This window comes from Saccharopolyspora sp. NPDC003752, assembly GCF_053605825.1.
The window spans coordinates 55,935-110,310 of the sequence record NZ_JBSGJZ010000028.1; the positions used below are offsets into that span (position 1 = coordinate 55,935).

Genomic DNA, 54,376 nt, shown 5'->3' on the forward strand with positions numbered 1-54,376 from the left:
CTGAGAAGTGCCTGAGACTAGGCTGTGCGACAGCCTGAAAACCGGCCGGGGAACTGTGATCTGCGACTGGCCGAGGGCCAGCGCTCACCGCAGCCGGGCGGCGATCTGCTCCGGCGTGACGTCGTTGATCCACACGCCCATGCCGGATTCCGAGCCCGCGAGGTACTTCAGCTTGTCCGCCGAGCGCAGCACCGAGAAGACCTCCAGGTGCAGCCACGAAAGCTCCCGGCCGGTGCGCACCGGCGCCTGGTGCCAGGCCGCGATGTAGGGCAGCGGGCGGTCGTAGAGGCCGTCGAGGCGGCGCAGGACGTCCAGGTACGTCACGGCGAAGTCGTCGCGCTCGGCGTCGGAGAGCGCCGCGATGTCCGGCACCTGGCGGTGCGGCACGAGGTGCACCTCGACCGGCCACCGCGCGGCCGCGGGCACGAACGCGGTCCAGTGCTCGGAGTCGGCGACCACCCGCTCGCCCGCGGCGCGCTCGGCGACGAGCACGTCACCCTGCACGTGCCGCCCGTGCTGCGCCAGGTACTTCTCGGCGACCTGCAGCATCTTCTCCGTCTTGGGCGTCACGAACGGATAGCCGTAGATCTGGCCGTGCGGGTGGTGCAGCGTGACGCCGATCTCCTCGCCGCGGTTCTCGAAGCAGAACACCTGCTCCACGCCGGGCGTTCCGGCCAGCGCGGCGGTGCGGTCCGCCCAGACGTCCACCACGGTGCGCACCCGGGCCGGGCTGAGCGCGCCGAACGACGAGTCGTGGTCGGCGGTGAAGCACACCACCTCGCAGCGGCCCCGCGCGGGCGCGACCGGCACCATCGGCATGCCATCCACAGTGGACTCGTCGCCGGGAATGCCTTGCGCGAACGACGGGAACTGGTTCTCGAAGACGACGACGTCGTAGTCCGGTTCCGGGATCTCGGTGGGCCGTCCGGGCACGCTCGGGCACAGCGGGCAGAGCTCGGCCGGCGGCTTGTAGGTCCGCGCCTGCCGGTGCGCCGCGATCGCCACCCACTCGCCGGTCAGCGGGTCGCGCCGCATCTCCGAAGCCGGGGCCTGCGGCGGCAGCGCCCTGGTGTCCTCGGCCACCCGCTCCAGCGCCGGGTCGGCGTCGAAGTAGATGATCTCCCGGCCGTCGGCCAGGCGTCGCGCCGTCCGCTTCACCGCTCCTCCTCCACACCCCGCTGATCGGCCAGCAGGAGTTCGACGTGCTCGGCCAGCAGCTCGCGCGCGTCGGCCGGCAGCCCCTGGTCGCTGATCAGCAGGTCGACCTCGTCGAAGTCGACGATCGTGGAGATCCCGACGGTCGACCACTTGGCGCTGTCGGCGACCACGATCAGCCGCCCGGCCGCCTCGGCCAGCGCCCGGTTGGTCTCGCTCTCGTTGAGGTTCGGGGTGGTGAAGCCGGCCCGCGGCGCCATCCCGTGCACCCCGAGGAACACCAGGTCCAGGTGCAGGGAGCGCAGCGCCTGCACGGCGACCGGCCCGACCAGCGCATCCGACGGGGTGCGGACACCGCCGGTGAGCACCACGGTGCGGTCGGTGCGGCCGCGCTGCTGCAGAGCGTCGGCGACCCGCACCGAGTTGGTCACCACCGTCAGGTCGGCGACGTCGTCGAGGTGGCGCGCGAGCGTCCAGGTGGTCGTGCCGGCGGACAGGCCGATCGCGGTGCCCGGCCGGACCTGCTCGGCGGCCAGCCGCGCGATCGCCTCCTTCTCGGCGAGCTGGCGCACCGACTTGGCCTCGAAGCCCGGCTCATCGGTGCTGCGGCCGATCGTCGAGGTGGCGCCGCCGTAGACCTTCTCCACCAGACCGCGCCGGGCGAGCGCGTCGAGATCGCGGCGGATCGTCATGTCCGACACGCCGAGCCGCAGCACCAGCTCGCCGACCTGCACCGCTCCGGTGCGCCGCACCTCGTCGAGGATCACTTCCTGGCGTTGCCGCGCGAGCACAGCACCGTCCCCTCAGACCGTCGAACGGCCGCGCGGGGCTCGTGGGTGATCGCTCCGGTTCTTACCGGAACGAACACCCACGAGCCCACCCGCGCGACCCCAAGCAAACAAGAACCAACACTACCCGAACGGCCTTTCGGTGCATGTCGCTTGCTCCGGAGCAGCACCCGGGGCATTGCTGTTCATTGCTGTTCGATGTACTGGGGACTGCCCGGCAGCGTCATGCGCAGCAGCGCGCCGCCCTCTGGGGCCTCGCCGGCCCAGACCGTGCCGCCGTGCCGCTCGGCGACCTGCTTGACGATCGACAAGCCCAACCCGGAGCCCGGCAAGGTCCGGGCGTCGGAGGACCGGTAGAAGCGCTCGAACACGTACGGCCGGTCCCCGGCCGCGATGCCGGGCCCGCTGTCTGCGACCTCCAGCACGGTGGTGCCGCCGGCCGGCTCGGGATGCAGATCCACCCGCACCCGGCCGCCGTCCGGGCTCCACTTCGCGGCGTTGTCCAGCAGGTTCAGCACCGCGCGCTCCAGCGCCGTCGCGTCGCCCATCATCACCCACGGCTCCAGGCGGACGTCGAACTCGATGCGCGGGGCGCGGCGCCGCGCGCGGTTCAACGCGCGCTCCACGACGTCGACCAGGTCCACCGGCTCGTGCACGGCCTGCGGGGTGTCCTCCCTGGCCAGCTCGACGAGGTCGCCGACCAGCGCGGACAGCTCCATCACCTGGGCCTGGACGTCGGCGAACATCTCCGCCCGGTCCTGCTCGGACAGCTCCGGCGCGTCCGGCCGGGCCGAGGCCATCAGCAGCAGCTCCAGGTTGGTGCGCAACGAGGTCAGCGGGGTGCGCAGCTCGTGCCCGGCGTCGGCCACCAAGCGCCGCTGCCGCTCCTGCGACTCGGCCAAGGCGCCGAGCATCCGGTTGAAACTGGTGGTCAACCGGGCCAGCTCGTCATCGCCGCCGACCGGGATCGGCCGCAGGTCACCGGTGAGCGCGACGCGCTCGGTGGCCGCCGTGAGCCGCTGCACCGGCCGCAGCCCTGCCCGGGCCACCGCCGTCCCGGCGGCCGCCGCGAGCAGGATCCCGGCGCCGCCCATCACCACCAGCACCACGCTCAGCTGCGCGAGCGTCCGCTGCGTCGGGTCCATCGACGTGGACATCACCAGCGCGGCGTTCTGCCCGGTCGGCACCGCCACCACCCGGCTGTTGGTGCGCTGATCGGTGCGCAGCGATTCCCGGGTCTCGCCCTTGGCGACCGCGAGCTCGTCGGTGCTCATCGGCGGGCGGTCGGCCGGGCCGACCACGACGCCGTCCGCGGACAGCACGCTGATCTTGAAGTTCTGGGCGACGAAGAACGCCACCGGCACCTGCTGCAGGTCGGCGGTGCGCACCAGCGGGCCCTCCGCAGCCTCCACCGCGCGCTCGACGAGGTTGTCGTCCAGCTGCTGGTAGAGGCTGTCCCGCACGGTGACGAAGGCCGCGACGGACACCAGCGCCACCGCGCCGGCGACGCAGACCGCCGCCAGCCAGGTGACGCGGTTGCGCAACGAGACGCGCTGGAACCGGCCTTTCGGACGCTCCTGCGGGTCCAGGTCCGGCGGGGGTGGTGCGGGAACGGTCACGGCGGCGTCTCGCGGAGCACGTAGCCGACGCCGCGGACGGTGTGGATCAGCCGCGGCTCACCCTCGGCCTCGGTCTTGCGGCGCAGGTACCCGATGTAGACCTCCAGGGCGTTGCCCGAGGTCGGGAAGTCGTAGCCCCACACGTCCTCCAGCAGGCGGCTGCGGGTGAGCACCTGCTTCGGGTGCGCCATCAGCAGTTCCAGCAGGGCGAACTCGGTGCGGGTCAGGCTGATCGGGCGCTCGCCGCGGCGGACCTCGCGGGTGCCCGGGTCCAGCTCCAGGTCGGCGAAGCGCAGCGCGGGCGGCAGCTCGTCCAGGCCCGCATCCGGCGGGCTGGCGCGGCGCAGCAGGGCGCGGAGCCGGGCCAGCAGCTCTTCGAGCGCGAACGGCTTGGGCAGGTAGTCGTCGGCGCCCGCGTCGAGCCCGGCGACCCGGTCGGACACGGCGTCGCGCGCGGTGAGCACCAGGATCGGCAGATCGTCGCCGGTGCTGCGGAGGCGGCGCGCGACCTCCAGCCCGTCCAGGCGGGGCATCATCACATCGAGCACCATGGCGTCCGGGCGGTTGCCCGCCAGGAAGTCCAATGCCTGTTGACCGTCCGCAGCGAGCTCGACCTGGTACCCGTTGAACTGCAACGACCTTCGCAGGGATTCCCGCACGGCACGATCGTCGTCGACGACGAGGATGCGCATGGGCACAGTGTTACCCCTGGCCCTGAGAAGCAGCTGAGAACCCGCCGTGCGTCGCGGCACCGCGTGACATCCATCTCCACCCGAGTGCCATTCCGGCGCGCGCCATCACCCTGGGTGATCGCGCGCGCCGGTTCGGTCACCGCTGTTGGAAGTGCCGGATGAGCGCGCGCGGCACCAGCTTGCGCTCCCCGTCGACGACGATCGGCACCAGGTCGGGCGCGGTCGCCTTCCACTGCGATCGGCGGTGACGGGTGTTGCTGCGGGACATCTTCCGCTTGGGAACGGCCATGTCGATCCTCTCGTAGTTCGGGTGGGGTGAACGGCCCGTTCACCTCTGCTACCGAGGCGAACGGGCCGTTCACCCCGAAACGGCTCGGCCGCGAGGCCGCCGGTCAGCGGGTCCGGTCGCCGTAGCGGCGACGGAACTTCTCGACCCGCCCCTGGGTGTCGAGCACCCGCTGGTTGCCGGTCCAGAACGGGTGCGAGTAGGCGGTCACGTCGATCACGATCAGCGGGTACGTGTTGCCGTCCGCCCACTCCGTCCGCACGTCGGACGTGGCGGTGGAGCGGGTCAGGAAGCGGTCGCCGGTGGCGCGGTCCTGGAACACGACCGGCCGGTATTCGGGATGGATCCCGGGTTTCACGAGTTCTCCTCCAAGGTCGTTCGAAATCGGTCCCCCGCGGCGCGAGCCCCGTGCGAGGTGGGGCGGTTTCGCGCGAACCGGCACCCGCCCGCGTGCGGAACGCCGGTTTCGCGCGAAACCGCCGTTCCGGCGATGCGCGCGGGCTGCCGCTACGCCTTGCCGGTCTCGCCGGTGGCGTCCGCGGTGGTCTCCGCCGGGTCGTCCCCGCACGGATCGGTGTGCCATTCGCCGAACGGGTCGTCGTAGCTCGCCCACGCCCGCTGCCCCGCGGCGAGCTCGTCGTCGGTGAGCAGCGCGCGGCGCAGGGCGTGGACGATGTCCCGCGGATCGGCCTCGTGGACGATCACGACGAGCTCCTGCATCCGGTCGCCGTAGTAGTCGTCCCAGGTCAGCGAGGCCCTGACCTGCCGCTCGGCCGAGACGTCCGCCCAGTCGCCAGGCTCCAGCGCGGCCAGCCACGGCCCGGCGTGCGCAACGCCGAGCCCGCCGCCGGCGGACTCCAGCCACAGCGCGACGTCCGGCTGGCTGGCCACCCAGACCCGGCCGCGGGTGCGCACCACGCCGTCCAGCAGCACGTCGATCGCCTCGTGCAGCCGCTCCGGGTGGAACGGCCGCCGCTCCTCGAACAGCACCACCGACACTCCCGCGTCGGTGTCCAGCGACGGCTGCCCGCGCAGCAACCGCCCCTGCGGCCCGTCGACCTCGCCACGCCGCGCGTCGGCGGGCACCTTCGCCAGCAGCGCGGAAACGTCCAGGTCGTCCAGGTGCTCGGCGGGGGCGTTGGGCGTGAGCCGGGCGATCACCGCCTCGGTGCGCACCCGGTTCCACCGGTCGCCGGAGTTGCCGGCGAGCACGATGGCGTCGGCGAACTCGACCTGCCCCACCGCGACCTGGGCGACGGTGCGCTCGTCGTCCGCGCTGCCGCCGAGGCCGCGCTCGACGAGCTCCTCCTCGCCGGTCGCGTCGGCCAGCCAGGTGGCCAGGTCGACGGTGGTGACGACGGCTCGGACCTCGACGTCGTCGACCAGCGGGCGGTCGTCCACCAGGACGTTCTGCAGCGCCCAGCAGATCGTTTCGGGTTCCAGCGCCGGATCGAGCTGCACGACGACCCGCGTCACGTCAGGCGCGGCGGACAGCCTGCGCAGCAGCGGCAGCATGTCGAGGCGCAGGGTGCAGGACACGCAGCCGTGCGCCAGCTCCAGCACCTCGGTGGTCTCGGCGTCTCCGTGCCGGACCAGGCGCCGGACCACGCCCTGGGTGACTTCGCGCAGGTCGTGGTGCACGAGCGCGGTGCCCGCCGGGTCTTCCCGCCACGCCGCTCCGGCCGCCGCCGCGACCTGCTCCGCGCGGATCCCGGCCACCATGATCAGCGGAGTCCGCCGGTTCGCGGACGACTCGGTTCCCATCCCCACCTCAATCGACAACGGTTTTCATCTGACGCGGACACACGCTACCCTCGTCGACGACGAAATGAAAATGGATGTCATTATCGAGAGGAAGGTCATGTCCATCCGCTGCCAGGTGACCGGGAAGAAACCCGGCTACGGCAACCAGGTCTCCCACTCCCACCACCGCACCCGCCGCCGCTGGCTGCCCAACGTGCAGCGGAAGCGCTACTGGCTGCCGTCCGAAGGCCGCTGGATCCGGCTGCGGGTGTCGACGAAGGGGATGAAGACGATCGAGAAGCAGGGCATCGAGGCCGTGGTGGCCGCGATGCGAACGCGAGGGGAACGCGTCTGATGGCCAAGAGCACCGACGTCCGCCCGGTGGTCAAGCTGCGATCCACCGCAGGCACCGGCTTCACGTACGTGACCACCAAGAACCGCCGGAACAACCCGGACCGCCTGGTCCTGCGCAAGTACGACCCGGTGGCCCGCAAGCACGTCGAGTTCCGCGAAGAACGCTGACGGAATCAAGCATCGCGGCTCGCAGAAGGCAGAGACGGCTGCGCAGCTTGCTCGACGGAAGTCAAGGTCGAGCGCGCTCGCTGCCGATCTCCCCGTCCCTTACCCCCTGCTCGTGAGTGGTCGTTCCGGTTCTCACCGGGACTGCCGCTCCCGAGCTTCGAGCAGTGAAAGGAACGGCCGAGTGGCCAAGAAGTCCAAGATCGCGCGCAACGAGCAGCGCCGCGAGATCGTCGCCCGGTACGCGCAGCGGCGGGCCGAGCTGAAGCAGATCATCGTCGCGCCCGGCAGCAGCCCCGAGGAACGCGTGGCCGCTCAGCGCGAGCTGCAGCGCCAGCCGCGCGATGCGAGCCCGGTTCGCCTGCGCAACCGGGACGCCGTCGACGGGCGTCCGCGCGGCTACTTCCGCAAGTTCGGCGTCTCCCGGGTGCGGCTGCGCGAGCTGGCGCACGGCGGCGAGCTGCCCGGCGTGACGAAGTCGAGTTGGTGAGCCGTGGTGCACAACGACCGGCGCAGCGTGCGCCGCAAGCCGAACCTGCTCCAGCGCGAAGGCGTCGTCCAGGTGGACTGGAAGGACACCGCGCTGCTGCGGAAGTTCATCTCCGATCGGGGCAAGATCCGCTCCCGCCGCGTCACCGGCCTGACCACGCAGGAGCAGCGCGAGGTGGCGCGAGCGATCAAGAACGCCCGCGAGATGGCCCTGCTCCCCTACCCCGGAAACGGCCGGAAATGAACCATTTGCCCAGGTAGTTGCTCGTGAGCGTTTTGGATCGCCTGAGCGCTCCAAAACGCTCACGACACCTGATCAGGCAAAACCCTCCGCCGGTGCCCCTCGCCCCGCGACCCTCGGCGCCAGCGGCAGGATGGTCGGCGATGACGATCGCCGGACGAGCCTCCAAGTTGACCGACACCGCCCCCGCCGCCGACCTCTACGACGTGATCAACCGCCGCCGCGACGTGCGCCGGGAGTTCACCGGCGGCGAGCTCCCCGAACCGGTGCTGCGTCGCGTCCTGACCGCCGCGCACAGCGCGCCCAGCGTCGGACTGTCCCAACCGTGGGACTTCGTCCTGGTCCGCGACGACGCCACCCGCCGCGCCTTCCGCGAACACGTGCTGGCCGAGCGCAGCGTCTTCGCCGCCGGGCTCGACGGGGAACGCGCCGAGACCTTCGCCAAGATCAAGGTCGAGGGCATCGTGGAATCGTCGCTGGGCATCGCCGTCACCTACGACCCGAACCGCGGCGCACCGCAGGTGCTCGGCCGCCACGCGATCGCCGACGCCGGCCTGTACTCGGTGTGCCTGGCCATCCAGAACCTGTGGTTGGCCGCCACCGCCGAGGGCCTGGGCGTCGGCTGGGTCAGCTTCTACCGCGAGGAGTTCCTCCGCCGGCTGCTGAGCATTCCGCAGGGAGTGCGCCCGGTGGCATGGTTGTGCGTAGGGCCGGTGCGATCCCTGGCCGACACGCCGGACCTGGAGCGGCACGGCTGGCGACAGCGGGTGCCGCTGGAACAGGTCGTGCACTACGACAAGTACGGACAGGGTCGCAGCCGGTAGCCTGGACGGCACGAAACCGTCGGCACGCGGTTCCACTACAAGTTGCGCTCCCTGCGAGGACGCGGTGCAGCAGGATGATCCGCTGATGGTCGGCCACCTGCCGGCCCACGACCGCCACGTGCGGCTGTTGCTGGACTCCGGCCGCTTCGCCGAGGCGAACGCGGCGTTCGACGAGCTGATCAAGGCCGGGACCAGCGACGTCGGCGAGCACTGGAACCGCCCGACCGTGCTGGTGCACCGGGCGTCGCTGGCGTGGCGGCTGGGTCGCATCCCGCTCGCCCTGGAACTGATCGCCGAGGGCTGGACCGATCTCGACGTCGACCGCCCGGAAGGCCCGGCGGCCGCGCACACCATCAGCATGCTCGGCTACCTGCTGGAGACCATCGGCCACCGCGGCCCGGCGCTGGAGCTGATGGCGCTGTCAGTGCAGATCGCGCGCGACTCCGACGACCAGGCGGCGCTGGCGCACTGCCTGAGCCGGGAGGGCAACGCGCGGGTGTTCCGCGCCGTGACCCGCCCCGACGAGACCAGCAGGGCGCAGTTCGAGCTGGCCCGCGACCTGTTCGACGAGTCGCAGGGACTGGCCAAGCCCGGGCAGGTGAAGCGCTCCGCGCTGGCCGGGTTCGCGCGGGCGCTGGCCGGCGTCGGCGAAACGGCCGCAGCCGAGCGGACCGCCCTGGAGGCGCTGGCGCTGGGTCGCGGCGCCGACGACTGGTTCACCACGGCGGTGGCGAACTGGGTGCTGGCGGTGGTGCGCCGCGAGCAGAACCGGCTGGAGGAGGCCCGCACGTTCGCCAGCCGTGCCCTGGAAGGCGCCGAAACGATCCGCGACACCATGCTGATGATGCAGTTCTCCCTGGACCTCGCGGCGATCTGCGAGGAGCTGTCCGACTCGGTCGGCGAATCCGCCGCGCTGCGACGAACGGTCGCCGCGAGCAGCACGGCGGTGGACGTGCTGCAGGAGGGGCTGGGGCAGGCGTTGGAACAGCGCCGCGTGGCGGTGCAGGCCCAGCGCATGGCGGTGGCCGCCCGCGAAGCCGCGCTGCGCGACCCGCTGACCGGCCTCACCAACCGCCTCGGCCTGGAGCGGCGCGCACCGGTGCTGCTGGAGAGCACCGCGGCGGCCGGCCGGGTGCCATGGCTGTTGCTGCTGGACGTGGACTGGTTCAAGGACGTCAACGACCTCGCCGGGCACACCGCGGGCGACGTGGTGCTCCAAGAGGTCGCGAACCTGCTGCGCCGCGAATGCCGCGGCGACGACCTCATCTGCCGCTGGGCGGGCGACGAGTTCGTGGTGCTGCTCGTCGACGCCACGGAGGAGTCCCGCGACGCCGGGCCGATCGTCGCCGAGCGGATCCGCGCCGCGGTGCAGCGGCACGACTGGCGGCTGGTGCTCGGGCGGCTCACCAAGGCGCCGACGGTGAGCATCGGCGTCGCGGCGGGTCCGGCGAACCTGGAGCACCTGTTCGCCGCCGCCGACATCGCGCTGTACCGGGCGAAGCGGGCCGGGCGCAACCGGTGGGAGATCGATGGGGACCGGCCGACCGCGGACAGCTCGACCACGAGTTGAGGCGCACCCGGCTCGATTAGGATCGATCGCCATGTCCACCGCGCTGCGATCTCCGATCGACGGGTTTCCCCTGCGCGGCAAGGTAGAATCGACACCGGAAGCCCGGAAGCCCGGAAGCCCGGAAGCCCGGAAGCCCGGAAGCCCGGAAGCCCGGAAGCCCGGAAGCCCGGCGGTGTGCCATGTCGCCCGCTGAGCCGCAGCGGGCGGAGCGCTGGGACACCGCACCGGTCGAGCGCCGGGTGCTCGGCGTCGTGCGAACCCTGACGGCGCTGGATCGCCTGCTGGACGTGCTCCCGGTGCTCGCCGACGACATGCGGGTGGAGACGCGCTTCGCGGTGGCGGCGGGTTCGGAGTTCGCCGCGAACCTCGCCGACCAGCTGCACCGCTCGCAGGCCCGGGTCGCGGACTGGGAGCAGGCCGTCGGCGAGGACTTCGACCTCGCGATCTCGCCGAGCGGCAACGGCCGGCTGCACGAGCTGGAGATGCCGGTGCTGACGCTGCCGCACGGCGCCGGGCACCACAAGCTCCGCGCCACGGAATCCGGTGTGGCGGAGGAAGTTTCGGGCTTGTCCGCCGCGCAGCTGACGCACGAGGGCCGGGTGGTTCCGGCGGTCGTCGGCCTCTCCCACCCGAGCCAACTGGTCGCACTGCGGCGCGACTGCCCGGAGGCGGTCCCGCGCGCCGAGGTGATCGGCGATCCCTGCTTCGCGCGGCTGCAGGCCAGCCTGCCGATGCGCGAGCACTACCGCGCGGCCCTCGGCACCGGCAGGCGAAAACTCGTGGTCCTCGCCTCGACCTGGGGCCCGCATTCGCTGTTCGGCAGGCAGGGCGGGCTGGCCCGGGATCTGGTCGCCGCGCTGCCCGCCGACTACCAGGTCGCGCTGGTGCTGCACCCGAACATCTGGAGCAGGCACGAGGGCCTGCAGATCCGGACCTGGTTGCAGACCGCCCTGCGCGACGGGCTCGTCCTGGTGCCCAGGCTGCGCAAGTGGCAGGCCGCGCTGATCGCCGCGGACGTGGTGATCTCGGATCACGGCTCGCTGTCGTGCTACGCCGCAGCGCTGGGAAAACCGCTGCTGCTAGCGGCTTTCGGCACCGACGAGGTGGTGCCCGGCTCCCCGATGGCGCTGCTGGGCGAGCGGGCGGAGCGCCTCGACCCGACCGGAGACGTGCGGGCGCAGATCGACGCGGCGCGGCCGGTCCCCGACCACCAGCAGCTCGCGGACCTGGCCTTCCAAGACCGAGCCTGCGAACGGCTGCGCAGCCTGATCTACCGGCAGCTGGACCTCCCGGAGCCGCCGTGGCCTGCCCAGGCGGCGCCGGTGGATCTGTTCAGTCCCGGCTGACGCACCTCACCCGTCACCGAGCTTGCGGGCCACCCGCTCCGCCTTCGGGCTCTCCGCCTGCTCGTAGATCTCCAGCGCTTCCGCCAGGCATTCCCGCGCGCCCGGTTGTCCGGTCGCGGTGAGCGAGTCGGCGAGCAGCTCCAACGGCTCGGCGAGGTCGAAGGAGGCCTGCCGTTCCCGCGTCTCGGCGATGACCTCGCGAAGCGCCGAAACGGCTTGCTCGTGCTGCCCGAGCGCTTGGTGCGCCCGAGCCGTCGCGACCTCGATCCGGCCAGGAGTCCGCTTGTCCTCGGGGAATTCCGCGAGCCGGTCCAGGGCGGTCCGCAGCACGGCCAGGGCCTCAACGTGCCGGCCGAGCCCGGACAGCGACTTGCCCATCAGGTATTCCTGCAGAGCCATGCCGCGACGCCGCCCGAGCTCCTCGTTGAGCCGCCGGGCCCGCTCGAAGTTCCCGATGGCCTCAGCGAATTCGGTGCGCGCGTGCAGCACCTTGCCCTGGAACTCCAGCGCGGAGGCCAGGATTCGCCGGTGCCCGGCCCGCTCGGCCGCGGCGACCGCCTTCGCGCACTCCTCGTGCGCCTCGTCGAGCTCGCCGCACTCCATCAGCAGCTGACCGCGCAGGCTCCGCATCCGCGCTTCCGCGACGGGGTCCTCGATCGCAGCCGCGGACGCGATGGCCGATGCCAGCGCCGGCAACGTGTCGGAGTAGTGCTTGTGCCGGTTGTGCAATGCCCACAGTGGACCATCGCAGAGCGCGATCACGTCGACGTGCATATCATTTTCGCTGGCCAGATCCACCATGCCGAGGATGTTGACGCGCTCGCGCTCCAACCATTCCAGCGCTTCTTCCCACGTGCCGAACGGGTTCTCCCCGTCGACCTCGTCGTCCACGACGCGGAGCCGACTGGGTTCCATCACCATCCGATCGGCGAACGCGCCCTGCCGCCGGTACCACCCGACGAGGCGCCGCAACGCATCGTCGCCCTGCCGCGCGGCGTCCAGCTTCTCCGCGGCTTCGCTGGGAGTTTCGGAGGCGTGCTCGCGGACGAGGTCGTGAAGGAAGTACTGATCCTGATCGTTCTTTTCCACCAGACAAGTCCTGTGCAGTTCGTCGAGACGGAGTTCGGCATCGATCTCAGCGAGATCGGCTAACGCCGCCACCGCCCCCGCCGAGAACACCGGCCCGGGGAACACCCCCAGCCACGCATAAAGCTCCACTTCGGCCCCGGAGAGCTGCTCGACCGCCAGGTCGAGCGCCCCGAACGCCTCGTGGAGGTGATCGCGCCGCCTCCTCTTGTCGGACAGTTCCCGAACCGCCCGCGCGATGCTCCAGGACGTCCGGCGCCGGAGCATCCCGGCCACCAGGCGAAGGACGTGCGGCAGCCTGCCGCACCGGTCCACAAGCTCCGCGGCAGCGACCGGCTCGGCGTCGATCCGCTCCCCGAGGCCGCTGCGCCGCAGGTAGTCGAGGGCATGCCCGGGTTCGAGCGCGGCCAGCCGGATGGGCCGAACGCCGTCCAGCACGAGGTCTGCGGCGTCGTGGTGGCTCGTGCAGAGCACCACGCTCTCCGCCGAGGCGGGCAGCAGCTTCGCAACGTGCGCGAGGTCGCCCACGTTGTCGAAGAAGAACAGCAGCTTCCGGCCCTTGGTCTTCGTGCGCAGCAGGGCGATCTTGTCGTCGTCCGACAGCGGAATCCGGTCCCCGGCCACGCCGAGCGAACGCAAGCAGTGCTCCGCGGCCTCACCGAGCGACCGCTGTCCGAGCCCGAAGTCGAACCGAACCTGTCCGTGCTCGAACGAGTCGATCACCCGGTGCGACCAGTAAGTGCCCAGGGCGCTCTTGCCGACCCCGCGAATCCCGCTGATCACGGCGCACCCGGCCCTAGCCCCGCGCGCCTCGGCGAGCAGCGCGTCGAGCGCCTCGCGCTCCGGCTCCCGGTCGACGAAGTTGACCGGCTCCGGCAACAGCTGCCCGGGCGCCTCCGGCGCCTGCGGCTCGTGGAAGTGCACGCCGCCGTGGATGGCCCCGGCCTGCACGAGGTTGCGCACCGGTCCGCTGTTCTCGTTGCCCATACCCACCCCAGTGGCGCCGAACGGTAACGATCACCTGACGATACGCGACGGAAGCCTGCGACAGGCGGGACGCAGGGGACGCCAACCGGGTGTCAGACGACCCCGGCGAGCCAGGTACGCTCCGAGTGAGGTCGAAGACCAAGCCCTCGTAGCTCAGGGGATAGAGCACCGCTCTCCTAAAGCGGGTGTCGCAGGTTCGAATCCTGCCGGGGGCGCAAGCCAGATCAGCCAGCTGACCTGCGACGGGACGCCAAATCGATGATCTTGGCGCCGATCAGCAGATCGAGCTGCTCGCTGTTCTCGTACTCGCCGCCGTCTAAGCGCTGCTGCACTGGGCCGAACCGCGGCCAACGCGCCCCGATCGCGCGGGGGCTGCTCGGTTCGACCCGCCCGCCGACCTGCACCCCGCCCGGCTCGACGGCGAACGAACCCGAGGGACGGCACTGCGCCAACTGAACCAACGCGCCCCCGCACCCGGTTGAAGGGTGCGGGGGCGCAGTAATCGTTGGGGGACCTGGCGTGCTCGACGTTCGGAACTAAGGCGTGAGGCACCCCACCAGCGGCACTTCAGAGGGGGCCACGACCGCCCCAGCGGGATCCGCAACCGTCCCCACCGCGCAGTCGAGCGAGGCAACCGGGTCGACCACGGCGCTTGCCTGCGGCGACATGATCAACGCGCTAGCAGCCGCCAACAGCAGGGCACCAGCCAATCGAGACAAGAGCTGCTCCTTCCGTTCCTTGGCCAATGCACACTTGCCTACCAAGTCGATCCCGTGCATGCGCGGCAAAGACCACCAACGGGCGGCCACGGCAACCTTCCGGTGTGCCCTTGACGGACCGTCCGTCTCGTCGAGCACCCGCCGGGAGCTTCGGAGGCCGATGCCCCGGCTCATCGTCGACCAGCTCGCATCGACACCACTTATCCCATCGGCCACGCTGGCACTGAGCATCTTGCGACGTTCCGGGCAAATTCAGGTTCGAGGGGGAGCCATGCTCACTTGGACGACCATCGCCTACGGGGCCATCCTTTCCGCTCTGCTCGCAGGTATCGCGGTCGTTCTCGCCGCCCGCGAGCTGCGGGTGCGTGCCGCGCTCGGCGCTGCTGCGGGAGCGTTCACCGGCCCATTCGCGTGGAACGCGATCCTGCACGCCACCAGCGCACACCAGTTCTTCGTAGACGCTCCCGTGCGCGTCATCCCGGCCAGCTGGCAGGACACCGGCTCCGGCGTGTTCTCGATCGCCGCGACCGCGCTTCTGCTCGGGCTGGGGCCGCTCGGATCGCGCCCGGCACGCCCCACCATGGCGCTGGCGCTGCTCGCCGGAGTCGCTGCGTTCCTCGTAGACGTCTACCTCTACTGACAGCCCACGGTGGAGGCGGCTTGCGGCGTAGTCGCCTACAGCATGAGATCGTCGGCCAGGCGCCGATGGTGCTGCGAGCTCATACCGGCGTTGTTCATGGCGAAATCGAGGCCGCCGAAGGCCTCGACCGTGCGCTCGACGGCCGACCGCACGGAGTGTTCGTCGGCGATGTCGACGACGATGGCCAGCGCTTCGCCGCCGTCCTCCTCGATCATCTCCGCGGTCTCGGCTGCCGTCGTCTCGTCGACGTCGAGCACGGCGACCGCGGCGCCTTGCCGGGCGAACTGGATCGCCGCCGCGCGGCCGATCCCGCTGCCCGCGCCGGTGACCAGACCCGTCTTCCGGGTGTTGTCGCGCATGAGGGCCACGTCGCTCATGCCAGCGGCTCGTGGTTCGCCCAGGCGACCTTGTACGGGTGCCGCGACTGCCAGCGCTCGATGACCTCGTGCATACCGGGCGCGGCGAACGCCTTCGCCAGCGTGTCGGTGTCGGCCACGGCGACCTGCACGATCGCGGTCGCGATCAGCGCCGGAATGGCCTCCTCGCCGGGGATCGGAAGGTGTCGCCGGGTCGTGACCGACCGGGTGAGACCAGTGTCGATCATGATCCGTTCGATGTCTGCCAGATATTGGTCGAGCTCGCCTTCCGGCAAGGGCTGATCGAAGGAAACGATCATCGTGTGGTTGATCATGCCTCAATTCTCGACAACGCACTTGCCCGATGTCCAAGATCTGTTCGGTATTCAGCGATAACCTGGAGGCATGGTTGAACTGGAGACCCGCGAGCTCGAGTACTTCATCGCGGTCGCCGACGAGCTGCACTTCGGCCGGGCCGCCACCCGGCTCTCGATCGCCCAGCCGGCGCTGTCGAAGGCGATCCGGCGGATCGAGAGCCGGCTCGGCGTCCCGCTGTTCATCCGCTCCAGCCGCCACGTCGAACTCACCCCGGCCGGGCAGGCATTGCAGGAGCACGGGCGGCACGCGCTCAACGCGGTCAGCGCCGCCGTCCGCAACGCCCGGCGCGCCGGCGACGCCGAAGCCCACCTGCGGCTCGTGATCAAGCCCGGCGGCGACGCCGGCCTGCTGTCACCGGTCCTGGCCGAGTACGCCCACCAGCCCGACGCCCGCCAGGTGGACATCCTGTTCAGCGGCGCGGCCGACCGCACCGACTTCCTGCGTGACGGCCGGGCCGACGTCGGCCTGCTCTACGCGCCGTTCGACGATCTCAACGGCCTGGCCCACGAGACGCTGCACACCGAGGACCGCGTGGTCATCGTCCCGCACGGCCACCGGCTGGCCGGGCACGCCGCGGTGCGAATGTCCGACCTGGACGGTGAGACGCTGCCGCGCTGGAAAGGCGTCCCCGGAGGCGAGGGCACCGGCCCCGAAGTCGCCGACGTCATCCAGCTGCTCCACATGGTCACGGTGAACCGGATGATCGGAGTGCTGCCCCGCTCCCTGGTCGAACCGGCCCCGACCGGCCTGATCTGCATCCCCGTCACCGACGCACCACCCAGCCGCCTCGTGCTCGCCTGGAACGAGCAGGACCGCCGACCGCTGGTCGCGTCGTTCGTGGCCGCCGCGGTTCGCAATCGGAATCGGTCGAGCGCACAGGGAGAATCCTCTACTGTCCGGAAAGGACCGTGAGCAAGGTCTTCTAAAAATGGGTGCCGCAGATTCGAATCCTGCCGGGGCGCAAGTCCTGACCGACATGCACTCCGGCCTGCGGAGAATCGAACACCCGCCTCGCGGTACGCGCTATGCGGCATGAGGGTAGCGCCGGGACGGGTGGCCGCCGCTGCCTTGGTCTGGGGCGGGCGCTCAGTCGGGACGGGGCTTGAGCAGGTCTTCGACGAGGGTGTCCACCAGGCTGCGGGGGATGCTCGCCCCGGTGAAGGCGCGATAGACGATCGGGCCGACGAGGGCGTCGAGGGTGGCGTCGGGACCGAGACTTGGCGACACCTCGCCGGCCTGGATAGCGCGCGAGCATGTCACGTTCTTGGTCGCGACGCGGGCCGAGATAGCTGATGTCGTCCCGGGGACGAGTACTTCGGGCGGACCTGGTGCCCTAGAACGCTTTCCGTCGGCACTTTCCGCGGGCCTCCAGTCTTCGGGTGGGCGTGGCAGCCTTCCGTTCCAGTGAGCATTTTTCATCCTCTGTGCGGAATGCCTGTGTCTCTGGGTCGTGAGTGGTCATGGCTGCTGTGGCGACCACAGGCACTCACGACTCCTGTGCGTCCGGGACCTGACCTGACACCGCGGACCAGGATGAAAACGCTCAGCGGATCGTGTTCGGGGGTTCGTGGGACTTGCGCAGGTGTTCTCCGTTCCGACTCGTAGCGGGAACTTGAAGCTCGGCCAGGTCATGGCGCCCGTGCGGAAGCAACCACAACTATCCTAAAAGGACCGAAAGCGAGGACGCTGCCCTCGGGCTCTCAGCGCGAGGGCGTGAGGACGGCCAGCGTTGTCGGCTGTACCGCGCCCGCGGCGGCCGAGCCGAGCAGGAGTTCCGTCAGATCATGGGGTTGCGCTTGCTCACCCGTGGGCGCTGCCGCTGTGATCCTGTCCAACCGGAAGCCTCGACCGGCCCGCCTAGTTCGGCACCAGGCGATGAGGTACCAGTGTCCGTTGGCCGTCAGCAGTCCGGCCGGTTCCACCACTCGGTCGCTTTCGCGTCCTGCCGCGTCGATGTAGGAGAGTCGCAGCACCGCGTTCGCGGTGAGGGCCTGTTCCACTGCAACGCGGACCGCGGAGTCACCCGGCGACGGCAGCGCGACGATCCGTGCGGCTAGATCCTGCGCCGCCGCCGAGGCGGGCCCGGTCATCGAGGCTGCGATCTTCTGGGCCGCGGTTCGGGCCGCACCTGCGTACGGGGCGCAGGTGTCGGTCGCGGCGAGCGCCACGGCCAGTGCCGAGGCTTCATCGGCGGTGAAGCGGACCGGAGGCAAGGTCATTCCCGGATCGATCGACCAACCCCCGCCTCGTCCGGGTGCGGTTCGCACCGGGACACCGGCTTCCATCAGCGCTTGGAGGTCGCGCTGAACCGTGCGCGTGCTGACCTCGAATCGCGCGGCGAGCGCAGCGACCGTCAGTGGCCGCGGCGCGCCGCCGAGCGCAGCTCCTCCACGAGCGCGTAGAGCCGAGCAGTGCGGTTCACGCTGCTGACGCTACCGGCACGCTGCGGACAGGAAGTCCCGCTCCCGGCGCAGTTCCCGCTCGGTGATGGTCAACGGGAACAAGGTGAAGCCGTGCATCGCGCCGGCGACGAGACCGAGCTGCACACGCGCACCCGCAGCCTGCCACCGCGCGGCCAGGAAGAGCGAGTCGTCCAGCAGCGGATCCTCGGAACCGACGACGATCCGGGCGGGCGGAACGCCGGTCAGATCGGCGAACAGCGGTGAGATCTCGGGGTCGCGGCGCTGCTCCGCCCCCATCCCCGGCGTGAACAGCTCATAGCTGCCCCGCAGCGTTTCGGTGCTGCTCAACAGCCCCTTCGACCCGAACGATCGCTGGCTCGGCGTCATCGACAGGTCATAGGCGCCGAAACGCAGGTTGGCCGCCCGGAACGCGCCGGTGATGCCGTGCCGGTCGCGGAGGCGCAGCAGGGTCACGGCGCTCAGATGGGCACCGGCCGATTCACCACCGATCAGCAGCCGTTCGGTGCCGAACTCCGCGGCGGCGCTTCCCACCAGCCACCGGGCGGCCGCCTCGCAGTCGTCCGGTCCGGCGGGGAACGGATGCTCGGGCGCGAGGCGGTACTCGACGCTCACCACGGCCAGCCGCGCCTGCTCGGCGAGCTGCCAGAGCCTCTCGTCCTGCCCGTCCGCGGAGCCGAAAGCCCAGCCACCTCCGTGCATGTGGAGGTACACGCCGTCGACGTCGTCCGGCAGGAAGACTCGTACCTTCACCCCGCCCTCGACGACGCGGTCCTGGCCCTGCGGCAGTCTGACCGGCGGCACGTCGCCGCCGAGCCGGTTGCGCCGCAGGGCTGCCAGCAGGGCTGCATCCGGTGTGCTGCCGCGAGCCGGGCGGCTCGCGGCATTGGCGGCGAACTCTTCGTTGAACGCCAAGGTCTCGGCGAGACAGTCCTCATCTGTGATCGTCATGCCGTCGACAGTGGCAACCTCCCGCGACAACACCCTGTCACCCTTTTTCGGTGGGGTCCGTCACATCCCGACTCGATGAAGGTCCGCGGCGGGCCAACCGGCGACGTGCCCACGCACCTCCATCCGCCGGCTCCCGGCCGGTGTCGGCATCGTGGGCCGCTCGGACAGGTGACGACGTTGGAGTATTGGGTGAAAGCGCCTCATCTTCGTTGTCGCGGGCCCCGGGGATCAGTTGACTCCGCCGTGTTCCGGAGCTTTCCCCAGGATTGAGGAGTTTGTCGTGCGTGCTCTGCATCGCGGATTGATCGGTGCCTTGGCCACCGCTGTGCCGATGGCTGCGGGCGTCTCCGCTCAGGCGGCGGTGGAGCTCGATGACCCCAGCGCCCTGCTCGAACCGTGCTACCAGTCGGTCACGGTCCGCAACGATGGTGCTTTCGCCGTCGCGTTCACCGTTCGTGCCGAGAACAGCGAACCGTTCTCGACCGAATGGACGTCTTACTTCGACCGCGCGGAAGCGAGAACTCTCGACGCCGGCGAAGTGGGGGTCGGCGAGTACACCCCGGTCCACGTCGAAGCGGTCGCCGCGTCCGGAAGCCCGTTCAGGAGCAGGGACTTCTCCTTCTGCCGCAACGGGCGCACCAAGCTCATCGAAGCCAAGGGCACCGCTGCGAACCCGTGGTTCGAGGAACGCTGACGCACCGCGTTCGCCTTGCTCCGCCCGGCGTCGCGTGTGGCACGATTTCGCAGGTGACCAGCAGACCATCCGAGGCTCAGCGGTTGAGCGACCTCGCCCGGCTCCGCCGCGTTCGCGACCGGATCGACCGGGAGTACGCGCAGCCGCTGGACGTCGAGGCGCTCGCCCGCGACGCGCACATGTCCGCCGGGCACCTCAGCCGCCAGTTCCGGCTCGCCTACGGCGAGTCGCCCTACGGCTACCTGATGACGCGGCGCATCGAGCGCGCCATGGCGCTGCTGCGGCGCGGCGATCTCAGCGTCACCGAGGTCTGCTTCGCGGTCGGCTGCTCTTCGCTGGGCACCTTCAGCACCCGCTTCACCGAGCTGGTCGGCATGCCGCCCAGCGCCTACCGGACCCAGGCGGCGCTCGCCACCGCCGGGATGCCGTCGTGCGTGGCGAAGCAGGTGACCAGACCGATCAGGAATCGAGAAGCGCCGTCACCTGGCCGCACATAGCCTGACCGGCATGGACATCAGCATTCACTCGACCTTCCTCCCGCACGAGGACCCGAACGCCTCGCTGGCCTTCTACCGCGACGCCCTCGGCTTCGAGGTCCGCAACGACGTCGAATACGGCGGGGTGCACTGGATCACCGTCGGTCCGCCCGGCCAGCCCGGTACCTCCATCGTCCTGTTCCCGCCGGCCGCCAGCCCCGGCATCACCGACGACGAGCGCCGCACCATCTCCGAGATGATGGCCAAGGGCACCTACGGGATCATCGTGCTGGCCACCAAGGACCTCGACGGCACCTTCGAGCGGCTCCAGGCCGGCGACGCCGAGGTCGTCCAGGAGCCGACCGAGCAGCCCTACGGCGTCCGCGACTGCGCCTTCCGCGACCCCGCCGGCAACATGGTCCGCATCCAGGAACAGCGCTGAGCCCTCCGGCCGTGACCTGCGCGGACGGTACCGTGGAGGAGCCCGTGCGCGGCGCCGGCGGCGACCTCCCGGTGGCCACCGGCGCCGCGCCGCACCCGGCCTGACGACGCCGGCACCGGACCTCGCGCCGAGCGCGGCCGGCCGCGCTACCCCGAACGAATCCGCAGGTCGGACCGCCCCCACTTCCGGACCTGATCGGATCGAGCCCGCCAACGCGGCCCCGCCCGACAAGATGGAGACACGATGAGCAAGGCCACGAGGAAGGACGCGCAGTCGCCTGCGCCGCACGCCGCCGACAGCCACGAGCTGATCCGCGTGCACGGAGCGCGCGTGAACAACCTCAAGGACGTCAGCATCGAGATCCCGAAGCGCCGGCTGACGGTGTTCACCGGCGTCTCCGGCTCGGGCAAGAGCTCGCTGGTGTTCAACACGATCGCCGCCGAGTCGCAGCGGCTGATCAACGAGACCTACAGCGCCTTCCTGCAGGGCTTCATGCCGACGCTGGCCCGCCCCGAGGTCGACGTGCTCGAAGGCCTGACGACCGCGATCATCGTCGACCAGCAGCGGATGGGCTCCGACCCGCGCTCCACCGTCGGCACCGCCACCGACGTCAACGCGATGCTGCGCATTCTCTTCAGCCGGCTCGGGAAGCCGCACATCGGCTCGCCCCAGGCGTTCTCCTTCAACGTCGCCTCGATCAGCGGCGCGGGCGCGGTCACGATGGAGCGCGCCGGGCGGACCGTCAAGGAACGCCGCAGCTTCAGCGTCACCGGCGGCATGTGCCCGCGCTGCGAAGGCCGGGGCACGATCAACGACATCGACCTCAGCCAGCTCTACGACGACTCCAAGTCGATCGCCGAGGGCGCGTTCACCATCCCCGGCTGGAAGTCGGACAGCTGGTGGACCGTGCGGACCTACGCCGAGTCGGGCTTCCTCGACCCGAACAAGCCGATCCGCAAGTTCACCAAGAAGGAGATGCAGGACTTCCTCTACCGGGAGCCGACCAAGGTGAAGGTCGAGGGCGTGAACCTCACCTACGAGGGGCTGATCCCGAAGATCCAGAAGTCGTTCCTGTCCAAGGACAAGGAGTCGATGCAGCCGCACATCCGCGCGTTCGTGGAGCGGGCGGTCACCTTCACCACCTGCCCCGACTGCGACGGCACCCGGCTCAGCGAGACCGCCCGGTCGTCGAAGATCGGGCGGATGAACATCGCGGACGCCTGCGCGATGCAGATCAGCGACCTCGCCGAGTGGGTGCGGGAGTTGGACGAGCCGTCCGTGGCGCCGCTGCTGAAGGCGCTCCACGACACCCTCGACTCGTTCGTCGAGATCGGGCTCGGCTACCTCAGCCTCGACCGCCCGACCGGCACGCTCTCGGGCGGCGAGGCGCAGCGCACCAAGATGATCCGGCACCTCGGGTCGTCGCTGACCGACGTCACCTACGTCTTCGACGAGCCGACCATCGGACTGCACCCCCACGACATCCAGCGGATGAACAACCTGCTGCAGCGGCTGCGCGACAAGGGCAACACCGTGCTGGTCGTGGAGCACAAGCCGGAGGCGATCGCGATCGCCGACCACGTCGTCGACCTCGGCCCGGGCGCGGGCACCAAGGGCGGCGAGGTGGTGTTCGAGGGCACCGTCGAGGGGCTGCGGGCGGGCGGCACGCTCACCGGGCAGCACCTGGACGACCGCGCGTCGCTGAAGCCGTCGGTGCGGAAGCCGTCGGGGGCGCTCGAAGTGCGCGGCGCCGACACCCACAACCTGCAGGGCATCGACGTCGACATCCCGCTCGGCGTGCTGGTCGCCGTCACCGGGGTCGCGGGCTCGGGCAAGAGCTCGCTGATCCACGGCTCGGTGTCCGGGCAAGACGGCGTGGTGGCGGTCGACCAGGCCCCGATCCGCGGTTCGCGGCGGAGCAACCCGGCGACCTACACCGGGCTGCTCGAACCGATCCGCAAGGCGTTCGCGAAGGCCAACGGCGTGAAGCCGGCGCTGTTCAGCGCCAACTCCGAGGGCGCCTGCCCCAACTGCAACGGTGCCGGTGTCATCTACACCGACCTGGCGATGATGGCCGGCATCGAGACCACCTGCGAGGAGTGCGAGGGGAAGCGGTTCCAGGCATCGGTGCTGGAACACCACTTCGGCGGTAAGGACATCAGCGAGGTGCTCGCGATGTCGGTGGCCGAGGCCGAGGAGTTCTTCGCCGAAGGCGAGGCGCGCCTCCCGGCCGCGCACAAGATCCTCGACCGGCTGGTCGACGTCGGGCTCGGCTACCTCCGCCTCGGCCAGCCGCTCACCACGCTCTCCGGCGGCGAGCGGCAGCGGCTCAAGCTGGCCACGCACATGGCGGAGAAGGGCGGCGTCTACGTCCTCGACGAGCCGACCACCGGCCTGCACCTCGCCGACGTCGAGCAGCTGCTCGGCCTGCTCGACCGGCTCGTCGACGCCGGCAAGTCGGTGATCGTCATCGAGCACCACCAGGCGGTCATGGCGCACGCCGACTGGATCATCGACCTCGGCCCCGGCGCCGGGGCCGACGGCGGCCGGCTCGTCTTCGAGGGCACGCCCGCCGACCTGGTCGCCGCCCGCGCCACCCTCACCGGCGAGCACCTCGCGGACTACGTCGGCTGATCGTCCTCAAAGGACTTCCTCGGCCCGCTCCCGGGCCGGGGAAGTCCTTTCGTCGACGGCGCGCCACGCCGAGAACAGCAGCGGGCACAGAGACATCGCCGCGGACGCGGCGGTGAACACCGCAATGCTGGGCATCAGTCCGATGTGGTCGCTGAGGAATCCCGCGGCGAGCGTTCCGGCGGGCATTCCCAGCAGCGCTGCCGCTGATATCGCGCCGAAAACGCGTGCGCGGTACTGCGGCGGCGTTCGTTCCGCCTTGACCGCGCCGATGATCGGGTTCAGCGGCCCGAACGCGAGCATGATGACGCCGCTGACGGCGACGAGGACCACGAGATCCGGTTGCAGCAGGAAGATCCCGGGTCGCGGCCCGAGCACCAGCAGGTAGCAGACCACCAGAACGGGCCAGCGCCGCCAACGCAGTCCGATCCAGGCGAACAGGACCGTGCTCAACACCATCGCCGCGCCGGACGCTCCGGAGATGAGCCCGACCCCGAGCGACGAGTGCAGGACCACCTGGCCGTAGACGGGCACGAGAACGGAGAAGAAGCCGCTGTTCAGCCCGTTGGTCACCGCGACCATGCAGAGGATCGCGAACAGCGTGCGGTCGTTGCGCAGGAAGCGGAATCCCTCGCCGAGTTGCCGCAGGTAACCACCGCCACCGCCGGCTGTGTCGATCGCTGCTTCGTCGAGCGTCAAGCGGGTGATGGTGGCGGCGAGCACGAAGCTCGCCGCGTCGACGACGAGCGCCGCCGGGGCGCCGAGCATCGCGATGATCGCGCCCGCGATCGGAGCACCGAGCGCTCGCGCGCCCTGGTTCGGTGCGTCGTAGGCGCCGCTGACGCGTTCCACCGCGATACCGGCGCGAAGGGCGATGTCCGGGATCAGCACCTGCCGCGCGGCATCACCAGGCGCCCGCGACAGTCCCAGCAGCAGGCCCAGCGCTCCGAGCAGCCACAGCGGCAGCGCGTCGTAGTGGTGGAGCAGCGGAATGCCGAGGACCACGACCGCCGCCGCGAGATCGAACAGCACGGCCGCTCTGCGGGGGTGCAGCCGGTCGATCCACGGCCCGCCGAACGCCGAACCCAGCAGCAGACCGACGACCTCGGCCATCACGACCAGCCCGGTGTCCACGCCGCGGCCCGTCGACTCCAGCACGAACCAGGGGATCGCGAGCATGGTCATCCCGGTGCCGACGCTGGAGATCGTCGTCGCGGCGATGAGCCCGGCGAGCGGGTGCCTCATAAGACGTCGGTGACGTCGGCGTCGCGCTCCTGGCGGCGCAGCGGAACCGCGTGCCAGTGGGTGACCACCTCGACATCGCCCGGTTCCGGTTCGCGCCAGTACTCCTCGACCACGGCCTGGATGCGCCGGTTGAGCTCCGAGAGTTCCCGGGCGGACAGGGACAAGCGGTAGTCGGACAGCTCCGCGGCGCGGCGCCATTCCTTCGGCCAGTCCTGCATCGTGGCGAGGTACGTACCGGCCTGGTCGTGGTGGACGGCGTTGATCGCGTGCAGGTACGACGCCAGCGATCCGGTGAGCTCGGGGTCCTCGGAAAGTTCTCCCGGATCGAACGCGGTTCGGTCCTGGGCGGCGGCCCACCAGCGTTCCCGCCGGTTCCCGCGCTGGGTGTCCTCGGCGACGAGCCCGGCCTCGGCCAGCTGGCGCAGGTGCCAGCTGGTGTTCGCGGAGTTCTCGCCGAAGCGCTTGCCCAGTGCCGTCGCGGTGGCCGGCCCGTCCAGCCGCAGGGCTCCCAGCAACCGGACCCGCAGCGGATGCGCCAGCGCGCGCAGCCGTTTCGCGTCGAGGGTGACCATCCGCAGATCTCGTCCGTAGTCCGCCATGCCGCCAACGTACGATTGCAAAGAACCGTTTGCAAACATTTCTTTGCGGTGCTCCGTGCTTCGTGATCAGAGGTGGAGGACCGTCTGGCCCAGCGCCGCCGCCGCGAGGAACGAGGACGAGTAGGTCAGCAGCGCGACCAGGACGACCTTCCAGCTCAGCTGGCGCAGCGCCTGGATGTCCCGGCCCAGCGTCAGGCCGATCAGGGCCAGGCCCGGGAGGCCGATCAGCATCACCTTCATGTTCTCCATCAGGTCCGCCACCAGCGGGCCGGTCGGGAGGAAGTTCGCCGACAGCAGCGTGCCGATGCCGAGCACGAAGACGCTGGCCGGGACCATCGGCACCAGCTTCGCCAGGCGGACGCACACCCACGTGAGGACGAGCAGGACGACGATGCCCACCGCGTCCTTGATCTCGAAGGAACGCGTGCCGATCGCGCTGGCCAGCAGCCCGCCCGCACCGACGACGAGGTAGGACAGCAGCGTCAGGCCCGGGGTGAGCTTGACCTCGGGGTCCTGCACCACCTCAAGCACCTGCTGCTTCTCCTGCTTCTTCGCCTTGGCGGCGGTGCGGCGCGAGTTGCCCTCGTCGTCGCGGCCGAACACACGGCTCCAGAAGGCGTAGAGCCGGCGGCACAGCGGCAGCGCCAGGAAGACGCCCGAGTAGAAGCCGACGATGTTGGTGACCAGGTTGGACAGCGCCGCCAGGGCGGCGATCTCGGCCGCCTGCTCCGGGTAGATCAGCGACAGCGCGCCGACGCCGCCCAGCATCATCGAGCCCGATCCCAGGCCGAGCCCCAGGGCGAGCGCGAGCGGGTGGAAGATGCCCAGGCCGCCCATGAAGCCCGAGAGCAGCGAGACGTACAGGGCGCCGAAGACCGATCCGATCAGCCAGACCGAGAACACGCCCCGGTATTCCGGCGACCGGACGCCGAAGCGCTCGATCGCAAACGCCAGGTAGGACTCGCGGTCGATCGACCAGGTGGCCCCGATGGCCGCCCGCCCGAGCCCCAGCGCCACCGCGACCGGCAGCGCGAGCAGGACCGTCCCGAAGATGTGGCCGACCTCCTGCAGCAGGATGGCCGGGCCCAGGTTCTGGAACTTCGCCAGCGAGGGGCCGATCTCGGTGCCGAGCTTCGCCAGGAACAGCAGGATGCTGATCTCCAGCATCACGGTCGCCACCGAGCGCGTGGCGCCGGAGACCGGTCGCCAGCGCTGGACGCCGATGATCGCGCCGATCAGCACCGCCCAGATGATCGGGAACAGCGCGATCGCGGCCGGCCCGACCTGGAACTTGTACTCGCCGATCAGCACCGAGACCACCGAGATCACGGTGGACAGCACGATCGCGGTTATCCAGTTCGCGCGGGTGATCGGCTGCTCCGTCGCGGACGTCGTGCCGGTGCTTTGGTCCATGACTGCCTCCAGGGCACGGTTCGTGAATTGGACCGGTCGGGCCTAGCTGGTATACCGACGGGAGAGTAAAGAGCTGTTCCCGGAATAGCCAGATCGGACGAGCGAAGAGTTACCTCGGCTTAACATTTGCCGATTGAGCTAGGCGTTTACCGCTGCGGAACACCCTCCGGCCGCCTCGCTCGGCCGGCTCCACCGAAAAGACCGTTCGCATTTGGTATGCCAAATGCTAGTGTCGGGGCACTTCCAGGCCACCGAGAACCGAGCCCGAGGAGATCTCATGCGCACGCGTTGGCGGGCCAGCCACATCCTCGCCCACCAGGACGGACACCACGCGCTCCTGCGCGACGGCGAAGTGGTCTGGGAGGACGACGTGATCGTCCACGTCGGCCACGGCTACGAGGGGCCCATCGACGCCGAACTCGACCTGGGCGAATCGCTGGTGCTGCCCGGCCTCATCGACCTGGACGCCCTCACCGACATCGACCACCTGGTGCTCGACTCCTGGCCGACGCCGGAGCGGGCCGACGGGCTCCAGTGGTCGCTGGACTACTTCCAGCACCGGCGCCGCGACGTGTTCACCCCCGAGGAACGCGCGACGATCCGCGAGTACGCCCTGGTGCAGCTCGCCCTGCACGGCATCACCACGTACATGCCGATCGCCTCGGAGATCCACAGCTCGTGGGCCGAGCCCTACGACGAGCTCGTCACCATGACCGAGACCTCGCGCAAGCTGGGCCTGCGCGCCTACCTCGGCCCCGCCTACCGCTCGGGCGTGAACGTCGCGCTGCCGGAGGGCGGTCGCGACGTGGCGTTCGACGAGGAACGCGGGCGCGCCGGGCTGCAGGACGCGGTGCGGTTCCTCGACCACGTCGCCGGGCTCGCCGACCCGCTGGTGACCGGTGTCCTCCTGCCCTGCCGCATCGAAACGATCACCGAAGAGCTCATGCGCGAGACCGCCGCCACCGCCCGGCAGCGCGACGCGATCGTGCGGCTGCACTGCCTGCAGGGCCTGCTCGAACGCGACCTCGTCGAGCGCCAGCACGGCGTCACGCCGCTGGAGATGCTCGAACGCACCGGGCTCCTCGACACCCACCTGCTCGTGCCGCACGGCCTGGTCACCGACCGGCACCCCGATGTCCACGGCGAAGACCGGGGCGATCTCGCGAAGCTCGCGGCGGCGGGCGTGTCGATCGTGCACTGCCCGCAGACGTCCCTGCGCTACGGGAAGGTGCTGCACACCTTCGGCACGTACCGGGACGCGGGCATCAACCTGTGCCTGGGCACCGACTCCTTCCCGCCGGACCTGATCCGGGGCATGGACGTCGGCACCCACCTGGCGAAGGTCCTGGAAGACCGGTTCGACGCCGCGCCCGCCGAGGACTACCTCGACGCCGCCACCCTCGGCGGCGCGCGGGCGCTGGGCCGCGGCGACCTCGGCCGGCTGGAGCCGGGCGCCCAGGCCGACGTGGTGGCGTTCCGCATCGACGACATCCGCGACGGCGTGCTGGACGACCCGGTGCGCACCTTCCTGCTCAACGGAACCGCGCGGCAGGCGACGCACTCGGTCGTCGCGGGCCGGACCGTCATGGCGGACTCCCGCATCCCCGGCGTCGACCTCGAAGACCTGCGGAAACGCGCGCAACTGCTGTTCGAGAAGATGCGCGAGGCCTACTCCGAGCGCGACGTGCAGCGGCGACCGGCGGCGGAGCTGTTCCCGCCGACGTACCCGGCGTTCACGACCGGGGATCCGGTCGGATGACAGTTTCAATTGAAACTGCGGTCAACCGGCGTTCCCGGCGGGAGGTTTCAATTGAAACTGCTGATCACCAGCGGGCCGGGGCCGGCGTTCTCCCCCGGCATGCGTCGAAGCCGCGGCCGCGTCGCCGCGCGTAGGGTCGGCCCATGACCGGTCCAGCTGCCACCGATCGCCGCCAGGGCCCGGACCTCGGGCCGTCCACCGCGGTCCGCGCCGCGGACGAGATCCGCCGCCGGATCTTCGCGGGTGAGTACGCGCCCGGCGATCGGCTTCGCGAGCGCGATCTCTCCGAGGCGCTCAGCATCTCCCGCATCCCGGTGCGCGAGGCGCTGGCGCGGCTCGAAGCCGACGGCTTCGTCGTGGCGTCGCCCCGCCGCGGCGCCACCGTCCGCGCCCTCACGCTCAAGGACGTCGACGAGCTCTTCGACCTGCGGCTGAGCCTGGAGGTGATGGCGGCGCGCCGGGCCGCCGAAGCCGTTGCGGCGGGCGGCGGCGGAACGCGGCTGCGGGAGCTCATGGACGCCGCCGAGGACGCGACGCGGCGCGGCGACGCCGACGAGATCCCGGCCGCCAACACCGCGTTGCACGCCGAGATCGTCGCGATGACCGGGAACCGGATGCTGGAGAACGCGCTCAAGCCCTCGCTCGGGCTGATGCAGTGGCTGTTCACCATGACCTCGGATCGCGACATGCGCGTGCAGTGCGCCGAGCACAAGGACATCTGCCAAGCCATCTACGCGGGCAACGCCGATCTGGCGGCGGCGCTCGCGTTCTCGCACATCGAGCTGGGCCGGGCGCCCTCGCTGGCCAGCCTCGCCGACGTACTGCCCGCGACGTGACCGGAGAGCCAATGCTGATCACCAACGTGCGCCCGTGGGGCGGCGAACCCTCGGACATCGAGATCCAGGACGGGCGGATCACCGCCATCACCCCGCACGCCGCGCAGGCCGACCGCGCCGACGCCGTCGACGGCCGCGGGCGGCTCGCCCTGCCGTCGTTCTCCGACGTGCACTGCCACCTCGACTCGACCCGGATCGGCCTGCCGTTCCGCCCGCACACCGGCAGCCCGGGCATCTGGCCGATGGTCATGAACGACCGCGAGAACTGGCGCGACGCCGAGTGGAGCGTCGCCGAACGCGCCACCTACACGCTCCGCCGCATGATCGAGCAGGGCACGACCCGCGTGCGCAGCTACGCGCAGATCGACGCGGACTGCAAGCTGGAGCGGTTCGAGGGCGTGCTGGCCGCGAAGGAAGCGCACCGCGACCGCTGCGACGTCGAGATCATCGCGTTCCCGCAGGCCGGTCTGCTGCGGGAGAAGGGCGTGCCGCCGCTGATCGACGAGGCGCTCTCGTCGGGGGCCGCCGTGGTCGGCGGCATCGACCCGTGCACGCTCGACCGGGATCCGGTGCGCCACCTGGACGTCCTGTTCGGGCTGGCGGAGAAGCACCAGGCGCCGATCGACGTCCACCTGCACGAGCCCGGCGAGCTCGGCGTGTTCTCGACCGACCTGATCCTGGAGCGAACCCGCGCCCTCGGCATGGCCGGGCAGGTCACCATCTCCCACGCCTACAGCCTCGGCAGCGTTTCCGAGGCCACCACCCGGCGGCTGATCGCGGAGTTCGCCGAGCTGGACATCTCGATGGCCACCGTCGCGCCCGCGCGGCACCACTCGCTGCCGCTGGCCGAGCTCACCGCCGCCGGTGTCCGTGTCGGGCTCGGCGAGGACGGCCAGCGCGACTACTGGTCGCCGTACGGCAACGCCGACATGCTCGACCGCACGTGGCAGCTCGCGTTCACCAACCAGTTCCGCGCCGACGAGCTCATCGAGCACTGCTACGCGGTGGCCTCCCGCGGCGGCGCGTCGATCCTCGACCGCTCGCTGCCGCGCGTCGCGTCGGTCGCCGACCGGCCCGGCCTCGCCATCGGTGAGCAGGGCGATCTGCTGCTCGTCGACGGCGAAACCGTGACCTCCACCGTGATGGACCGCGGCCGCGACCGCACGGTGATCCACAACGGCCGCGTGGTCGCCGACGGCGGAAGCCTGACCGAGTAAGAGCCGGCGACGGCGCGGCGTGCCCCCCGCCGTGCCGTCGGTCCTGCGCCGCCGAGGGACGCATCCCCGACGGCGGTTTCGCGCGAAAACGGCGTTCGGCACGCGTGGCCGTGGCGGTTTCGCGCGAAACCGCCAGGATCACGCCCCCTGGGTGACGTGCTCGGAGGGGCCCAGGTGCTCACGGCGTCCGGCGCGGGAAGCGCCCGAGCCGGCCCGCGCATGCCACGCCGCGGCGCCCATAGCGAGACTCACTTTTCGAGTGCTGCGCGTTGCGCCGGGCTCAGGCGGTCCGGTCTCGTGGTGAGGACGTACGTCTCGGGCCCGCTGGCCCGCAGGGCGAGGGGGTCGGCGATCACCGGTTGGCGCTGGATCGCGTCCAGCGCGGCGGTGGCACGCTCCCGGGGCCAGTCGAGCGCCGTGGTCAGCGCGTCCAGGGTGAGCGGCCGGCCGGCGTGCACGAGGGCGGCGAGCACGGTCAGCGCGTCGTGCACGACGGCCTCGGTGAGAGTGCTGCCGCTCATCTGCTCGCTGAGCCGGGCGAAGAACCGGCCCATCTTGCCGAGTCGGGCGCCGGCGGTCGTGTCGGCGCCGAAGATCTCGATGCCCCGCTGTGCGGCGGTCGCGATCTCGCCGTGCGCGCCGGTGTCGGCCTGCCACGCCCGGAGCCAGACGTCGTCGTCGATGGCGTACCGCTCGCGGCGCCCACCGGGATCCTGTTGGCGCACCACCAATTCCATGGCTTCGAGGTAGCCGATGGACTTGGACACCGACGCCGGGCTGACCTGCAGCCGGTGCACCAGGTCGGCTGCCGTCAGGCCGTCGGCGTCGGCGGTGAGCAGGCAGACGAACACCCGGGCGGTCATCCGGGGCAGGCCGGTCGCGGCCAGCCGGGCCGCGAACTGGTCCACGAAGCCGCGCGCCGCCTCGGTCGGCTGCCCGTCGGTCGCCGGCTCGGCCGGCCGGGCCGGCTTGCGCCGGCGGGCGCGGTGGCCGGCGGCCTGCTGCGCGTGGTCGGCCAGGTAGTCGCCCGATGCGGCGTTTCGCGCCACCTCGCGGCTGATCGTGGACGTCGGCCGGCCGAGCCGACGGCCGATCTCCGCGTAACCGAGCCCGTCGGCCAGCCACGCCGCGATCCGCCGGCGGTCCTCGTGGGTCAGCCTGCCTCCTGGCACCGGCACACCTCCTCTTGCATTCATCGACAGTACATTGCAACACCCCGGCCCGAACAGTTGCATTTGCTTTCAATTCTGTTGCAACGATTGGTCTGTTACTGCTGTTTTGTGCATGCATTCCGTTGACTGATTGCGAAACGCAACGTAGCTTTTCCTCATTCGGAAAGAGAGGGAACAACGATGCACGTAATGGCCGTGTCGACCGTCTCGGACGACGGCAAGTTCTGGGGTGGCCTGAAGACGGCGCACGCCAAGCTCCCCAAGGGCGCCAAGTGGAAGCTGGCGGTCGCGAGCAAGGACGGGGCCAAAGCGGTCAACGTCATCGACCACGACTCCATCGATGCCGTTCGGGACTTCTTCGAGGCGCACACCGGCGCCCATGCCACGACGGAGTACTTCGAAGCGGACGCCGCGAACGCGGTCGGTCTCCCGCGATGACGATCGACGTGCCGCGGATTCGAGCCCGGGTCGCGGAACTCCTGGCGGAGTACGGCATCCCGAGCGCCGCGATCGGTGTGCTCCACGGCGGAGAACTCGCCGAGCTCGCGGTCGGCGTCAAGAACGTGGAAACGCGGGAACCCGTTGCGACGGACACCGTTTACCAGTGCGGCTCCATGACCAAGACGTGGACCGCGCTGGCCTTCATGCAGCTCGTCGACGAGGGGAAGGTCGATCTGGACGAGCCGGTGCGGACCTGTCTGCCCGGTTTCAAGGTTGCCGATCCGGAGGCGAGCGCCACGGTCACCCCGCGGCACCTGCTGTGCCACACCAACGGTATCGAGGAAGCCTACGGCGATCCGGGCGAAGAAGACGACGTCTACGAGCGCATGGTCGAGAACATCGCCGGCGCGCCCCAGGTCTTCCCGGTCGGCCGCACCCACGGTTACAGCGCGGCGCTCGGTTACGCGATCCTCGCGCGGATCCTGGAGGTGCACGACGGCAAGCGCTGGGACGACGTCATGCGGGATCGCCTCTTCGATCCCATGGGGCTGACCAGCACGAGCAGCCGACGAGAGCAGGTGGACGAATCCCGGGCCGCGACCGGGCACCTGATCCGTTCTCTGGAAGAGGGCCCCATCGTCACCCCGGTGGACTACCTGCCGCGTGCCTTCGGCCCCGGCGGGGGCATCACCTCGACGCCCCGCGAGGTGCTCGCAATGGCGCACGTCCTGCTCGACGAAGGCAAGGCGGCGAACGGAAAGCGGATCGTCTCGGCCGAGAGCATCCGGGAGATGATGCGTTCGCGGGTGCCCGTGCCGGATCCGCACATGTTCGGGCCGGAATGGGCGCTCGGTCTGATCGTGTGCGACTGGCACGGCGAAACCGTCTACGCGGCCGACGGCAGCACGATCGGCCAGAACGCCCGGCTGCGGATCCTGCCGGACTCGGGCACCGCCATCACGATGCTGACCAACGGCGGGCCGCGGGAAAGCTTCTACCGCGAGGTGTTCAACGAGATCCTGACCGACCTCGGCACGGTCACCGTCCCGGACCTGCCCGCACCGGACACGACGCGGAACCTCGACCTGTCCAGCTACGTCGGCGTCTACGAGCGCCCCGGCGCACGCTACGAGGTGTCGAGCGAAGGCGGGAAGCTGCACCTGACCCTGGTCCTCGACCCGACGCAGGCGGAGTTTCTCCAGAAGCCGGACCGCATCAGGTATGAACTGCTCCCGGTGAGCGAGACGAATTTCCTGATGCCACCGGCGGATCCCTTGGAGGACACCCAGACGGTCGCGATCTACGACTTCGCGGACGGCGCTACCCGATATCTCCACACCAACTGCCGGGTGCACCCGCGATCGGGGTGACCGCGCGGACCTCGTTCACGTCGCCTGGCGTTGAAAGCGGCGTTCCAGGGCCGTGCCGATCTCGGTGGCGTCGCGTTTGCGGGTCTCGGGCACGTAGCGGATAACCACACCGGTCCGGATATCGACCGCGCCAGCGGCCAACCTGCCCTTGGGACAATCTCATCTCCGGGCCGATGTCGGGATCGGCCTGCGCTCGGGTGATCGGTCCTCGCTGTCCGAGTGGTTGCGAGTAGGCGGATTCTCCTTGCCCGCCACGTCAAGTAGCGGCCTTGCCGGTGAGGGAATCGAGCTGAGTCAGGATCGACGGATCGCTGATCTTCTCGTCTTCGGCGAGCAGGAGCACCTTGCTCAAAATGATGCTCGTCATCCGGTCCTCGTCGGCGAACGGCAGGAACAGCCGTCGGTGCGCCGTGGCGCCGAACGAGGCGGGCACCACGCAAAGGTGGCCGGCCGGGGCGATGTGGATGCTGCCGCTGGTCAGATGCACCCGGTAGGTCGCCCGGGTGCCGCGTACCACGGCCGAGTGCCCCTCGACGGTGACCTGGGTCAGCCCCAGGTCGGCGATGAGCGCCGCGAGCACCTGCGTCCGACTCGCCGCCTGCGTCGGCGATAGGTACTCCTCCGGCTGGGCGCCGGCGACCGACACCGCAAGGTCCAGGTCTCGCATGACCTCGGAGAACACCACGAGTGGCACGTCGACCAGCGGCACTGGGGTGCCGCCGACGCTGCCCGAGCCGGTCGAGGCGCCGTAGCGGCCCGGGCCGCGGTCGCCGCCGGTCAGGAAGCGGATCTCGCCGACATGGACATCGCCCATCCCGAAGTAGCCGTGGAAATCGCAGCGCAGCGCGGCGATGAGGCCGTCGCCGACGGTGCGGGTCGCCTGGTGGTCGTCGTACTCGCCGTGGATGAACCAGCCCCGACCGGACAGCAACTGGCCCGCCACCCTGCCGTTGACCGTCTGACCGGCGAACCGCCGCGACACGTCGTCCGCCTCGCGTTCCGCCGGAGTGAGCACGTACAACTCCCGGAACGCCTGCTTGACCGGTTGCCGGAGCCGACGCCGCACGATCTCCGCCTGCCAGTCGGCGAGCACCCCCAGCTCGTGCAATTCGACCGGGTGGACGGCGGTGACCGGGCCGGTGATGTCGACCTGGTCGAGCAGGTCGATCACGCCTGCCCGGTCTCGCCAGAGCAACGCGGGCAGCATCGCCGCACCAGCCGGCAGTGACAGCAGTCGGGCCAGTTCGTCAGGCGCCAGCGTCCCGGCGGTAGCGACCAGCCGCTCCACCAGCCCGGTCCGCATCCGGCGAGCCTGGTCCCGCAGTCGCTCCTGGTGCTCGCGCAACTCCTGGTAGCCGGGGTCGGCGCGGACGGCGGTCGGCACCGACTTCAGCGTCTTGCCCGCCCGGCTGACCGTCATCGCCGGGTCGGCACCGTCGAACCGCAACGCAATCCGGTAGTCGCCGACCTCCGCCTCCATGGAGGTCTCGATGGCGATGCGCGCCTCGCAGTCCCATTCGAGACGGCTCGCCTCCGGAACTCCGGCTACCTGCGCCAAGTGGTCGAGAGCGACCGCGATCGCGGCGGCGTGGCTGTGTCTGCGGTTCGGACCGAGCTTGGCGCCCTTCTTCGCGGACTCGCGCAACGCCAGGTAGCGATCGAGGACCGTCTCGTCCGAAGCCAGGGGCAGCATCCCGAATGCGGCGATACCCTGCAGCGCATTGTGCTTGACGCGCTTCAGCACCTGGGCACGGTTCCACCCCATGACCGCGGAGACCAGCTCGTTCGGTTCGAGCTCCAGCAGGCGCCGGGCGGCGTCCACACCGGCGTCCTCGATCGCGGCGAGGAGGGCGGCTCGGTCCTGGCGGGTCGCTTCGCCGACCGGCATCGCCCGGATCAGGCGCAGCAACGGCGCGGCGCGTTCCAAGCCGAACAGCGGAAGCAGCGCGTCGGCGTCACCCGCACGCAGCCGCCACCCGAATGCTCGGCGCTGCTCCTCCACCGGCCGATCCCGCAGCAAGTCGAGCAGGGCGGCGCATTCCGCGTCGGTGAGTTCCGCCGCGCCGAGGTGGTCGGCCACCCGTTCGTCGCCGTGCCACGTCAGCGCCGCCCGAACGAACCGCAGGCCGCGCGGTACCAGCACCTTGGGCAGCTCGTCCCAGTCGGCCGGGGCTGGTGCGGAGACGAGCCGCCAGGTCAGCGCGTCCACATGGTTCCGCACGGCGCCCGCGCAGGCCAGCGGCGGCGCGGTCGCATCACCGGTCGGCGCTTGGCCGATGATGGCGTAGCCGAGGTAGCGGTCATCGGTGAAAGCCCGTTCGACCACGGCGGCGTCGAGGGCACCGGCCCGGTGCAGCCCGTCGAGAATCCGCGCCACGGTCTCCCTGCAAAGGGTGCCCAGCGGGGTGCAGATGAGCACCCGCAGCAGGCGGGTGTCGGTGGCGGCAATGGCCCGCTCCGCCACCTCGTCCAACAACAGCAGGTGCCGGACGTCGCGCCCGAGAAAGGCAGCGAGCAGGGCTTTCCGATGAGCCGTCGGCCACGGCGCATCCAGCAGGCCGGTGATGTCGTCCGGCCGGTCGACAGGGAAGCCGGCGTCGTAGAGCTCGTCCAGCTCCGCGACGATATCGGCCACGTGCGGTGCCAGGTTCCCGATCGTCTGGTCTTCGCCCTGCCTGATCCGGAGCCGGATCACCTCGGCGGTATCCCGCAGGCCCGCCACGTCGCCGGCCTTCACCGCGACCCGCGCCCGGTCCACCAGCCGCCACAGCGCCTCGCGATGTTCGTGGACGACGTCGATGTAGATCTCTGGTACGGATCGCTCCACCACGATCAGCCTCCCGCCAGCGCGACCAGCCGCAGGAACACGACCGGCTCACCCAGCCGAAGCGTGACCTCTTCGTCCAAGCCGACGACCTGCCGTCCGCCGACGAAGACCACGAACGTGCCCCGGGCGAAGGCCCGGTGCGCCCGCGCAGCCTCCGTGGTCACGTCCGGGTCCGCCGACGCCCGCCGCGGCAACCTGATCGCACCGGTGCAGGTCTGCTCCCGGAGATCGTCGTTGGACAGGTACTGACGGTCGAGGACGCGCCGACAACGCGCCGCGTCGGCGCGCAACTCCCGGATCTGCTCCTCGACGGCGTGCCGGATCAGCTCCCGCACCGTCGTGCGATCGCCGACCAGCCGTACCAGCACCGCCGGCACGTCAGCGCCAGACGCGCCGGGCACCCGGCTGCGCACCTCGATGTCGACCATGGCCGCCACCATAGAACAGCGCCCTGTCAGGAATTGGCCACAGTGGAATACGCGGCGTTACCGCTCGGCGCCTCCTGATGCGTGACGCCTCCTTGGTCTGCCGACAGCTTTGCTGCGCGTCGGCATTTGGTGCAGCCTGGCTCGGCTTTGACGCGGTTTCCAGGTGTGGTGGGCCAGATGTGTCCGCGGTGGCAACGCCACCGGCATCGAACGCTGGAGTAGGTTCTCGACGAACTCGGTGGCGATCTCGGGGTGTCGGTCGGCCGGTTCAGCCGCAGAGCAGTCGGGCCGGGTTGTCCTCGGTGATCCGCTCGAACTCCCCGTCGTCGATCCCCGCCTCTCGCAAGGCGTCCCGGAAAGTCGTCTGCAGGAACGTGTAGCCGGTGCCGCCGTATGCGCTGAGCTGGGATTTCACGCAGACGTCGTGGGAGAGCAGGATCTGGTCGAGATGTCCCGCTCGCGCGAGCTCGACCACCAGCGCCACGCGCCGCCGCACCTCGTGCGGGTTCGCCGTGAAGATGGTGTCGATCCCGACGTAGGCCCCGCGCCGCGCGATTTCCAGCGCGTAGCCCGGCTTCTCGACCAGGTCGCAGTGCCCGATCGCGATCCGCTCCGGCGCGACGTCCTCCGCCGCGAGCAGGTCGAGCTGCGGCAGCCCGACCGGCCAGCGCGCCGCGTGGGTGTAGATCGCCGCGCCGGTTGCGCGGTGGGCGCGGGCGGCGGCCCGGAAGGAGCGCTCCTCCGCCGCCGAGATGTACCACTTGTCGGCGCCGATCTCGCCGATGATGCCGGCCCGGGTGCCGGTCCCCGGGAAGCCTTCGGTCAGGTCCCGGACCAGCAGCTCGGCGATCTGGTCCGGGTCGTGCCGGTCGAACCAGTCCCGGTCCAGGAACGGGTCGCGGTAGTGCCCGGTGCCCAGCACCACGTTCAGCCCGGCGGCCTTCGCGACGCGCGCGACGGCCAGGACGTTCTCCGGGTCTCGGGTGTCGCCTGCGGCGTCGCTGCGGGGATCCGGGGCGGCTCCGACGGTCAGTTCCGCGGAGGTGAGGTCCACGATCGTGCCGCCGCCGAGTTCGGCGAACGCGCCGACTTCCGCGGTGACCAGCCGCTCGTCGGTGATCAGACCGTCGCCGCGGCGCTCGCGGAGCAGGTTGATGAACAGGTGCTCGTGCGGCAGGGTCGGGCCGAGCCGGTCGCGGTCGACCGGACCGGATGTGGTCATCGCGCTGGGCATGCTGATTCCTCTCAGGCCACCGATTCGAGTTGGCGCGCTTGGCTTTTCGCCCCCATGCGGCGCTGCGCGGCCAGGCTGCCGAGCAGGCTCCACACCGCGATCGCGAGCAGCAGCGTCGCCGCGGGCCAGGAAGCGTTGCCGGACAGCACGAGCAGCTGGGTGGCGAAGTACGGCAGCAGGCCGCCGACCACCCCGGCGAGGTTGACGCCCATCGCGACGCCCGTGTAGCGCAGCGACGGCGGGAAGATCGACGCGATCAGGGTGCCCAGCGCAGCGTAGGTGATGGTGAGCATGCCGATCCCGACGGCCGCGCCCAGCACCACCAGCACCGGGGACCGCGTGTCGACCAGCAGGAACACCGGGAAGGCGGTGATCGCCGAGAGCAGCGAGCCGACCACGCACATCCGGCCGGGGCCGAACCGGTCGGCCAGCCGGGCGCTCAGCGCCATCACCGGGAACTCCAGCGCCGCCGGGATCAGCGTCGCCGCGAGCATCACGTGCCTGGGCATGCCCAGCGCGGTCGTGCCGTAACCGACCAGGAACGTCGTCAGCAGGTACAGGCCGCCGGTGTTGGCGATGGTCGCCGACAACGCGATCACCACCTCCCGCCAATGGCCCCGCAGCACCGCCAGGACGGGCACCTTCTCCCGGGATTCCCTTTCGAACAAGGGGGATTCCTCGATCCGGCGCCGGACCTGGAAGCCGACCAGCAGCAGCGCGAACGAAACCAGGAACGGGACCCGCCAGCCCCACGCCACGAACTGCTCCTCCGGCAGCAGCGTCGCCAGCGCCATCGCGCCGCTGGACAGCAGCGTCCCCGCCGGCGCCCCGTACTGCGGCATCGCGCCGTACCAGCCGCGCCGCCCCTCTGGCGCGTGCTCGACCGCCATGAGCGTCGCGCCGGACCACTCGCCGGCCGCCGAAAGCCCTTGCAGGCAGCGCAGAACGGCGAGCAGCAGCGGGGCCATGAAGCCGATCTGCTGATATCCCGGCAGCAGGCCGATCGCACCGGTGGACAGGCCCATGATCAGCAGGGTGGCGGTCAGCGCCCGGCGGCGGCCGAGGCGGTCGCCGATGTGCCCGAACAGGATCCCGCCCAGCGGCCGGACGACGAAGCCGACCGCGAACGTGAGGAAGGAGGCGATCAGGGCGGTGCCCGGATCGAGGTCGGGGAAGAAGACGCGGTCGAAGACCAGTGCGGCCGCCGCGCCGAAGAGGAAGTAGTCGTACCACTCCAACGCCGTGCCGATGAACGCCGCGGAAGCGACTCGCCGCAGTTCTCCGGTGCCGTGCATCCCATCACTCCCGCCGCGAGCCCGATCCGATCGGAGCTCATCCGTCGATCGATCGATCGAGTAGCAGGGATCGTAAGGCGGCCGGTCGAGAGCCGCAAGACCCGCCTCCACGCATCCACAGTGGATTCCTCCGGGGCAGGTGTTGAACCTGACGTAGCGGGAGGTCCTAGTGTCGTTCCCGTGACCGGAACCGGGGGCGAGAAGCAGCCGCTGTGGAGCGTTGGGGCGCTGGCCAGGGCGACCGGCCTGACCGTGCGCACGCTGCACCACTACGACGAGCTCGGGCTGCTGCGGGCCGGCGAGCGAACCCGGTCCGGGCACCGCCGGTACACCGAGCACGACCTGCAGCGGCTCTACCAGATCCGGCTGCTGCGGCAGCTGGGGATGTCGCTGGAGGAGATCGGCGATGTGCTGGCCGATCCCGCCGCGCTGCGCGAGGTGCTCGCCGGCCACCTCGACCAGCTCGACGAGCAGGCCAGTCGGCTGGACGCGCTGCGGAGCCGGACCAGGAACCTGCTGGAGCAGCTGGACGGCTCGTGGCGCCCGGAGAGCGGCGAGTTCCTCACCGCGCTGGGCCGGATGACCACGATCGACCAGTACATCACCGACGAGCAGCAGGCCGCCCTGGACGAACGCGCCGACGCGCTCGGCACGGAGGGCAGGAAGCTGCTGGACGCGGAATGGCCGCTGGTGGCGGCGAAGCTGGTGCGGCACTGCCTGGCCGACGACCCGGTGGACGATCCCGAGGTGCAGCGCACCACGCGGCGACTGTTCGAACTCGGCGACCTGTTCACCGGCGACGACCCCGCGATCCTGCAGTCGATGCTCGACTTCCTCCGGGAACGCGCTGTCCCAGACGGGGGCTTCGTGTTCGGCGAGGACTTCTTGGACTACCTGGACCGCGCCTACGCGGTCCTGCGGAAGAGCTGAAACCAGCAGAAGCCCGAACGGAAGTTGCGGGCTCGACCTGTCATGCCCTGAGAACGGAAGGGGAAAACATGTTGCGCACAACGACGATCCTCACCGCCGCGCTGCTGCTCGCCGCCGGCGCCACCACCGCGCACGCGGAGCCGACGACCTTGCGGCTACCGGCGCCAACCGGCCCGCACCGGCTCGGCACCACGATGCTGCATCTGGTCGACCACGACCGGACCGACCCGTGGAACGGCACCGCCAGGGAACTGATGGTCACGGTGTTCTACCCCGCGAGCACGGTCCGCGGATACCCGGTCGCACCGCAGCTGACGCCCGCGGCGGCGGAGGCGTTCGAGGGCGTCGACCCGGTCTACCTGCATCCGGAGCTGCCGGACGGGGGCGTGGACTGGGCGGCCACCGCGACCCACTCGCACACCGGCGCGCCCGCGCAGCCCGTCGCGCGTCCGGTGCTGCTCTACAGCCCGGGCGGCGCCGACCCGCGAACCATCGGCACCGGGCTCGCCGAAGAACTCGCCAGCCACGGCAACGTCGTGGTGACCATCGACCACCCCGGCGAAACCAGCGAGGTCGAATTCCCCGGCGGCCGGGTGCGCACGATCGACGTCCCGGGCGATCCCCGGACCGACCCGCAGCTGTTCCGCACCATGCTCGACACCCGGGTCGCCGACACCCGGTTCGTCCTGGACCGGCTGGGCGACCTGGCCGCCGGGCGGAACCCCGACGCGGAAGCTCGCGCGCTGCCCGAAAACCTCGGGCGGGCGCTGGACCTGCGGAGGGTCGGCGCGTACGGCCACTCCGCGGGCGGCGCGACGGTGGCCGAGGCGCTGTACGAGGACCGGCGCATCGACGCCGCCGTCAACATGGAGGGCTACCTCGACTACCCGCCGGAACAACCCGGCCAGGACGGCGAACTGCTCCCGGTGGCCCGGGACGGCGTGGACCGGCCGTTGCTTTTGCTGGGCACCGACGGCTTCCGCGACGAGCGCTTCGAGCGCACCTGGACGGCGATGCTCGCCCACCGGGGATGCACCCGCCGGGAACAGCTCGACAACGCCACGCACTGGGTGTTCACCGACTACGGCGCCCAAGCGCCCCAGCTCCAGGACGCCGGGCTGATGAGCGCCGAGGACCGGGCGAAGCTGGTCGGCGCGATCGACCCGGCCGAATCGGTGCCCGCGATCCGCGACCACGTGCGCACGTTCTTCGCACGACACCTACCCAGCTGACGAACGATGGGTCCACTGTGGTCAGTCGCTGGCCATCTCCCGCTCTTCATCTGCCCAGGCAGAGAGCCCGGCGAGGAAACCTGCTCGGTCGCTCGCCGAGAGCTTCGACATCGCCCGCACCAGCGGCGCGCAGCGGATGGCGACGAACTCCTCGTACACCGCCCGAACGCCCGGCGGGAAGGACACCAGGGTCCGCCTGCGGTTGGCGGGGTCTTCCTCGCGCACGACGAGCCCGGACCGGCCGAGCGCGCCGACCAGTTCGCTCACGGTCGACAGCGACAGCCGCAGCCGCTTCGCGAGCTCGCTGACGCTCGCCGGCTCCCCGGCCATGAGCTGGGTGAGCACCGCGCCGTGACGCGCGCTCAGGCCGTACTCCTCAAAGGTTGTGCGCAGCTGTTCGGGCATCTCGCTGCGCACGCGCCGGAACGACGCCGCGATCAGCGGGATCTGGCCGAGCACCAGCAATTCCGCCGAAGTCGGGCGCGGCGCGTCGGGACTCGTCTCGGGCGTTGCGGTCACGGCGCCATGATATCTATGTTTGGAGATCCAAACTAATCTGATTTCCGAAGCAACCCGGAGGGAGCTCCCATGCACAGCACGGTGCTGGCCGTCCACGTCACCCTCGCCCTGCTGCTCACCGTCATGCTCGGCGTGCAGACCGCCGAGCTCAGCCGACTCCGCCGCGACGCGGCCGGGCAGCGCACGCCCGGACTCGAGGTGCTGGTGAACGTGATACCGCTGGTCAACGTCCTGGTCGCGGCCAGCGGCGGAATCCTGCTGCGGCAGGGCTCCGAGGTCGGTGCCTGGGTCGCGGCCGGGATCGTCTCCAGCATCTCGATCCTGGCGACCTCGATCTACACGAGCAGGCTGCTGCGCCGGCCGGGCCGGCTCTCCCGCCAGGCGAACGCGGGAACCGCGGCGGTCCAGTGGGGCGCACCGGCGTTCACCCTGGCCGGCGCGTTCCTCATGGCGGCCCGCCCGATGGACTTCGCGGTCGCGTTCGCGCCGGTGGCGCTGGCCGTCGTGGTCACCGCCGCGGCGTACTTCCGCGCCACCAGCGCCAGCCCCGCGAGCGCATGAGACCTGCCCGGCTGGGTTGCTGACCGCTACCGCCTGCGAGGCCGAAGCACCCGGTGACCCTCGACAGCCGTTTCCGACGGCGGCAGGCAGTGCGATACGAAACTCCACAGTGGACATATCACGGACCGCCCAGGGGATTCCGTACGCGGCCGCTGGCACCCCAGGCTTCTCACGAAGTCGCCGCTCCGGGGGTGGCGATTTCGCGCGAAATCGCCACTAGCACCGCTCGGCGTACCAGGTGGGAGGTTCGCCGAACATGTCCTTGAAGTCCCGGGCGAAGTGCGCCTGGTCGGCGTAGCCGAGTTCGGCCGCGAGCGCCGCCCAGTTCCCCTCCCCCATCCGCTCGGTCGCCTCGCGCAGCCGGTAGCGGCGGATCACCCACTTCGGCCCGATCCCGACGTACTCCGCGAACAGCCGCTGCAGCCGCCGGACGCTCGTGCCGAGCTCATCGGCGAGCGCGTCGACCCTGGTGATCTGCGGTTCCGCGGCGATCATCGCGACGATTTCCGCGGCCTCGTCCGCCTTCGGGTCGGGCCGCGGCGAGCGAGCCCGGAGGAACCGCTCGACCTCGGCCACATCCGGCGCGTCCGGCAAGTCCGGGCCGAAGATCTCGCGCGCGTCGATCGACCGGTCCGTGATCGTCGAGACCGACGCGCCGAGGAACGGCCGGAAGCAGCCGGGCCGGAACGCCACCCCGAACACCCCGCTGCGGCCCTCCAGCACCCTGGTCTGGTGGCCGCTGAAGACGCCGTTCACGGTCGCGCCGCCGTCCTGGAACGTCAGGTGCACGTTCGGGAAGGGCACGATCAGCTGCCGGTAGGGCTCGCGGTAGTCCCAGGAAACGACCCAGTAGCGCTCGACGTGGCGGGCGAGGTCCGGTGACGGGGCGTGGGTGGCGTGGCGCTGGTACTTCGTCCACGCACCCCCGAGTCCGCGGGCGTCCCTGGTCACGGGTGGATCCTATGTCGCGTTCGTTCAAGACGTCGGCCGCCCGCCGTGCTTGTCTGGGGCCATGTCCGAAGCACAGTTCCTGACCCGCGCGGCCGCATCGCTGCGGGAAATCGTTCGCAACATCAAGCCCGACCAGCTCGACGCCCCGACGCCGTGCGCCGAGTACGACGTGCGCAAGCTGGTGAACCACCTGCTGTTCTGGGGGCCGTCGCTGGAGGCCGCCGCGCGCAAGGAGACGGTGCCGCCGCCCGCCGAAGCCGAGCAGGACCTCGACCTGACCGGCGGCGACTGGGCCGCGGACCTGGTGGCACTGCTGGACCGCACCGCGGGCTCCTGGAGCGAGCCGGCCGCGTGGGAGGGCACCACGCACATGGGCGGCTCGACGGAACTGCCCGCCTCGCTGGTCGGCGGCATGATCGTGGTGGAACTGGTGGTGCACGGCTGGGACCTGGCGAAGGCCACCGGACAGCGCGTGGCACCGGACGACGACGTCCTCGACTACGTGCACGGCGAGGTCGCGAAAACCGCCGACCAGGGCCGGGAGATGGGCGTCTACGACACCGAGGTCACCGTCCCGGCATCGGCGTCCACACTGGACCGAATCCTCGGCATGACCGGACGGAACCCCGCCTGGACGCCGTGACCGGCCTACCGGAAGCTTCCAGGTTTACGCTGGTCACTCCGCCCGTGAGTGTTTTGGGGTGCTATAACGCCCCAAAACACTCACGGGAGCCGCAGAGCGAACCGACGTCACGCACCGCCCGGCGCGCGACTAGAAATCGAACGCCGCCTGCGCGCCTGTGGTGTTGCGCCGCTCGAAGTCGAGCAGGTGCTGCTTCCGGCCCAGCCCACCGCCGTAGCCGGTCAGGTTGCCGTTGGAGCCGACGACGCGGTGGCAGGGCACGATGATGCCGATCGGGTTCTTGCCGTTGGCCAGGCCGACGGCCCGCGAGGCGCTGGGCTTGCCGATCCACTCGGCCAGCTCGCCGTAGGAAATCGTTTCGCCGTAGGGGATTTCGCACAGGGCTGCCCACACGGCGCGTTGGAACGGGGTTCCGGCCGGCGCCATCGTCAGGTCGAACTCGCTGCGCTGCCCCGCGAAGTACTCGCCCAGCTGCTCGATCACCGGCCCGAACGGCGCGGCGTCCGGCTCGCCGAAGTTCTCCTCGGGCGGGCGATGGCGCTGGTCTTCCATGTAGAGACCGGTCAGGGCCCCGTCGACGGCGACGAGGGTGAGCGGTCCGACCGGACTGTCGATGACGGTCTTCACCGATTGCACGGAAATCCTCTCCTCAGGCGGGAAGCCGGTTGATCGCGTGGTTGCCGGTCGCCCACAGGTATTGCACGGCGTATGCGCGCCAGGGGCGCCAAGCGGCCGCATGCCGGGTCAGCGCCGCGGGCGTCGAGGGCAGCCCCAGGTTACGGGCGGCGTACCGGATGCCGAGGTCGGTGGGCACGAAGGCATCGGGATCGCCGAGGGCGCGCATGGCGACCGTCTCGACGGTCCACGGGCCGAAACCCGGCAGCTCGGCGAGCTGGGCGCGGGTCCGGTGCCAGTCGCTGCCGACGCTCAGGTCGATGCCGCCGGCGGCCAGGGCGCCGATCAGAGTGGTGATCGTCTTCCGCCGCGACTGCGGGAAGGCAAGCGTCTCCGGGTCGAGCTCGGCCAGCGCCGCCGCGTCCGGGAAGAGGTGAGTCAGCCCGCCCGCCGGGTCGTCGACGGGCTCGCCGTGGGCGGTGACCAGCCGCGCGGCGTGCGTCCGGGCCGCAGCGGTGGAAACCTGCTGCCCGAGCACGGCCCGCACCGCGAACTCGGCGGCGTCGACGGTCCGCGGCACCCGCCGCCCCGGCTCCTTCTCGACCAGCGGCGCGAGCACCGGATCCGCGCGCAGGAGATCGTCGACGGCGACCGGATCGGCGTCGAGGTCGAGCAGCCAGCGGCATCGGGTGATGGCGGCCGACAGATCCCGCAGATCGGTCAGGGTCAGCCGGCAGTCGATGTACTCGGGCTGCGGCCGGAGCGTGACGACGCCGTGCCCGTGCGGCAGGCGCAAGGTGCGGCGATAAGCCCCGTCGCGCCACTCCTCGACCCCGGGCACGGCGGTGGCGGCGAGATGCCCGAAGAGGTTGTCCGGGCACAACGGCGCCCGGAACGGCAACCGCAACACCAACGATCCGGCGGCGGCCGGTTGCCGCTTCGAAGCGCGCGCCCGCAACTCGGTCGGGACGAGCCCGAAGACCTCGCGCACGGTGTCGTTGAACGTCCGCACGCTGGCGAAACCAGCGGCGAACGCGACATCGCTCATGGGCACAGACGTAGTCTCGATCAGCAGCCGCGCTGTCTGCGCGCGCTGCGCCCTGGCCAGCGCAAGTGGCCCGGCCCCGAGCTCGGCCAGCAGCTGCCGCTGGATCTGCCGCACGCTGTACCCCAGCCGCGCGGCGAGCCCGGGAACGCCTTCCCGGTCGACGACGCCATCAGCGATCAACCGCATCGCCCGGCCAACCAGGTCGGCCCGCTCGTTCCACTGCGGCGAGCCGGGGCTGGCATCCGGCCGGCACCGCTTGCAGGCGCGGAACCCGGCCTGCTGAGCGGCGGCGGCGCTCGGGTAGAACCGCATGTTCTCCACCTTGGGAGGCACCACCGGACAGCTGGGCCGGCAGTAGATCCCGGTGCTGATCACGGCGGTGAAGAACCACCCGTCGAACCGAGAGTCCTTCGACTGAACGGCCCGAACACACCGCCCCACATCCTCATGCATACAAACCAGCATCACGGCGGCAGCGACCCGACGCTAGCGGAAAAACGACATCAACGTGCTCGCCGCTCAGCCTCCACGCCTGGCCCTTCGCTCGACACCGTCACAAGCCAGGTTCATAGTCCTCAACGCCGAGACGAGCGCCGACCACTGCGACAGCCCGAACACCAGCACGGCCCCGCCTCGATCCTTTGAGTCCCTGACCCCGACAAAATCTGCTGCCCACGGTTCAGCCGAAGCGCTCCGCCTTGACGGCGGTCAGGAAAGATCCCCAGGCCTGCGGCTGGAAGACCAACGTCCCCCCGTCCCGGTCCTTGGTATCCCGCACCCCGACCACGTCGGTGCCGGTGCCGACCTCGACGCAGTCCGACTGGCTCGCGCTGTGGCTGGACTTCCGCCAGGTCTGGAACGCCATGACTCTCACCCCTCTAGCTCGTCAGCCCGCGTTGCGATCAGCTTCGCCGAATCTGCAGGACTCAACGCCACCCGTTGGAGTGTATCCAGCACTTTCTCGTAATCGGCAACGTCAGCGGGCTCGTCCAGGAACGCGCCCAGCCTGCGCTGCTCCAGGTGGACGATCGAGCGGGCCTTCGGGAACTCAAGCAGGACGAAGGAGCCTTCGAGCCCAGGATGGGTTGCGACTTCTTCCGGGATGACTTGGATGGTCACGTTTCGACGCCTGGCCATCTTCAAGATGTGGCGCAGTTGTTCCGCCATCACGCGCGGCCCTCCGACAACTCGCCGAAGCACGCTTGCGTCGATGAGAGCGTGGAACACGACAGGAGTGGGCTTGGTGAGAATCTCCTGTCGTCCAATGCGAATAGCAACGCGCGCCTCGATGTCGGCAGCGTCGACACCGCTGCCGCGCATTACGGCGCGCACGTAGTCACTCGTTTGCAGCAGTCCTGGAACCAGGACCATGCCGAGACAGCCGATCTGGCTTGCGTCACGCTCGAACTCCAGCAAGCCGGTGAGCTGCTTCGGCAAGCCCGGAACACCGGTCTCCCACCAGCCGGGCTGATCCTGTTCGCGCACAAGCTTCAGTAGGCGGTTACGGTCCTCACCTGTCACGCCGAGTATGGCGAGGATCGCGGACACGTCAGCTTCGGTGACTGCCTTCGCGCCGCTCTCGATGCGACTCATCGTCGCCTTGGACAGGCCGAGTCGCTTCGCGACCTCCTCCTGCTTGTAGCCGCTCCCGTTCCGGAGCTGTCGCAGTTCGGCTCCCAAGCCTCGTGCGCGAGCACTGCCATTCATGCTGAGCAGCCTAGATCGTCCGCTCGGGTCGCTGGTTCACCCAAAACGGGAATAGATCAGTTTCAGAAACTGCCGATAAATTCTGAGAACCACCAAGGAGGCTTCGATGTCCGACTACTTGACCTACATCTGGCGCCCGGTCACGGGAGGCCGCCACGCTTTCCCCATCACAGCAACGAAAACCCCTACCGGAAAGCCGGTGGTGGCGTTCTGCGGAGCAGAAGCGGACGCAGCAGAGCTGCACGACCGCTCCGAAGTGGACTGGATCCGCGAAGACACCTGCATGCACTGCTGGCGACAGATCACCGCCAGGTGGTCGCGAGTGGCTGTGGCCGCTAGAGCAGCCACAACCACTCACGACCACTGACCAGCGGAAACATCAACAATAGGGAGAAAAACATGTTCTGGATTCAGCTCAGCACGTTCGTCCTGTTCAACCTGCTGATCCTCGCCATGCTCACCACCCAGATCCCCGCCCGAGCCATCGCCTTCACCACAGGCCAGCACGCCGGAGGCGGCGAAGGCGCCTACACGGTCTGGCACCTCATAGCCGACATCGAAGCCGAAACCCGCGAAGCGGCAGACGAGCACGGGCCGGAACGCGAACATCCCCGCATACCACCAGGTTTCCCCGCCACCGACCCCGACGAACCCACCGGACGCCACCACCTGCGCCCGTAACCGCTCGTGAGCGCTCACTCCAGTTCTTACCGGAACCAACACTCACGAAGCTCAAGCCGGGCCGGTGCGGCACCCATCCCCGACCCCATCCGCACCGGCCCACCCCGGTGGCCGGGCGCGCGACGCAACCCCCTCCCCACGCGCCCGGCCACCGGCCAAAACCCGCGCAAGATGCACCGAAACCCCGTTAGCTGCGACTACTTCTGGGAGAAAATTGATCTATGGTAGGCAAGAAACTCTCGATCAATAAAATGCACTTCGTGTCGCCGGAGCGAGAGCTCGCCGCCACCCCCTAGGACCGTTAGATCGTCCGCAATTCGAAGTGCCCCAAAGTCAAAAAGGACGTGACAATTCGGGCACAAACACAGAATGTTGGGAACCGTGTCCGGGCCCTTGTGGCGCGATCCAAGGGGCTTAATGTGCGCCCCTTCGGCATAGCCTCGGTCGCCCACTGATAGCCGCGTTCCGCAAATCTGACAAGTGCAGTCATAGATATTCTTTATAAACTCGGCAACTTCGGTTGACCTGACGATACGATCCTGGGCCACTCGACGCCTACTTGGACGCTTATTGCCACTCGGCAGACTTGGCGACTCGTCCGCGCCCGACGAAACTTCCGATCCAGCCGGAGAACTTACATCGATCTTTTTCAGAAGGTAGCGACAGATCTGGAAACCATCCTTGCCGCCCTCCCGCCATGCGTCGACAACACGAAACAAGCCATCGTAGCGATACCCGCTGGCTGGCGAGAAGGGCGACTTGTGGCGCGCACCTCGAATGACCCTGACCGGGAGCTTGCGAATCATGCTGACAAGCAGGGCGGCGTTCTTGTGGTCACTGAAGCTTTGGTCATCTACTTGCTTCTTGCGCTCGTCTTGACCGCCACGACCTGTGTACAGAATTTCATCGCCAAGATCTATGTCGTCTTCATATCCACCCGAAAGAACAATTGATTCCGCGCCAATCTTGGCCCGACCAACGATACCGTCCTGTCCCGCGCGGTGAACTCCGGCAGCGTGCGCATCCTTGCGTCGACTAAAAGTGGAACCCTCTGAAAATCCGGGAACTTCACCAAATCTGGACTGGTCTTCAGGCTTCAGCGCAGCCCGCAAATCCATTACATCCAGACCGTACGAAGCAAATATCTCGATGATCTTAGCTTCGGCACGGCTACTCTCGACTACAGTAATCGACCGCGGATCACCAGTTACCAAACGGTGGGCAGCCGAGAAGATCGCCGTGCAGTCGTATGCTCGTCTGCCATCAGTTAGCACTAGCCGATTCGGCATCTCCACGTCGTACTTGGCACAGAACCCCTCATCGCCGAGACTGTCATGCTCAGCCATCGCAGCGAGAACCGCGTCTCGCGACACATCAAGGATGCCCACCGTCGCCACCCTAGTGAGTGAGGCTCTTATCCGATAGCGAAATCCGAAGAAAAGTCGCGTCCGCGGTGGGGCTCGTCTGCTCCCGTACTCAGACCTTCTCCGCTGTGCCCGCCTTGCCCGGGAGCACGAAGGACGCCAGCAGCGCCACCGCCGAGATCGCCGTCGCGACCACCAGGGCCGTTGTGAAGCCTGTCGGGTTCGTTGCGCCTTCAGGGGTTCCCTGGGACACGAGGCCCGATAGGACTCCGATGCCTACCGAGGCTCCGAGGTTGAACATTGTTGCGTTCAGGCCGGGGAGGATTCCTGGGGACTCCTCGGGTGCGTAGATCACTCCCATTCCGTTCAGGGCCGTTGCCGCGCATGCCGCGTAGGACACTCCCATCAGCGCTACCAGCGCGAACAGGAGCCATGGGGACTTCACCGCGAACACCGTTGCCGCGATCAGTGCCAGGTTTCCCACCAGGCCGATTCTCAGCATCTTCCGGTAGCCGATCTTCGGTGCCAGGGTTCCCGCCAGGGGCGCCAGGATCCAGCCCGCCAGGGCGTAGGGCATCAGGAACATCAGCGCCGTCGTCGTGCCGTCGTAGCCGAAGCCCGCCGCCGCGTTCTGGGCCAGCGTCGGGTACACGAACGTCAGGACCGCGAAGATCGACGCCATCGTGCAGAACGTCGTCACCAGCAGGCCCCAGACACCTCGGCTGCGCAGGGCCGGCAGTGGCAGGAGCGGGTCGGACTGACCGCGTTCCACCAGCCAGAACACCACCAGGAGCACCACGCCCGCCGCCAGGCACGCCAGCGGCCACGGGGCGAACCAGCCCACCGTCGGGCCGAGCGAGAGCCAGGCGTTCAGGCCCAGCAGGGCCAGGCAGATCACCGCCGCGCCCTTCCAGTCCATGCGGGTGCCCGTGCGCTCCGAGTCCGGAACCCAGGCGCCGATCATCACCACCGCGATCACCTCCAGAGCGAAGGTGAAGCCGAAGATGCCCCGGAAGCCGATCGTGTCCGTGATGACTCCGCCCAGCAGCGTGTCGACGCCCGCGACGCCGCTGTTCACCGCCGTCAGGATGCCCAGGTAGCGGCCGAACTGCTTGGTCGGCAGGATGTCGCGCAGCGTCAGGATGCCGAGGGAAATCGTTGCGCCGCAGGCACCTTGCAGGGCTCGGCCGACCATCAGCAGCTCGACGTTCGGCGCGATCGTCGCGATCAGGCTGCCCGCCGCCATCACCGCGATCGAACCGAACAGCGCGCGGCGGCGACCGATGATGTCGCTGTAGCGGGGCAGCACCACGCCCGCCAGGCCCGCCACGAACAGGAACACCGTCGCGGTCAGGCCGATCGTGCCGACGTCCGTGTTCAACGACGTCGCCATGTTGTCGATGGCCGGCGACAGCATGGTCGCGTTCATCTGGAAGCTGGCCACCGCCACCAGCAGGGCCGTGAGGACCAGTGGCGGGCGGGCCGCGACGCGCGGCGGGGCAGTTGCAGTCATCTCAGCGCTCTCGCTCGTGAAGCCCGGGTGGTCAGGCGATTTCGCGGGCCGGGGTGGTCTTCGTGGCCAGCAGGCCCTTGATGTAGTCGAAGAACGCTTCGGCGTCGATCTCCTCGACGACCGTCGCGTTCGCCTCCAGGCCGTGGACTCCCCAGGACATCGCCGCGTAGCCGCGGGTCAGCTCGCCCGCCGTCTCCACGTCGACGTGGTAGCGGGCGCTGCTGCGGATCAGCTCGGGGTGCAGGAGGACCGCCGCCGTCAGCGAGTCGGGGTGGGTGGTTCCGTCGATGCCGACGCTGCGGTCGAAATCCAGCGTCGCCGCGCAGACCCGGGTGAAGAAGTCCGACAGCGGGGTGCCCAGCGCCGCGATCTCGTCCAGCGCCGGCTGCGCGAACACCGCCTGGTCCAGGGTGAGCGGCGCCCACGGGACCACGACGATCTCGAAGCCCGCCGCGAACACCGTCTTGGCCGCCTCCGGGTCGACGTAGAAGTTGAACTCCGCCGCCGCGGTGATGTTGCCTCGGGCGTTGTTGGAACCGCCCATCACGTAGAGGGTTTTGACGTTCCGGACGAAGTCCGGGTCCTTCACGACGGCCGTCGCGATGTTGGTCAGCGGGCCGATCGCGACGATCGACAGCTCGCCGGGGTTCTCCGCGGCCAGCCGGATCAGCGCGTCCACCCCGTGCTCGGGCTCCGGGTCGCAGTCCGTCATGTCCATCGCCAGGCCGCCCGCGCCGTCGCCGTGCACGTTCTCCGCGCTCTCCCACGCCCGGACCATCGGGCGGCGGCAGCCGAGGTGGATCGGGACCTCGCCGAGCCGTCCGGCGACGTTGCAGGTCAGGTAGGCGTTGCGGACCTGGTGGCCGAAGTCGACGTTGCCGGCGACCATCGTCACGGCGCGCAGGTCGGCTCGGGGGTCGAGCAGGCCCGCGAGCAGGGCGATGCAGTCGTCCTGCGCCGTGTCGGTGTCGATCACCAGTGGGATGCGCTCAGGCATGACGTCTCCAGTGCGGCCATTGTTCACGTCTTTGTTCACTTGGCAAAGCCGGATGTACTGTAAGTCTGCCCTGTTGACGCGTCAATCGGGGCCTACCGGACTCACATATGTACACTTTTGTACATACCAGGGAGGTGTCATGCGGATCGCGGTTGTCGGCAGCTACGGCACGGGAATGACCATGCGCACCAGCCGGATGCCGGGGCGCGGGGAGACGCTCGGCGGGGCCGCCTTCTCGCTCGGCCCCGGCGGCAAGGGGTCGAACCAGGCCATCGGCGTCGCGCGGCTGGGCGCGGAAGTCTCACTGCTGACCGCGATCGGCGACGACGTGCTCGGCGCGCAGGGCCGCGAGCTGTGGCGGCACGAGGGCGTGGACGCGAGCGCCGTCGTCACCGTCGACGCGTCGACCATGACCGGCGTGATCCTCGTCGAAGACGACGGCGAGAACCGGATCATCGTCGCGCCCGGCGCACTCGACCTGCTCCGCCCGGCGCACGTCGACGGCTTCGCCGACGTCATCGCCGCCGCCGACCTGCTGATGGTCTGCAACGAGATCCCCGCCGACGTGGTCGTTTCCGCGGTGCGGACCGCCGCCGACCGCGGCACCCGGGTGCTGTTCAACCCGGCTCCGGCCCGCGACCTGCCGCAGGACGCCGCGGACCTGGTCGACCTCCTCACCCCGAACCTCACCGAGGCCCAGGTGCTGACCGGCCTGGACACCACCGACCCGGACGCCCTGCTGGACGCGCTGCGCGAGCGGTTCTCCTCGACCATCGCGCTGACCTGCGGAACCGACGGCGCCTACGTGGACGACGGCACCGATCGCACGCACATCCCGCCGGTCCGGGCGGCTCGCGTCGTGGACACCACCGGCGCGGGCGACGCGTTCAACGCCGCCTTCGCCGTCGCGTGGTGCCGCGGCTGGGACCTGCGCCGCGCCGCCCGCTACGCCGCCGCTGCCGGGGCGTTCGCCGTCGCCCACCACGAGGTGATCCCCGGCCTGCCCCACTCCGAAGATCTCGACGAAAGGTGATCGACGTGCCCAGTTACTCGGCCGACCGACCGGCTTCCCTCGCACCGTTCATCCAGCACACCGCCATCGACATCGGCATCACGCGCGACGACATGATCCGGCACTGCGAGGAGGCCGTGCGCTTCGGCTTCAACGCCGCGATGGTCCCGGCGTCGTGGGTTCCGCTGGTCGCCGAGCGGCTGCGCGGCACCGGCGTGCAGGTCGCCAGCGCCCTGGACTTCCCCACCGTCGGCTCGATGACCTCCGCCGGCAAGGCCGCCGAGGCTCGTGCCATCGCCGAGGCCGGCGCCGACCAGCTGGACATGGGCGTGCAGGTCGGCTGGCTGCGCAGCGGCATGGAGCAGGAGTTCCGGGACGACATCGCCGCCGTGGTCGAAGCCGCCGGGATTCCCGTGAAGGTCATGCTGGAGCTGCCGAAGTTCACCGCGGCCGAGCGGGAGCGCGCGGTCGAGCTGGCGATGGACGCCGGGGCGGCCTACCTGAAGAACGCCAGCAGCGGGGCGGTCGAGATCGCCAACCCGGACAGCATCGCCTACCTGGTCGAACGCGCCCGGCCGGGCGTCGCGGTCAAGGCCTCGGGCGGGATCAAGACCGTCGAGCAGGCGGTTTCGCTGCTCGACGCGGGCGCGTCGCTGCTGGGCACCAGCGCCGGCATCGCGATCGTCACGGGCGGCGAAGCCGCTTCGTCATACTGAGTCGTGATCGTCGAAGGCGCGCAACACCGGGGGGTCAGGTGACGGAGACCGACGCGTCGCGCATCTCGCGCGACGCACCCGAGCCCCTGCACGTGCAGATCGCGGCGGTGTTCCGCGATGACATCCTCAGTGGACAGTGGCCGGCGCACTACAAGCTGCCGCCGGAGCCCGCGCTCGCGGAGCAGCTGGGGGTCAGCCGCGGAACGTTGCGGAAGGCGCTGGCCGTCCTCATCGAGGAGGGGCTGCTGACGCAGACCCGCGGCCGCGGCACGTTCGTCACCGCGGGCGTGCTGGAGCCGCGGATCGCGCAGCGGCTGCACTCGCTGTCCGAGGACTTCCGCGCGCAGGGGTTCGCGCTGGACGTCCAGGTGATCGGCGCCCGGTTGGAGGGCCTGCAGATGACCGTGCAGGCCCTCCTCGGCGCGCCGCCCGGCACTCCCGGGCTCAAGCTGGTCCGGATCTTCCGGGGCGCGCAGGGGCCGCTCGCGTACCTGGTCAACTGGGTGCGCGCGGACCTCTGCCCCGGCATCGAGAAGGTCGACTTCGAGCGGCATTCGCTGTTCGACGTGCTGGAGGAGTCCTACGGCCTGCCGGTCGCCGAGGGCCGGCGGACCTTCAGCGCCGAACCCGCCCGCGAGGACGTCGCGGAGGCCCTGGAGGTCCCGGCGGGCGCGCCGTTGCTGTACCTGGAGCAGGTGACCTACACCCGCGACGGCCAGGCCGTGGAGTACTCGGACGTGTGGATCAACAGCACCGCGGTGAAGGTCACCTCACTGCTGACCCGCTGAGCCCCGGCCAGGCGAAGGGTTCGAGCCACTCGTCGAGCGGCGCTTCGACCAGCCGGTTCGCCAGCGTGGACATGGTGTAGGCGCCGATGCCGAGGACCACTTCGAGCGCGTTGCGGGTCGTGTAGCCGTGTGCCAGGAATGCTTGCAGCGCTTCGGGTTCCACCGCCCCGGCCCGCTCCACCACCTGGACCGCGAACTCCCGGATCGCTTC

Annotated in this window: 59 protein-coding genes, 1 tRNA gene and 2 pseudogenes (1 of these 62 running past the window's edge); 28 read left to right on the plus strand and 34 right to left on the minus strand. The window is 70.0% G+C overall.

Features of this window, described 5'->3' with window-relative positions:
* Positions 1-84: 84 nt before the first annotated feature.
* From galT to mrf, 7 genes are all read right to left on the minus strand, one after another.
* Positions 85-1,158, minus strand: coding sequence for a galactose-1-phosphate uridylyltransferase (galT, locus tag ACWEV3_RS29995; protein ID WP_452617087.1), 1,074 nt, complete (start codon positions 1,156-1,158; stop codon positions 85-87).
* The gene (locus ACWEV3_RS30000) at positions 1,155-1,946 is read right to left on the minus strand and encodes a DeoR/GlpR family DNA-binding transcription regulator (RefSeq protein WP_358578795.1); all 792 of its coding nucleotides are present in this window, start codon (positions 1,944-1,946) and stop codon (positions 1,155-1,157) included. The genes galT and ACWEV3_RS30000 overlap by 4 nt, the downstream gene beginning before the upstream one ends.
* Positions 1,947-2,128: 182 nt before the next feature.
* On the minus strand, positions 2,129-3,562 hold the full coding sequence (locus ACWEV3_RS30005; RefSeq protein WP_452617088.1) for an ATP-binding protein: 1,434 nt from the start codon (positions 3,560-3,562) through the stop codon (positions 2,129-2,131).
* Positions 3,559-4,254: a response regulator transcription factor gene (locus ACWEV3_RS30010; RefSeq protein WP_132492948.1), complete on the minus strand. Its 696-nt coding sequence runs from the start codon at positions 4,252-4,254 to the stop codon at positions 3,559-3,561. The genes ACWEV3_RS30005 and ACWEV3_RS30010 overlap by 4 nt, the downstream gene beginning before the upstream one ends.
* A gap of 136 nt (positions 4,255-4,390) precedes the next feature.
* Positions 4,391-4,543 carry a 50S ribosomal protein L32 gene (gene rpmF / locus ACWEV3_RS30015; RefSeq protein ID WP_132492918.1) on the minus strand — a complete coding sequence of 51 codons (153 nt, stop codon included), beginning with the start codon at positions 4,541-4,543 and terminating at the stop codon, positions 4,391-4,393.
* Between the two features lie 103 nt (positions 4,544-4,646).
* A complete protein-coding gene (locus ACWEV3_RS30020; RefSeq protein WP_358578802.1) occupies positions 4,647-4,898 on the minus strand; it encodes a type B 50S ribosomal protein L31 in 252 nt (83 codons plus the stop codon).
* A gap of 149 nt (positions 4,899-5,047) precedes the next feature.
* A complete protein-coding gene (gene mrf / locus ACWEV3_RS30025; protein WP_452617089.1) occupies positions 5,048-6,304 on the minus strand; it encodes a ribosome hibernation factor-recruiting GTPase MRF in 1,257 nt (418 codons plus the stop codon).
* 97 nt (positions 6,305-6,401) lie between these two features.
* Here mrf and rpmB point away from each other — a divergent pair, with 97 nt between their 5' ends.
* The 7 genes from rpmB to ACWEV3_RS30060 all read left to right on the plus strand — a co-directional run bounded on the left by rpmB (position 6,402) and on the right by ACWEV3_RS30060 (position 11,272).
* A complete protein-coding gene (rpmB, locus tag ACWEV3_RS30030; RefSeq protein ID WP_452617090.1) occupies positions 6,402-6,638 on the plus strand; it encodes a 50S ribosomal protein L28 in 237 nt (78 codons plus the stop codon).
* Positions 6,638-6,805: a 50S ribosomal protein L33 gene (gene rpmG, locus ACWEV3_RS30035; protein ID WP_132492926.1), complete on the plus strand. Its 168-nt coding sequence runs from the start codon at positions 6,638-6,640 to the stop codon at positions 6,803-6,805. Before rpmB ends, rpmG begins: the two co-directional genes overlap by 1 nt.
* A 181-nt stretch (positions 6,806-6,986) precedes the next feature.
* On the plus strand, positions 6,987-7,292 hold the full coding sequence (gene rpsN, locus ACWEV3_RS30040) for a 30S ribosomal protein S14 (RefSeq protein ID WP_452617091.1): 306 nt from the start codon (positions 6,987-6,989) through the stop codon (positions 7,290-7,292).
* A gap of 3 nt (positions 7,293-7,295) precedes the next feature.
* Positions 7,296-7,535 (plus strand): 30S ribosomal protein S18, encoded by a 240-nt coding sequence (gene rpsR / locus ACWEV3_RS30045; RefSeq protein WP_358578810.1) that lies wholly within the window; start codon positions 7,296-7,298, stop codon positions 7,533-7,535.
* A gap of 140 nt (positions 7,536-7,675) precedes the next feature.
* Positions 7,676-8,356, plus strand: a complete 681-nt coding sequence (gene bluB / locus ACWEV3_RS30050) for a 5,6-dimethylbenzimidazole synthase (RefSeq protein ID WP_452617092.1) — start codon at positions 7,676-7,678, stop codon at positions 8,354-8,356.
* An 85-nt stretch (positions 8,357-8,441) separates the two neighbouring features.
* A complete protein-coding gene (locus ACWEV3_RS30055; protein WP_452617148.1) occupies positions 8,442-9,926 on the plus strand; it encodes a diguanylate cyclase in 1,485 nt (494 codons plus the stop codon).
* 179 nt (positions 9,927-10,105) lie between these two features.
* On the plus strand, positions 10,106-11,272 hold the full coding sequence (locus tag ACWEV3_RS30060; protein ID WP_452617093.1) for a hypothetical protein: 1,167 nt from the start codon (positions 10,106-10,108) through the stop codon (positions 11,270-11,272).
* Between the two features lie 6 nt (positions 11,273-11,278).
* Here the strand turns inward: ACWEV3_RS30060 and ACWEV3_RS30065 are convergent, their stop codons facing one another.
* Entirely contained in the window at positions 11,279-13,345 is a 2,067-nt protein-coding gene (locus ACWEV3_RS30065; RefSeq protein WP_452617094.1) for an NB-ARC domain-containing protein, read from the minus strand.
* Between the two features lie 142 nt (positions 13,346-13,487).
* Here ACWEV3_RS30065 and ACWEV3_RS30070 point away from each other — a divergent pair.
* Together ACWEV3_RS30070 and ACWEV3_RS30075 are read left to right on the plus strand one after the other, a co-directional pair.
* Positions 13,488-13,560 (plus strand) — tRNA-Arg (locus ACWEV3_RS30070).
* A gap of 775 nt (positions 13,561-14,335) precedes the next feature.
* Positions 14,336-14,704, plus strand: coding sequence for a hypothetical protein (locus ACWEV3_RS30075; protein WP_452617095.1), 369 nt, complete (start codon positions 14,336-14,338; stop codon positions 14,702-14,704).
* A gap of 35 nt (positions 14,705-14,739) precedes the next feature.
* On the opposite strand, the gene ACWEV3_RS30080 is transcribed toward ACWEV3_RS30075, so the two are convergent.
* Both ACWEV3_RS30080 and ACWEV3_RS30085 read right to left on the minus strand, forming a co-directional pair.
* Positions 14,740-15,081, minus strand: a complete 342-nt coding sequence (locus ACWEV3_RS30080; RefSeq protein ID WP_452617096.1) for an SDR family NAD(P)-dependent oxidoreductase — start codon at positions 15,079-15,081, stop codon at positions 14,740-14,742.
* A complete protein-coding gene (locus ACWEV3_RS30085) occupies positions 15,078-15,395 on the minus strand; it encodes a hypothetical protein (RefSeq protein WP_452617097.1) in 318 nt (105 codons plus the stop codon). Before ACWEV3_RS30085 ends, ACWEV3_RS30080 begins: the two co-directional genes overlap by 4 nt.
* A gap of 70 nt (positions 15,396-15,465) precedes the next feature.
* Between ACWEV3_RS30085 and ACWEV3_RS30090 the strand changes: the two genes are divergently transcribed.
* On the plus strand, positions 15,466-16,350 hold the full coding sequence (locus ACWEV3_RS30090; RefSeq protein ID WP_452617098.1) for a LysR family transcriptional regulator: 885 nt from the start codon (positions 15,466-15,468) through the stop codon (positions 16,348-16,350).
* A gap of 174 nt (positions 16,351-16,524) precedes the next feature.
* Here the strand turns inward: ACWEV3_RS30090 and ACWEV3_RS30095 are convergent, their stop codons facing one another.
* The 4 genes and pseudogenes from ACWEV3_RS30095 to ACWEV3_RS30110 form a co-directional block, all read right to left on the minus strand.
* Entirely contained in the window at positions 16,525-16,665 is a 141-nt protein-coding gene (locus ACWEV3_RS30095) for a hypothetical protein (RefSeq protein ID WP_452617099.1), read from the minus strand.
* A gap of 473 nt (positions 16,666-17,138) precedes the next feature.
* The gene (locus ACWEV3_RS30100) at positions 17,139-17,657 is read right to left on the minus strand and encodes a helix-turn-helix transcriptional regulator (protein ID WP_452617100.1); all 519 of its coding nucleotides are present in this window, start codon (positions 17,655-17,657) and stop codon (positions 17,139-17,141) included.
* Between the two features lie 36 nt (positions 17,658-17,693).
* Positions 17,694-17,795 (minus strand): annotated as a pseudogene (locus tag ACWEV3_RS30105) (HTH domain-containing protein); the annotation flags it as partial.
* Between the two features lie 75 nt (positions 17,796-17,870).
* Positions 17,871-18,809 carry an alpha/beta hydrolase gene (locus ACWEV3_RS30110; RefSeq protein WP_452617101.1) on the minus strand — a complete coding sequence of 313 codons (939 nt, stop codon included), beginning with the start codon at positions 18,807-18,809 and terminating at the stop codon, positions 17,871-17,873.
* A gap of 280 nt (positions 18,810-19,089) precedes the next feature.
* On the opposite strand from ACWEV3_RS30110, the gene ACWEV3_RS30115 reads away from it, so the two are divergent.
* The 4 genes from ACWEV3_RS30115 to ACWEV3_RS30130 all read left to right on the plus strand — a co-directional run bounded on the left by ACWEV3_RS30115 (position 19,090) and on the right by ACWEV3_RS30130 (position 23,055).
* The gene (locus ACWEV3_RS30115) at positions 19,090-19,503 is read left to right on the plus strand and encodes a hypothetical protein (RefSeq protein WP_452617102.1); all 414 of its coding nucleotides are present in this window, start codon (positions 19,090-19,092) and stop codon (positions 19,501-19,503) included.
* Positions 19,504-19,556: 53 nt separating this feature from the next.
* Positions 19,557-20,000: a helix-turn-helix transcriptional regulator gene (locus ACWEV3_RS30120; RefSeq protein ID WP_358578829.1), complete on the plus strand. Its 444-nt coding sequence runs from the start codon at positions 19,557-19,559 to the stop codon at positions 19,998-20,000.
* A 10-nt stretch (positions 20,001-20,010) separates the two neighbouring features.
* Positions 20,011-20,421: a VOC family protein gene (locus tag ACWEV3_RS30125; RefSeq protein ID WP_452617103.1), complete on the plus strand. Its 411-nt coding sequence runs from the start codon at positions 20,011-20,013 to the stop codon at positions 20,419-20,421.
* Between the two features lie 243 nt (positions 20,422-20,664).
* Complete coding sequence (locus ACWEV3_RS30130) at positions 20,665-23,055, plus strand: ATP-binding cassette domain-containing protein (RefSeq protein WP_452617104.1); 2,391 nt, start codon at positions 20,665-20,667, stop codon at positions 23,053-23,055.
* 6 nt (positions 23,056-23,061) lie between these two features.
* Here ACWEV3_RS30130 and ACWEV3_RS30135 read toward each other — a convergent pair whose 3' ends face one another.
* From ACWEV3_RS30135 to ACWEV3_RS30145, 3 genes are all read right to left on the minus strand, one after another.
* A complete protein-coding gene (locus tag ACWEV3_RS30135) occupies positions 23,062-24,297 on the minus strand; it encodes an MFS transporter (protein WP_452617105.1) in 1,236 nt (411 codons plus the stop codon).
* On the minus strand, positions 24,294-24,896 hold the full coding sequence (locus ACWEV3_RS30140; protein WP_452617106.1) for an ArsR/SmtB family transcription factor: 603 nt from the start codon (positions 24,894-24,896) through the stop codon (positions 24,294-24,296). Before ACWEV3_RS30140 ends, ACWEV3_RS30135 begins: the two co-directional genes overlap by 4 nt.
* A 66-nt stretch (positions 24,897-24,962) precedes the next feature.
* Complete coding sequence (locus ACWEV3_RS30145) at positions 24,963-26,309, minus strand: DUF3100 domain-containing protein (protein ID WP_452617107.1); 1,347 nt, start codon at positions 26,307-26,309, stop codon at positions 24,963-24,965.
* A 277-nt stretch (positions 26,310-26,586) separates the two neighbouring features.
* Here ACWEV3_RS30145 and ACWEV3_RS30150 point away from each other — a divergent pair, with 277 nt between their 5' ends.
* From ACWEV3_RS30150 to ACWEV3_RS30160, 3 genes are all read left to right on the plus strand, one after another.
* Positions 26,587-28,068 carry a chlorohydrolase family protein gene (locus tag ACWEV3_RS30150; RefSeq protein ID WP_452617108.1) on the plus strand — a complete coding sequence of 494 codons (1,482 nt, stop codon included), beginning with the start codon at positions 26,587-26,589 and terminating at the stop codon, positions 28,066-28,068.
* A 143-nt stretch (positions 28,069-28,211) separates the two neighbouring features.
* The gene (locus ACWEV3_RS30155; protein WP_132488535.1) at positions 28,212-28,904 is read left to right on the plus strand and encodes a GntR family transcriptional regulator; all 693 of its coding nucleotides are present in this window, start codon (positions 28,212-28,214) and stop codon (positions 28,902-28,904) included.
* Positions 28,901-30,121 carry an amidohydrolase gene (locus tag ACWEV3_RS30160; protein WP_452617109.1) on the plus strand — a complete coding sequence of 407 codons (1,221 nt, stop codon included), beginning with the start codon at positions 28,901-28,903 and terminating at the stop codon, positions 30,119-30,121. Before ACWEV3_RS30155 ends, ACWEV3_RS30160 begins: the two co-directional genes overlap by 4 nt.
* Positions 30,122-30,369: 248 nt before the next feature.
* Here the strand turns inward: ACWEV3_RS30160 and ACWEV3_RS30165 are convergent, their stop codons facing one another.
* Positions 30,370-31,293 (minus strand): helix-turn-helix domain-containing protein, encoded by a 924-nt coding sequence (locus ACWEV3_RS30165; RefSeq protein ID WP_452617110.1) that lies wholly within the window; start codon positions 31,291-31,293, stop codon positions 30,370-30,372.
* A 189-nt stretch (positions 31,294-31,482) separates the two neighbouring features.
* On the opposite strand from ACWEV3_RS30165, the gene ACWEV3_RS30170 reads away from it, so the two are divergent.
* Together ACWEV3_RS30170 and ACWEV3_RS30175 are read left to right on the plus strand one after the other, a co-directional pair.
* Positions 31,483-31,731, plus strand: coding sequence for a hypothetical protein (locus ACWEV3_RS30170; protein ID WP_452617111.1), 249 nt, complete (start codon positions 31,483-31,485; stop codon positions 31,729-31,731).
* Positions 31,728-33,104 carry a serine hydrolase gene (locus ACWEV3_RS30175; RefSeq protein WP_452617112.1) on the plus strand — a complete coding sequence of 459 codons (1,377 nt, stop codon included), beginning with the start codon at positions 31,728-31,730 and terminating at the stop codon, positions 33,102-33,104. The genes ACWEV3_RS30170 and ACWEV3_RS30175 overlap by 4 nt, the downstream gene beginning before the upstream one ends.
* A 15-nt stretch (positions 33,105-33,119) precedes the next feature.
* Here ACWEV3_RS30175 and ACWEV3_RS30180 read toward each other — a convergent pair whose 3' ends face one another.
* The 5 genes from ACWEV3_RS30180 to ACWEV3_RS30200 form a co-directional block, all read right to left on the minus strand.
* A complete protein-coding gene (locus tag ACWEV3_RS30180; RefSeq protein WP_452617113.1) occupies positions 33,120-33,245 on the minus strand; it encodes a hypothetical protein in 126 nt (41 codons plus the stop codon).
* A gap of 115 nt (positions 33,246-33,360) precedes the next feature.
* The gene (locus ACWEV3_RS30185; RefSeq protein ID WP_452617114.1) at positions 33,361-35,934 is read right to left on the minus strand and encodes a DUF7737 domain-containing protein; all 2,574 of its coding nucleotides are present in this window, start codon (positions 35,932-35,934) and stop codon (positions 33,361-33,363) included.
* A 2-nt stretch (positions 35,935-35,936) separates the two neighbouring features.
* Positions 35,937-36,359: a hypothetical protein gene (locus tag ACWEV3_RS30190; protein ID WP_452617115.1), complete on the minus strand. Its 423-nt coding sequence runs from the start codon at positions 36,357-36,359 to the stop codon at positions 35,937-35,939.
* A gap of 268 nt (positions 36,360-36,627) precedes the next feature.
* Positions 36,628-37,593 carry a phosphotriesterase family protein gene (locus ACWEV3_RS30195; protein ID WP_452617116.1) on the minus strand — a complete coding sequence of 322 codons (966 nt, stop codon included), beginning with the start codon at positions 37,591-37,593 and terminating at the stop codon, positions 36,628-36,630.
* 11 nt (positions 37,594-37,604) lie between these two features.
* Positions 37,605-38,888 (minus strand): MFS transporter, encoded by a 1,284-nt coding sequence (locus ACWEV3_RS30200; RefSeq protein ID WP_452617117.1) that lies wholly within the window; start codon positions 38,886-38,888, stop codon positions 37,605-37,607.
* Between the two features lie 180 nt (positions 38,889-39,068).
* Here ACWEV3_RS30200 and ACWEV3_RS30205 point away from each other — a divergent pair, with 180 nt between their 5' ends.
* Both ACWEV3_RS30205 and ACWEV3_RS30210 read left to right on the plus strand, forming a co-directional pair.
* Positions 39,069-39,818, plus strand: coding sequence for a MerR family transcriptional regulator (locus ACWEV3_RS30205; RefSeq protein WP_452617118.1), 750 nt, complete (start codon positions 39,069-39,071; stop codon positions 39,816-39,818).
* A 68-nt stretch (positions 39,819-39,886) separates the two neighbouring features.
* A complete protein-coding gene (locus ACWEV3_RS30210; RefSeq protein ID WP_452617119.1) occupies positions 39,887-41,050 on the plus strand; it encodes an alpha/beta hydrolase in 1,164 nt (387 codons plus the stop codon).
* Positions 41,051-41,071: 21 nt separating this feature from the next.
* Here the strand turns inward: ACWEV3_RS30210 and ACWEV3_RS30215 are convergent, their stop codons facing one another.
* On the minus strand, positions 41,072-41,569 hold the full coding sequence (locus ACWEV3_RS30215) for a MarR family winged helix-turn-helix transcriptional regulator (RefSeq protein ID WP_452617120.1): 498 nt from the start codon (positions 41,567-41,569) through the stop codon (positions 41,072-41,074).
* Positions 41,570-41,638: 69 nt separating this feature from the next.
* Here ACWEV3_RS30215 and ACWEV3_RS30220 point away from each other — a divergent pair, with 69 nt between their 5' ends.
* Positions 41,639-42,130 carry a hypothetical protein gene (locus ACWEV3_RS30220; protein WP_452617121.1) on the plus strand — a complete coding sequence of 164 codons (492 nt, stop codon included), beginning with the start codon at positions 41,639-41,641 and terminating at the stop codon, positions 42,128-42,130.
* Between the two features lie 216 nt (positions 42,131-42,346).
* Here ACWEV3_RS30220 and ACWEV3_RS30225 read toward each other — a convergent pair whose 3' ends face one another.
* A complete protein-coding gene (locus ACWEV3_RS30225) occupies positions 42,347-43,081 on the minus strand; it encodes an AraC family transcriptional regulator (RefSeq protein WP_452617122.1) in 735 nt (244 codons plus the stop codon).
* Positions 43,082-43,142: 61 nt separating this feature from the next.
* On the opposite strand from ACWEV3_RS30225, the gene ACWEV3_RS30230 reads away from it, so the two are divergent.
* The gene (locus ACWEV3_RS30230) at positions 43,143-43,724 is read left to right on the plus strand and encodes a TIGR03086 family metal-binding protein (RefSeq protein WP_452617123.1); all 582 of its coding nucleotides are present in this window, start codon (positions 43,143-43,145) and stop codon (positions 43,722-43,724) included.
* 129 nt (positions 43,725-43,853) lie between these two features.
* Here the strand turns inward: ACWEV3_RS30230 and ACWEV3_RS30235 are convergent, their stop codons facing one another.
* The 5 genes and pseudogenes from ACWEV3_RS30235 to ACWEV3_RS30255 all read right to left on the minus strand — a co-directional run bounded on the left by ACWEV3_RS30235 (position 43,854) and on the right by ACWEV3_RS30255 (position 47,094).
* Positions 43,854-44,360 (minus strand): methylated-DNA--[protein]-cysteine S-methyltransferase, encoded by a 507-nt coding sequence (locus ACWEV3_RS30235; RefSeq protein ID WP_452617124.1) that lies wholly within the window; start codon positions 44,358-44,360, stop codon positions 43,854-43,856.
* A gap of 13 nt (positions 44,361-44,373) precedes the next feature.
* Complete coding sequence (locus tag ACWEV3_RS30240) at positions 44,374-45,840, minus strand: AlkA N-terminal domain-containing protein (RefSeq protein WP_452617125.1); 1,467 nt, start codon at positions 45,838-45,840, stop codon at positions 44,374-44,376.
* Positions 45,841-45,906: 66 nt separating this feature from the next.
* Positions 45,907-46,053 (minus strand): annotated as a pseudogene (locus ACWEV3_RS30245) (DUF397 domain-containing protein); the annotation flags it as partial.
* 13 nt (positions 46,054-46,066) lie between these two features.
* Complete coding sequence (locus tag ACWEV3_RS30250; RefSeq protein WP_452617126.1) at positions 46,067-46,252, minus strand: DUF397 domain-containing protein; 186 nt, start codon at positions 46,250-46,252, stop codon at positions 46,067-46,069.
* 5 nt (positions 46,253-46,257) lie between these two features.
* A complete protein-coding gene (locus tag ACWEV3_RS30255; RefSeq protein ID WP_452617127.1) occupies positions 46,258-47,094 on the minus strand; it encodes a helix-turn-helix domain-containing protein in 837 nt (278 codons plus the stop codon).
* Between the two features lie 106 nt (positions 47,095-47,200).
* On the opposite strand from ACWEV3_RS30255, the gene ACWEV3_RS30260 reads away from it, so the two are divergent.
* Together ACWEV3_RS30260 and ACWEV3_RS30265 are read left to right on the plus strand one after the other, a co-directional pair.
* The gene (locus tag ACWEV3_RS30260) at positions 47,201-47,461 is read left to right on the plus strand and encodes a zinc finger protein (protein ID WP_452617128.1); all 261 of its coding nucleotides are present in this window, start codon (positions 47,201-47,203) and stop codon (positions 47,459-47,461) included.
* A gap of 32 nt (positions 47,462-47,493) precedes the next feature.
* Positions 47,494-47,775 (plus strand): hypothetical protein, encoded by a 282-nt coding sequence (locus ACWEV3_RS30265; protein ID WP_452617129.1) that lies wholly within the window; start codon positions 47,494-47,496, stop codon positions 47,773-47,775.
* A 197-nt stretch (positions 47,776-47,972) separates the two neighbouring features.
* Here the strand turns inward: ACWEV3_RS30265 and ACWEV3_RS30270 are convergent, their stop codons facing one another.
* The 3 genes from ACWEV3_RS30270 to ACWEV3_RS30280 form a co-directional block, all read right to left on the minus strand.
* Positions 47,973-49,163, minus strand: a complete 1,191-nt coding sequence (locus ACWEV3_RS30270) for a YDG/SRA domain-containing protein (protein ID WP_452617130.1) — start codon at positions 49,161-49,163, stop codon at positions 47,973-47,975.
* A gap of 88 nt (positions 49,164-49,251) precedes the next feature.
* A complete protein-coding gene (locus tag ACWEV3_RS30275) occupies positions 49,252-50,652 on the minus strand; it encodes an MFS transporter (protein ID WP_452617131.1) in 1,401 nt (466 codons plus the stop codon).
* Positions 50,653-50,683: 31 nt separating this feature from the next.
* Positions 50,684-51,649 carry a nucleoside hydrolase gene (locus tag ACWEV3_RS30280; protein ID WP_452617132.1) on the minus strand — a complete coding sequence of 322 codons (966 nt, stop codon included), beginning with the start codon at positions 51,647-51,649 and terminating at the stop codon, positions 50,684-50,686.
* 139 nt (positions 51,650-51,788) lie between these two features.
* Here ACWEV3_RS30280 and ACWEV3_RS30285 point away from each other — a divergent pair, with 139 nt between their 5' ends.
* The 3 genes from ACWEV3_RS30285 to ACWEV3_RS30295 are packed head-to-tail and all read left to right on the plus strand — an operon-like array spanning position 51,789 to position 54,165.
* On the plus strand, positions 51,789-52,682 hold the full coding sequence (locus tag ACWEV3_RS30285; protein ID WP_452617133.1) for a ribokinase: 894 nt from the start codon (positions 51,789-51,791) through the stop codon (positions 52,680-52,682).
* 5 nt (positions 52,683-52,687) lie between these two features.
* Positions 52,688-53,377 (plus strand): deoxyribose-phosphate aldolase, encoded by a 690-nt coding sequence (gene deoC, locus ACWEV3_RS30290; RefSeq protein ID WP_452617134.1) that lies wholly within the window; start codon positions 52,688-52,690, stop codon positions 53,375-53,377.
* A 38-nt stretch (positions 53,378-53,415) separates the two neighbouring features.
* Positions 53,416-54,165 (plus strand): GntR family transcriptional regulator, encoded by a 750-nt coding sequence (locus ACWEV3_RS30295; protein WP_452617135.1) that lies wholly within the window; start codon positions 53,416-53,418, stop codon positions 54,163-54,165.
* Here ACWEV3_RS30295 and ACWEV3_RS30300 read toward each other — a convergent pair.
* Positions 54,143-54,376, minus strand: the 3' end of a protein-coding gene (locus ACWEV3_RS30300) for a carboxymuconolactone decarboxylase family protein (RefSeq protein WP_452617136.1). Its footprint extends 330 nt past the window's final position; only the last 234 of its 564 coding nucleotides appear in the window; the start codon falls outside the window, past its right edge; it ends in the stop codon at positions 54,143-54,145. The two genes, ACWEV3_RS30295 and ACWEV3_RS30300, sit on opposite strands and share 23 nt — an antisense overlap.

Bases quoted from the DNA above. Each gene is read 5' to 3' on its own strand.
- ACWEV3_RS30195 (WP_452617116.1), bottom strand. From the start codon at position 37,593: ATGCCCAGCGCGATGACCACATCCGGTCCGGTCGACCGCGACCGGCTC.
- ACWEV3_RS30255 (WP_452617127.1), bottom strand. From the start codon at position 47,094: ATGAATGGCAGTGCTCGCGCACGAGGCTTGGGAGCCGAACTGCGACAG.
- bluB (WP_452617092.1), top strand. From the start codon at position 7,676: ATGACGATCGCCGGACGAGCCTCCAAGTTGACCGACACCGCCCCCGCC.
- ACWEV3_RS30220 (WP_452617121.1), top strand. From the start codon at position 41,639: ATGCACAGCACGGTGCTGGCCGTCCACGTCACCCTCGCCCTGCTGCTC.
- ACWEV3_RS30240 (WP_452617125.1), bottom strand. From the start codon at position 45,840: ATGCATGAGGATGTGGGGCGGTGTGTTCGGGCCGTTCAGTCGAAGGAC.
- ACWEV3_RS30080 (WP_452617096.1), bottom strand. From the start codon at position 15,081: ATGAGCGACGTGGCCCTCATGCGCGACAACACCCGGAAGACGGGTCTG.
- ACWEV3_RS30075 (WP_452617095.1), top strand. From the start codon at position 14,336: ATGCTCACTTGGACGACCATCGCCTACGGGGCCATCCTTTCCGCTCTG.
- ACWEV3_RS30175 (WP_452617112.1), top strand. From the start codon at position 31,728: ATGACGATCGACGTGCCGCGGATTCGAGCCCGGGTCGCGGAACTCCTG.
- ACWEV3_RS30155 (WP_132488535.1), top strand. From the start codon at position 28,212: ATGACCGGTCCAGCTGCCACCGATCGCCGCCAGGGCCCGGACCTCGGG.
- ACWEV3_RS30065 (WP_452617094.1), bottom strand. From the start codon at position 13,345: ATGGGCAACGAGAACAGCGGACCGGTGCGCAACCTCGTGCAGGCCGGG.
- rpmG (WP_132492926.1), top strand. From the start codon at position 6,638: ATGGCCAAGAGCACCGACGTCCGCCCGGTGGTCAAGCTGCGATCCACC.
- ACWEV3_RS30210 (WP_452617119.1), top strand. From the start codon at position 39,887: ATGTTGCGCACAACGACGATCCTCACCGCCGCGCTGCTGCTCGCCGCC.
- ACWEV3_RS30145 (WP_452617107.1), bottom strand. From the start codon at position 26,309: ATGGACCAAAGCACCGGCACGACGTCCGCGACGGAGCAGCCGATCACC.
- ACWEV3_RS30275 (WP_452617131.1), bottom strand. From the start codon at position 50,652: ATGACTGCAACTGCCCCGCCGCGCGTCGCGGCCCGCCCGCCACTGGTC.
- ACWEV3_RS30250 (WP_452617126.1), bottom strand. From the start codon at position 46,252: ATGGCGTTCCAGACCTGGCGGAAGTCCAGCCACAGCGCGAGCCAGTCG.
- ACWEV3_RS30190 (WP_452617115.1), bottom strand. From the start codon at position 36,359: ATGGTCGACATCGAGGTGCGCAGCCGGGTGCCCGGCGCGTCTGGCGCT.
- ACWEV3_RS30285 (WP_452617133.1), top strand. From the start codon at position 51,789: ATGCGGATCGCGGTTGTCGGCAGCTACGGCACGGGAATGACCATGCGC.
- ACWEV3_RS30170 (WP_452617111.1), top strand. From the start codon at position 31,483: ATGGCCGTGTCGACCGTCTCGGACGACGGCAAGTTCTGGGGTGGCCTG.
- ACWEV3_RS30055 (WP_452617148.1), top strand. From the start codon at position 8,442: ATGGTCGGCCACCTGCCGGCCCACGACCGCCACGTGCGGCTGTTGCTG.
- ACWEV3_RS30130 (WP_452617104.1), top strand. From the start codon at position 20,665: ATGAGCAAGGCCACGAGGAAGGACGCGCAGTCGCCTGCGCCGCACGCC.
- ACWEV3_RS30010 (WP_132492948.1), bottom strand. From the start codon at position 4,254: ATGCGCATCCTCGTCGTCGACGACGATCGTGCCGTGCGGGAATCCCTG.
- ACWEV3_RS30260 (WP_452617128.1), top strand. From the start codon at position 47,201: ATGTCCGACTACTTGACCTACATCTGGCGCCCGGTCACGGGAGGCCGC.
- ACWEV3_RS30280 (WP_452617132.1), bottom strand. From the start codon at position 51,649: ATGCCTGAGCGCATCCCACTGGTGATCGACACCGACACGGCGCAGGAC.
- ACWEV3_RS30135 (WP_452617105.1), bottom strand. From the start codon at position 24,297: ATGAGGCACCCGCTCGCCGGGCTCATCGCCGCGACGACGATCTCCAGC.
- ACWEV3_RS30230 (WP_452617123.1), top strand. From the start codon at position 43,143: ATGTCCGAAGCACAGTTCCTGACCCGCGCGGCCGCATCGCTGCGGGAA.
- ACWEV3_RS30150 (WP_452617108.1), top strand. From the start codon at position 26,587: ATGCGCACGCGTTGGCGGGCCAGCCACATCCTCGCCCACCAGGACGGA.
- mrf (WP_452617089.1), bottom strand. From the start codon at position 6,304: ATGGGAACCGAGTCGTCCGCGAACCGGCGGACTCCGCTGATCATGGTG.
- rpmF (WP_132492918.1), bottom strand. From the start codon at position 4,543: ATGGCCGTTCCCAAGCGGAAGATGTCCCGCAGCAACACCCGTCACCGC.
- ACWEV3_RS30090 (WP_452617098.1), top strand. From the start codon at position 15,466: ATGGTTGAACTGGAGACCCGCGAGCTCGAGTACTTCATCGCGGTCGCC.
- ACWEV3_RS30125 (WP_452617103.1), top strand. From the start codon at position 20,011: ATGGACATCAGCATTCACTCGACCTTCCTCCCGCACGAGGACCCGAAC.
- ACWEV3_RS30085 (WP_452617097.1), bottom strand. From the start codon at position 15,395: ATGATCAACCACACGATGATCGTTTCCTTCGATCAGCCCTTGCCGGAA.
- ACWEV3_RS30100 (WP_452617100.1), bottom strand. From the start codon at position 17,657: ATGACCTTGCCTCCGGTCCGCTTCACCGCCGATGAAGCCTCGGCACTG.
- ACWEV3_RS30265 (WP_452617129.1), top strand. From the start codon at position 47,494: ATGTTCTGGATTCAGCTCAGCACGTTCGTCCTGTTCAACCTGCTGATC.
- ACWEV3_RS30200 (WP_452617117.1), bottom strand. From the start codon at position 38,888: ATGCACGGCACCGGAGAACTGCGGCGAGTCGCTTCCGCGGCGTTCATC.
- ACWEV3_RS30060 (WP_452617093.1), top strand. From the start codon at position 10,106: ATGTCGCCCGCTGAGCCGCAGCGGGCGGAGCGCTGGGACACCGCACCG.
- rpmB (WP_452617090.1), top strand. From the start codon at position 6,402: ATGTCCATCCGCTGCCAGGTGACCGGGAAGAAACCCGGCTACGGCAAC.
- ACWEV3_RS30110 (WP_452617101.1), bottom strand. From the start codon at position 18,809: ATGACGATCACAGATGAGGACTGTCTCGCCGAGACCTTGGCGTTCAAC.
- ACWEV3_RS30140 (WP_452617106.1), bottom strand. From the start codon at position 24,896: ATGGCGGACTACGGACGAGATCTGCGGATGGTCACCCTCGACGCGAAA.